General features: G+C 68.5%; 64 protein-coding genes and 1 tRNA gene (1 of these 65 running past the window's edge). 59 read left to right on the top strand and 6 right to left on the bottom strand.

Annotation, left to right across the window (positions count from 1 at the left end):
• Positions 1-31: the 3' portion of a TetR/AcrR family transcriptional regulator gene (locus ACLU3S_RS09335; protein WP_413951271.1), read on the top strand. 593 nt of this gene lie to the left of the window's left edge; only the last 31 of its 624 coding nucleotides appear in the window; its start codon lies beyond the left edge, outside the window; it ends in the stop codon at positions 29-31.
• Positions 32-79: 48 nt separating this feature from the next.
• Here the strand turns inward: ACLU3S_RS09335 and ACLU3S_RS09330 are convergent, their stop codons facing one another.
• Both ACLU3S_RS09330 and ACLU3S_RS09325 read right to left on the bottom strand, forming a co-directional pair.
• Entirely contained in the window at positions 80-1,120 is a 1,041-nt protein-coding gene (locus ACLU3S_RS09330) for an adenosine deaminase (protein ID WP_413951270.1), read from the bottom strand.
• Positions 1,121-1,256: 136 nt separating this feature from the next.
• On the bottom strand, positions 1,257-2,483 hold the full coding sequence (locus ACLU3S_RS09325) for a pyridoxal phosphate-dependent aminotransferase (RefSeq protein ID WP_413951269.1): 1,227 nt from the start codon (positions 2,481-2,483) through the stop codon (positions 1,257-1,259).
• A gap of 261 nt (positions 2,484-2,744) precedes the next feature.
• Here ACLU3S_RS09325 and ACLU3S_RS09320 point away from each other — a divergent pair.
• The 11 genes from ACLU3S_RS09320 (at position 2,745) to ACLU3S_RS09270 (ending at position 16,953) form a co-directional block, all read left to right on the top strand.
• Positions 2,745-2,817, top strand: a tRNA-Trp gene (locus ACLU3S_RS09320).
• A gap of 106 nt (positions 2,818-2,923) precedes the next feature.
• Positions 2,924-3,205, top strand: a complete 282-nt coding sequence (secE, locus tag ACLU3S_RS09315) for a preprotein translocase subunit SecE (RefSeq protein ID WP_413951268.1) — start codon at positions 2,924-2,926, stop codon at positions 3,203-3,205.
• Between the two features lie 80 nt (positions 3,206-3,285).
• Positions 3,286-4,182, top strand: coding sequence for a transcription termination/antitermination protein NusG (gene nusG, locus ACLU3S_RS09310; RefSeq protein WP_413951267.1), 897 nt, complete (start codon positions 3,286-3,288; stop codon positions 4,180-4,182).
• Positions 4,183-4,363: 181 nt separating this feature from the next.
• Positions 4,364-4,798 (top strand): 50S ribosomal protein L11, encoded by a 435-nt coding sequence (gene rplK / locus ACLU3S_RS09305; protein ID WP_030345386.1) that lies wholly within the window; start codon positions 4,364-4,366, stop codon positions 4,796-4,798.
• Between the two features lie 99 nt (positions 4,799-4,897).
• Complete coding sequence (rplA, locus tag ACLU3S_RS09300) at positions 4,898-5,623, top strand: 50S ribosomal protein L1 (protein ID WP_413951266.1); 726 nt, start codon at positions 4,898-4,900, stop codon at positions 5,621-5,623.
• A 160-nt stretch (positions 5,624-5,783) separates the two neighbouring features.
• Positions 5,784-6,737 carry a hypothetical protein gene (locus ACLU3S_RS09295; protein ID WP_413951265.1) on the top strand — a complete coding sequence of 318 codons (954 nt, stop codon included), beginning with the start codon at positions 5,784-5,786 and terminating at the stop codon, positions 6,735-6,737.
• A 308-nt stretch (positions 6,738-7,045) separates the two neighbouring features.
• On the top strand, positions 7,046-7,576 hold the full coding sequence (gene rplJ / locus ACLU3S_RS09290; protein ID WP_413951264.1) for a 50S ribosomal protein L10: 531 nt from the start codon (positions 7,046-7,048) through the stop codon (positions 7,574-7,576).
• Positions 7,577-7,688: 112 nt separating this feature from the next.
• Entirely contained in the window at positions 7,689-8,075 is a 387-nt protein-coding gene (gene rplL / locus ACLU3S_RS09285) for a 50S ribosomal protein L7/L12 (protein ID WP_413951263.1), read from the top strand.
• A gap of 569 nt (positions 8,076-8,644) precedes the next feature.
• Positions 8,645-12,130: a DNA-directed RNA polymerase subunit beta gene (rpoB, locus tag ACLU3S_RS09280; protein ID WP_413951262.1), complete on the top strand. Its 3,486-nt coding sequence runs from the start codon at positions 8,645-8,647 to the stop codon at positions 12,128-12,130.
• Between the two features lie 99 nt (positions 12,131-12,229).
• Positions 12,230-16,129 (top strand): DNA-directed RNA polymerase subunit beta', encoded by a 3,900-nt coding sequence (locus ACLU3S_RS09275; protein WP_413951261.1) that lies wholly within the window; start codon positions 12,230-12,232, stop codon positions 16,127-16,129.
• A gap of 173 nt (positions 16,130-16,302) precedes the next feature.
• Positions 16,303-16,953 (top strand): hypothetical protein, encoded by a 651-nt coding sequence (locus ACLU3S_RS09270; RefSeq protein ID WP_413951260.1) that lies wholly within the window; start codon positions 16,303-16,305, stop codon positions 16,951-16,953.
• 16 nt (positions 16,954-16,969) lie between these two features.
• Here the strand turns inward: ACLU3S_RS09270 and ACLU3S_RS09265 are convergent, their stop codons facing one another.
• The gene (locus ACLU3S_RS09265) at positions 16,970-17,875 is read right to left on the bottom strand and encodes a hypothetical protein (RefSeq protein ID WP_413951259.1); all 906 of its coding nucleotides are present in this window, start codon (positions 17,873-17,875) and stop codon (positions 16,970-16,972) included.
• Positions 17,876-18,263: 388 nt separating this feature from the next.
• Here ACLU3S_RS09265 and rpsL point away from each other — a divergent pair, with 388 nt between their 5' ends.
• The 4 genes from rpsL (at position 18,264) to tuf (ending at position 22,624) form a co-directional block, all read left to right on the top strand.
• Positions 18,264-18,635 carry a 30S ribosomal protein S12 gene (gene rpsL, locus ACLU3S_RS09260; RefSeq protein WP_003948652.1) on the top strand — a complete coding sequence of 124 codons (372 nt, stop codon included), beginning with the start codon at positions 18,264-18,266 and terminating at the stop codon, positions 18,633-18,635.
• A 2-nt stretch (positions 18,636-18,637) separates the two neighbouring features.
• Positions 18,638-19,108: a 30S ribosomal protein S7 gene (gene rpsG / locus ACLU3S_RS09255; protein ID WP_413951258.1), complete on the top strand. Its 471-nt coding sequence runs from the start codon at positions 18,638-18,640 to the stop codon at positions 19,106-19,108.
• 39 nt (positions 19,109-19,147) lie between these two features.
• Positions 19,148-21,274: an elongation factor G gene (fusA, locus tag ACLU3S_RS09250; RefSeq protein WP_413951257.1), complete on the top strand. Its 2,127-nt coding sequence runs from the start codon at positions 19,148-19,150 to the stop codon at positions 21,272-21,274.
• Between the two features lie 156 nt (positions 21,275-21,430).
• Entirely contained in the window at positions 21,431-22,624 is a 1,194-nt protein-coding gene (gene tuf, locus ACLU3S_RS09245) for an elongation factor Tu (protein ID WP_413951256.1), read from the top strand.
• A gap of 270 nt (positions 22,625-22,894) precedes the next feature.
• On the opposite strand, the gene ACLU3S_RS09240 is transcribed toward tuf, so the two are convergent.
• Positions 22,895-23,467 carry a cysteine hydrolase family protein gene (locus ACLU3S_RS09240; RefSeq protein WP_413951255.1) on the bottom strand — a complete coding sequence of 191 codons (573 nt, stop codon included), beginning with the start codon at positions 23,465-23,467 and terminating at the stop codon, positions 22,895-22,897.
• A 64-nt stretch (positions 23,468-23,531) separates the two neighbouring features.
• On the opposite strand from ACLU3S_RS09240, the gene ACLU3S_RS09235 reads away from it, so the two are divergent.
• Together ACLU3S_RS09235 and ACLU3S_RS09230 are read left to right on the top strand one after the other, a co-directional pair.
• Positions 23,532-23,798 carry a hypothetical protein gene (locus ACLU3S_RS09235; RefSeq protein ID WP_413951254.1) on the top strand — a complete coding sequence of 89 codons (267 nt, stop codon included), beginning with the start codon at positions 23,532-23,534 and terminating at the stop codon, positions 23,796-23,798.
• A 4-nt stretch (positions 23,799-23,802) separates the two neighbouring features.
• On the top strand, positions 23,803-24,765 hold the full coding sequence (locus ACLU3S_RS09230) for a hypothetical protein (RefSeq protein WP_413951253.1): 963 nt from the start codon (positions 23,803-23,805) through the stop codon (positions 24,763-24,765).
• Between the two features lie 11 nt (positions 24,766-24,776).
• On the opposite strand, the gene ACLU3S_RS09225 is transcribed toward ACLU3S_RS09230, so the two are convergent.
• Positions 24,777-25,211 carry an ATP-binding protein gene (locus ACLU3S_RS09225; RefSeq protein WP_413951252.1) on the bottom strand — a complete coding sequence of 145 codons (435 nt, stop codon included), beginning with the start codon at positions 25,209-25,211 and terminating at the stop codon, positions 24,777-24,779.
• A gap of 149 nt (positions 25,212-25,360) precedes the next feature.
• Between ACLU3S_RS09225 and ACLU3S_RS09220 the strand changes: the two genes are divergently transcribed.
• The 3 genes from ACLU3S_RS09220 to ACLU3S_RS09210 are packed head-to-tail and all read left to right on the top strand — an operon-like array spanning position 25,361 to position 27,108.
• On the top strand, positions 25,361-26,206 hold the full coding sequence (locus ACLU3S_RS09220) for a helix-turn-helix domain-containing protein (protein WP_413951251.1): 846 nt from the start codon (positions 25,361-25,363) through the stop codon (positions 26,204-26,206).
• Positions 26,203-26,406, top strand: a complete 204-nt coding sequence (locus ACLU3S_RS09215; protein WP_413951250.1) for a DUF397 domain-containing protein — start codon at positions 26,203-26,205, stop codon at positions 26,404-26,406. The genes ACLU3S_RS09220 and ACLU3S_RS09215 overlap by 4 nt, the downstream gene beginning before the upstream one ends.
• Positions 26,407-26,427: 21 nt before the next feature.
• The gene (locus ACLU3S_RS09210) at positions 26,428-27,108 is read left to right on the top strand and encodes a serine/arginine repetitive matrix protein 2 (protein ID WP_413951249.1); all 681 of its coding nucleotides are present in this window, start codon (positions 26,428-26,430) and stop codon (positions 27,106-27,108) included.
• Here ACLU3S_RS09210 and ACLU3S_RS09205 read toward each other — a convergent pair.
• Complete coding sequence (locus ACLU3S_RS09205) at positions 27,097-28,083, bottom strand: toxin glutamine deamidase domain-containing protein (protein WP_413951248.1); 987 nt, start codon at positions 28,081-28,083, stop codon at positions 27,097-27,099. The genes ACLU3S_RS09210 and ACLU3S_RS09205 overlap by 12 nt on opposite strands.
• Before the next feature lie 358 nt (positions 28,084-28,441).
• Between ACLU3S_RS09205 and rpsJ the strand changes: the two genes are divergently transcribed.
• The 38 genes from rpsJ to ACLU3S_RS09015 form a co-directional block, all read left to right on the top strand.
• On the top strand, positions 28,442-28,750 hold the full coding sequence (gene rpsJ, locus ACLU3S_RS09200; protein ID WP_003948644.1) for a 30S ribosomal protein S10: 309 nt from the start codon (positions 28,442-28,444) through the stop codon (positions 28,748-28,750).
• 16 nt (positions 28,751-28,766) lie between these two features.
• Positions 28,767-29,411, top strand: a complete 645-nt coding sequence (gene rplC, locus ACLU3S_RS09195) for a 50S ribosomal protein L3 (protein WP_166001518.1) — start codon at positions 28,767-28,769, stop codon at positions 29,409-29,411.
• An 8-nt stretch (positions 29,412-29,419) separates the two neighbouring features.
• On the top strand, positions 29,420-30,076 hold the full coding sequence (gene rplD, locus ACLU3S_RS09190; RefSeq protein ID WP_413951247.1) for a 50S ribosomal protein L4: 657 nt from the start codon (positions 29,420-29,422) through the stop codon (positions 30,074-30,076).
• Complete coding sequence (gene rplW / locus ACLU3S_RS09185; protein WP_014674371.1) at positions 30,076-30,495, top strand: 50S ribosomal protein L23; 420 nt, start codon at positions 30,076-30,078, stop codon at positions 30,493-30,495. Before rplD ends, rplW begins: the two co-directional genes overlap by 1 nt.
• A gap of 38 nt (positions 30,496-30,533) precedes the next feature.
• Positions 30,534-31,370 (top strand): 50S ribosomal protein L2, encoded by an 837-nt coding sequence (gene rplB / locus ACLU3S_RS09180; RefSeq protein WP_070026315.1) that lies wholly within the window; start codon positions 30,534-30,536, stop codon positions 31,368-31,370.
• A 12-nt stretch (positions 31,371-31,382) separates the two neighbouring features.
• A complete protein-coding gene (gene rpsS / locus ACLU3S_RS09175) occupies positions 31,383-31,664 on the top strand; it encodes a 30S ribosomal protein S19 (protein ID WP_030641188.1) in 282 nt (93 codons plus the stop codon).
• A gap of 42 nt (positions 31,665-31,706) precedes the next feature.
• Positions 31,707-32,054 carry a 50S ribosomal protein L22 gene (gene rplV / locus ACLU3S_RS09170; protein ID WP_030778516.1) on the top strand — a complete coding sequence of 116 codons (348 nt, stop codon included), beginning with the start codon at positions 31,707-31,709 and terminating at the stop codon, positions 32,052-32,054.
• Entirely contained in the window at positions 32,054-32,875 is an 822-nt protein-coding gene (gene rpsC / locus ACLU3S_RS09165; RefSeq protein WP_014674374.1) for a 30S ribosomal protein S3, read from the top strand. Before rplV ends, rpsC begins: the two co-directional genes overlap by 1 nt.
• 5 nt (positions 32,876-32,880) lie before the next feature.
• Positions 32,881-33,300, top strand: coding sequence for a 50S ribosomal protein L16 (gene rplP, locus ACLU3S_RS09160; RefSeq protein ID WP_030174541.1), 420 nt, complete (start codon positions 32,881-32,883; stop codon positions 33,298-33,300).
• A complete protein-coding gene (rpmC, locus tag ACLU3S_RS09155) occupies positions 33,300-33,524 on the top strand; it encodes a 50S ribosomal protein L29 (RefSeq protein ID WP_007494763.1) in 225 nt (74 codons plus the stop codon). The genes rplP and rpmC overlap by 1 nt, the downstream gene beginning before the upstream one ends.
• A complete protein-coding gene (gene rpsQ, locus ACLU3S_RS09150) occupies positions 33,524-33,811 on the top strand; it encodes a 30S ribosomal protein S17 (protein WP_330338323.1) in 288 nt (95 codons plus the stop codon). The genes rpmC and rpsQ overlap by 1 nt, the downstream gene beginning before the upstream one ends.
• A 246-nt stretch (positions 33,812-34,057) precedes the next feature.
• Positions 34,058-34,426 (top strand): 50S ribosomal protein L14, encoded by a 369-nt coding sequence (gene rplN, locus ACLU3S_RS09145; RefSeq protein ID WP_003998823.1) that lies wholly within the window; start codon positions 34,058-34,060, stop codon positions 34,424-34,426.
• Positions 34,427-34,428: 2 nt separating this feature from the next.
• On the top strand, positions 34,429-34,752 hold the full coding sequence (gene rplX, locus ACLU3S_RS09140) for a 50S ribosomal protein L24 (RefSeq protein WP_196460383.1): 324 nt from the start codon (positions 34,429-34,431) through the stop codon (positions 34,750-34,752).
• Positions 34,752-35,309 carry a 50S ribosomal protein L5 gene (gene rplE / locus ACLU3S_RS09135; protein ID WP_019753095.1) on the top strand — a complete coding sequence of 186 codons (558 nt, stop codon included), beginning with the start codon at positions 34,752-34,754 and terminating at the stop codon, positions 35,307-35,309. The genes rplX and rplE overlap by 1 nt, the downstream gene beginning before the upstream one ends.
• A 5-nt stretch (positions 35,310-35,314) precedes the next feature.
• Positions 35,315-35,500 carry a type Z 30S ribosomal protein S14 gene (locus ACLU3S_RS09130; RefSeq protein ID WP_059127180.1) on the top strand — a complete coding sequence of 62 codons (186 nt, stop codon included), beginning with the start codon at positions 35,315-35,317 and terminating at the stop codon, positions 35,498-35,500.
• Positions 35,501-35,715: 215 nt separating this feature from the next.
• On the top strand, positions 35,716-36,114 hold the full coding sequence (rpsH, locus tag ACLU3S_RS09125) for a 30S ribosomal protein S8 (RefSeq protein ID WP_055706474.1): 399 nt from the start codon (positions 35,716-35,718) through the stop codon (positions 36,112-36,114).
• A gap of 24 nt (positions 36,115-36,138) precedes the next feature.
• Positions 36,139-36,678, top strand: coding sequence for a 50S ribosomal protein L6 (gene rplF, locus ACLU3S_RS09120; RefSeq protein WP_413951246.1), 540 nt, complete (start codon positions 36,139-36,141; stop codon positions 36,676-36,678).
• 3 nt (positions 36,679-36,681) lie between these two features.
• The gene (rplR, locus tag ACLU3S_RS09115; RefSeq protein ID WP_413951245.1) at positions 36,682-37,065 is read left to right on the top strand and encodes a 50S ribosomal protein L18; all 384 of its coding nucleotides are present in this window, start codon (positions 36,682-36,684) and stop codon (positions 37,063-37,065) included.
• Positions 37,066-37,104: 39 nt separating this feature from the next.
• On the top strand, positions 37,105-37,710 hold the full coding sequence (gene rpsE, locus ACLU3S_RS09110) for a 30S ribosomal protein S5 (protein ID WP_003992370.1): 606 nt from the start codon (positions 37,105-37,107) through the stop codon (positions 37,708-37,710).
• Positions 37,711-37,712: 2 nt separating this feature from the next.
• A complete protein-coding gene (rpmD, locus tag ACLU3S_RS09105) occupies positions 37,713-37,895 on the top strand; it encodes a 50S ribosomal protein L30 (RefSeq protein WP_003998814.1) in 183 nt (60 codons plus the stop codon).
• 2 nt (positions 37,896-37,897) lie between these two features.
• Positions 37,898-38,353, top strand: coding sequence for a 50S ribosomal protein L15 (rplO, locus tag ACLU3S_RS09100; RefSeq protein ID WP_030745257.1), 456 nt, complete (start codon positions 37,898-37,900; stop codon positions 38,351-38,353).
• Between the two features lie 190 nt (positions 38,354-38,543).
• Complete coding sequence (gene secY, locus ACLU3S_RS09095) at positions 38,544-39,857, top strand: preprotein translocase subunit SecY (protein ID WP_413951244.1); 1,314 nt, start codon at positions 38,544-38,546, stop codon at positions 39,855-39,857.
• Positions 39,857-40,519: an adenylate kinase gene (locus tag ACLU3S_RS09090; protein ID WP_413951243.1), complete on the top strand. Its 663-nt coding sequence runs from the start codon at positions 39,857-39,859 to the stop codon at positions 40,517-40,519. The genes secY and ACLU3S_RS09090 overlap by 1 nt, the downstream gene beginning before the upstream one ends.
• 99 nt (positions 40,520-40,618) lie before the next feature.
• A complete protein-coding gene (map, locus tag ACLU3S_RS09085; protein ID WP_413951242.1) occupies positions 40,619-41,455 on the top strand; it encodes a type I methionyl aminopeptidase in 837 nt (278 codons plus the stop codon).
• Positions 41,456-41,607: 152 nt separating this feature from the next.
• Positions 41,608-41,829, top strand: a complete 222-nt coding sequence (gene infA, locus ACLU3S_RS09080; RefSeq protein WP_003948620.1) for a translation initiation factor IF-1 — start codon at positions 41,608-41,610, stop codon at positions 41,827-41,829.
• A 60-nt stretch (positions 41,830-41,889) separates the two neighbouring features.
• Complete coding sequence (gene rpmJ / locus ACLU3S_RS09075) at positions 41,890-42,003, top strand: 50S ribosomal protein L36 (protein ID WP_003974245.1); 114 nt, start codon at positions 41,890-41,892, stop codon at positions 42,001-42,003.
• Positions 42,004-42,196: 193 nt separating this feature from the next.
• A complete protein-coding gene (gene rpsM, locus ACLU3S_RS09070; RefSeq protein WP_030641206.1) occupies positions 42,197-42,577 on the top strand; it encodes a 30S ribosomal protein S13 in 381 nt (126 codons plus the stop codon).
• Positions 42,578-42,641: 64 nt separating this feature from the next.
• Complete coding sequence (gene rpsK / locus ACLU3S_RS09065) at positions 42,642-43,046, top strand: 30S ribosomal protein S11 (RefSeq protein WP_003956432.1); 405 nt, start codon at positions 42,642-42,644, stop codon at positions 43,044-43,046.
• A 144-nt stretch (positions 43,047-43,190) separates the two neighbouring features.
• Positions 43,191-44,213: a DNA-directed RNA polymerase subunit alpha gene (locus ACLU3S_RS09060; RefSeq protein WP_003966937.1), complete on the top strand. Its 1,023-nt coding sequence runs from the start codon at positions 43,191-43,193 to the stop codon at positions 44,211-44,213.
• A gap of 190 nt (positions 44,214-44,403) precedes the next feature.
• Positions 44,404-44,898 carry a 50S ribosomal protein L17 gene (gene rplQ, locus ACLU3S_RS09055; RefSeq protein WP_201832306.1) on the top strand — a complete coding sequence of 165 codons (495 nt, stop codon included), beginning with the start codon at positions 44,404-44,406 and terminating at the stop codon, positions 44,896-44,898.
• A 92-nt stretch (positions 44,899-44,990) separates the two neighbouring features.
• Complete coding sequence (gene truA, locus ACLU3S_RS09050; RefSeq protein ID WP_413951241.1) at positions 44,991-45,845, top strand: tRNA pseudouridine(38-40) synthase TruA; 855 nt, start codon at positions 44,991-44,993, stop codon at positions 45,843-45,845.
• A gap of 258 nt (positions 45,846-46,103) precedes the next feature.
• Positions 46,104-47,732 carry a glycosyltransferase family 2 protein gene (locus ACLU3S_RS09045; RefSeq protein ID WP_413951240.1) on the top strand — a complete coding sequence of 543 codons (1,629 nt, stop codon included), beginning with the start codon at positions 46,104-46,106 and terminating at the stop codon, positions 47,730-47,732.
• A complete protein-coding gene (locus tag ACLU3S_RS09040; protein WP_413951239.1) occupies positions 47,729-48,733 on the top strand; it encodes a glycoside hydrolase family 26 protein in 1,005 nt (334 codons plus the stop codon). Before ACLU3S_RS09045 ends, ACLU3S_RS09040 begins: the two co-directional genes overlap by 4 nt.
• Positions 48,730-50,445, top strand: a complete 1,716-nt coding sequence (locus tag ACLU3S_RS09035) for a hypothetical protein (protein WP_413951238.1) — start codon at positions 48,730-48,732, stop codon at positions 50,443-50,445. Before ACLU3S_RS09040 ends, ACLU3S_RS09035 begins: the two co-directional genes overlap by 4 nt.
• Positions 50,442-51,977 (top strand): glycosyltransferase family 39 protein, encoded by a 1,536-nt coding sequence (locus tag ACLU3S_RS09030; RefSeq protein WP_413951237.1) that lies wholly within the window; start codon positions 50,442-50,444, stop codon positions 51,975-51,977. Before ACLU3S_RS09035 ends, ACLU3S_RS09030 begins: the two co-directional genes overlap by 4 nt.
• Positions 51,978-52,008: 31 nt before the next feature.
• Positions 52,009-53,346: a UDP-glucose dehydrogenase family protein gene (locus tag ACLU3S_RS09025; RefSeq protein WP_413951236.1), complete on the top strand. Its 1,338-nt coding sequence runs from the start codon at positions 52,009-52,011 to the stop codon at positions 53,344-53,346.
• Positions 53,343-54,104 (top strand): polyprenol monophosphomannose synthase, encoded by a 762-nt coding sequence (locus tag ACLU3S_RS09020; RefSeq protein ID WP_413951235.1) that lies wholly within the window; start codon positions 53,343-53,345, stop codon positions 54,102-54,104. Before ACLU3S_RS09025 ends, ACLU3S_RS09020 begins: the two co-directional genes overlap by 4 nt.
• 7 nt (positions 54,105-54,111) lie before the next feature.
• The coding region (locus tag ACLU3S_RS09015) for a GtrA family protein (RefSeq protein ID WP_413951234.1) at positions 54,112-54,644 on the top strand (533 nt) is incomplete at its 3' end.

Genomic DNA, 54,644 nt, shown 5'->3' with positions numbered 1-54,644 from the left:
GGCCGACGACGGTGGCCGGCCCCGGCCCTGACGTCCTGAGCGGAGTGGGAACAGCGGGGCGGCCCCGCAGCCGCCCGCCTCAGCCGGCCGGGCGTGTCAGCCAGGTGTCCACGCCGGCCAGGAGCCGCGCCTTGACGTCCTCGGGTGCGGCCGATCCGCGGACCGACTGGCGGGCCAGCTCCGCGAGTTCGGCGTCCGAGAAGCCGTGCGCCTGCCGGGCGATCTCGTACTGCGCGGTCAGCCGGGAGCCGAACAGGAGCGGGTCGTCGGCGCCGAGCGCCATCGGCACGCCGGCCTCGAAGAAGGTGCGCAGCGGCACGTCCTCCGGCTTCTCGTAGACGCCGAGCGCCACGTTCGAGGCCGGGCAGACCTCGCAGGTCACCTGCCGGTCGGCCAGCCGCTTCAGCAGCCACGCGTCCTCCGCCGCGCGCACCCCGTGCCCGACCCGCGAGGCGTGCAGGTCGTCCAGGCAGTCCCGGACCGAGGCCGGACCGGTCAGCTCGCCCCCGTGCGGGGCCGACAGCAGGCCGCCCTCGCGCGCGATGTGGAAGGCCCGGTCGAAGTCACGCGCCATGCCACGCCGCTCGTCGTTGGAGAGCCCGAAGCCGACCACGCCCCGGTCCGCGTACCGCACCGCGAGGCGGGCGAGCGTGCGGGCGTCCAACGGGTGCTTCATGCGGTTGGCGGCCACCAGGACGCGCATGCCGAGGCCGGTCGCCCGGGCGGCGGTGTCCACCGCGTCCAGGATGATCTCCAGCGCCGGGATCAGCCCGCCCAGCCGGGGCGCGTACGACGTCGGGTCCACCTGGATCTCCAGCCAGCCCGAGCCGTCCTTCAGGTCCTCCTCGGCGGCCTCCCGGACCAGTCGCTGGATGTCCTCCGGCTCACGCAGGCAGGAGCGCGCCGCGTCGTACAGCCGCTGGAAACGGAACCAGCCCCGCTCGTCCGTCGCCCTGAGCTTGGGCGGCTCGCCGCTGGTCAGCGCCTCCGTCAGCGCCTCGGGCAGGCGTACGCCGTACTTGTCGGCCAGCTCCAGCAGGGTGCCCGGCCGCATCGAGCCGGTGAAGTGCAGGTGCAGATGGGCTTTCGGCAGCTCAGAGAGATCACGTACACGCTCCATTCCCAGATCCTGCCGCACGGCCCGGGCGTCCCGGTAGCCGTTTCCCCGTACGTGGTCTTGCTCGCACACACCAGCGGGCCGCCTCCCCGAGGGGAAACGGCCCGCTGGTGTGTGCGTGGGTCGCGGAACGGGGGCCTCAGTCCCGGGCCTCCGCCAGCAGCTTCTGGATGCGGCTCACGCCCTCGACGAGATCCTCGTCACCGAGCGCGTACGACAGCCGCAGGTAGCCCGGCGTGCCGAAGGCCTCGCCCGGGACCACCGCGACCTCGGCCTCCTCCAGGATCAGCGCGGCCAGCTCGACCGAGTTCTGCGGGCGCTTGCCGCGGATCTCCTTGCCGAGCAGGGCCTTGACCGACGGGTAGGCGTAGAAGGCGCCCTCGGGCTCCGGGCAGACCACGCCGTCGATCTCGTTGAGCATCCGCACGATCGTCCTGCGGCGGCGGTCGAAGGCCTCGCGCATCGTCGCCACGGCCTCCAGATCACCGGAGACGGCGGCCAGGGCGGCGACCTGGGCCACGTTGGAGACGTTCGAGGTCGCGTGCGACTGCAGGTTGGTCGCCGCCTTGACCACGTCCTTGGGGCCGATGACCCAGCCCACGCGCCACCCGGTCATGGCGTACGTCTTCGCCACGCCGTTGACCACGATGCACTTGTCGCGCAGCTCGGGCAGCAGCGCCGGCAGGGACACGGCGGTGGCCTCGCCGTAGACGAGGTGCTCGTAGATCTCGTCGGTGAGCACCCACAGGCCGTGCTCGAGGGCCCAGCGGCCGATCGCCTCGGTCTCGGCCTCGGAGTAGACCGCGCCGGTCGGGTTGGAGGGGGAGACGAAGAGCACGACCTTGGTCCTCTCCGTGCGCGCCGCTTCCAGCTGCTCGACCGAGACCCGGTAGCCGGTCGTCTCGTCGGCCACGACCTCGACCGGGACACCGCCCGCCAGGCGGATCGACTCCGGGTACGTCGTCCAGTACGGCGCCGGGACGATGACCTCGTCGCCCGGGTCGAGGATCGCGGCGAACGCCTCGTAGATGGCCTGCTTGCCGCCGTTGGTGACCAGGATCTGCGAGACGTCGGGCTCCCAGCCGGAGTCGCGCAGCGTCTTGGCGGCGATCGCGGACTTCAGCTCGGGCAGGCCGCCGGCCGGCGTGTAGCGGTGGTACTTCGGGTTCCTGCAGGCCTCGACGGCCGCCTCGACGATGTAGTCCGGGGTCGGGAAGTCGGGCTCGCCGGCGCCGAAGCCGATCACCGGACGCCCGGCGGCCTTCAGGGCCTTGGCCTTGGCGTCCACGGCGAGGGTGGCGGACTCGGAGATCGCGCCGACTCGGGCGGAGACCCGGCGCTCGGTGGGAGGGGTTGCAGCGCTCATGGACCCATGGTTTCAGACCGGAAATCCCCCCGGCATGCGGGTTTCACAGACTGAACAGCAAGGGGTCGGGTCGTGAACACGGATCCGAATCCGGCGCCCGGCCAGGACGATCTTTGGCCGGGTGCAGCCGGACGGGCACTTTCTGTTCGACGCCGGGCCGCGGACCACGTACACTCTCACCTCGTTGGCCTCCAGCAGCCGCCGCCGCAGCCGGTGCACACCGAGCATCCGGCCGGATGCGGTACGTTGGGGGACATACAAAGGGTCGTAGCTCAATTGGTAGAGCACTGGTCTCCAAAACCAGCGGTTGGGGGTTCAAGTCCCTCCGGCCCTGCTACACACACCGCCAGGATGTGTGCGTATGTACGTACAGCAATGCACCGCCGTGCGGCTCAGAAACCGGGCGCGGCACGGCCACGACCCGGGACCAGGTGAGGACAATGACGGACGCCGTGGGCTCCATCGACACGCCTGATGCCCAGGACCAGGTGCCCGAGAAGAAGGCCCGCAAGGGCGGCAAGCGCGCCAAGAAGGGCCCGCTGAGGCGTCTCGCCACCTTCTACCGCCAGATCATCGCGGAGCTCCGCAAGGTCGTCTGGCCGACGCGTAACCAGCTGACGTCGTACACCACCGTGGTGATCTTCTTCGTCGCCATCATGATCGCGCTGGTGACCGTGATTGACTATGGGCTCAACCACGCGGCCAAGTACGTCTTCGGCTGAGCCAAGAGCGAAGGGCGCCGTGGCACCGGCGCCCGTTTTCGCATGTTCCACCACCATGTATCCAGGAAGAAGCAGCCATCGTGTCTGACCCGAACCTGAACGACGACGCCACCGAGTCTCGCGGGAACGCTGCCGAGATGGTGGACGACGAGCTCGACATCGTCGAGGGCGCGGACGAGCAGGACGAGTTCGAGGCTGCCGAGGCCGAGGCGGGCGAGCCGGCCGAGGTTGCCGCGCTGCACGTCGAGGACGAGGGCGACGAGGCCGGCGCCGAAGCCGAGAGCGCCGAGGCCGCCGAGAGCGCCGAAGCCGAGGGCGCCGAGAGCGCCGAGGCCGCCGAGGAGGAGCCGTCCGAGCCGGTCGACCCGGTCGAGGCCCTGCGCGAGGAGCTGCGGTCCCTGCCCGGCGAGTGGTACGTCATCCACACCTACGCCGGTTACGAGAACCGCGTGAAGACCAACCTGGAGCAGCGCGCTGTCTCGCTGAACGTCGAGGACTACATCTTCCAGGCCGAGGTGCCGCAGGAAGAGGTCGTCCAGATCAAGAACGGCGACCGCAAGACGATCAAGCAGAACAAGCTGCCGGGCTACGTCCTGGTCCGCATGGACCTGACCAACGAGTCCTGGGGCGTCGTCCGCAACACCCCGGGCGTCACCGGCTTCGTCGGCAACGCCTACGACCCGTACCCGCTGACCCTGGACGAGATCGTCAAGATGCTCGCCCCGGAGGCCGAGGAGAAGGCCGCCCGCGAGGCCGCCGAGGCCGAGGGCAAGCCCGCTCCGCAGCGCAAGGTCGAGGTCCAGGTGCTGGACTTCGAGGTGGGCGACTCGGTCACCGTCACCGACGGCCCGTTCGCCACGCTGCAGGCGACCATCAACGAGATCAACCCCGACTCGAAGAAGGTCAAGGGCCTGGTCGAGATCTTCGGCCGCGAGACCCCGGTCGAGCTGTCCTTCGACCAGATTCAGAAGAACTAGTCCTCTCTGGCGGTATCGCCGGACATATCGCTTCCGCGCAGGTCAGGCGGGCTGTCTCAGCCTGTCTGACCTGCACGGTTTTAAGCCGCGCATCTATACCCGTTATCGTTGTGCGGTATGCCTGCGTCAGGGTCGCGATCCGCGCGCGGGCATGGACCCGAATGAAAGGACCCGGAGAGCAATGCCTCCCAAGAAGAAGAAGGTCACGGGGCTCATCAAGCTCCAGATCCAGGCCGGCGCCGCCAACCCGGCCCCGCCGGTCGGCCCCGCGCTGGGTCAGCACGGCGTCAACATCATGGAGTTCTGCAAGGCCTACAACGCCGCGACCGAGTCGCAGCGCGGCTGGGTCATCCCGGTGGAGATCACGGTCTACGAGGACCGCTCCTTCACCTTCATCACCAAGACGCCGCCGGCCGCGAAGATGATCCTCAAGGCCGCGGGCATCGAGAAGGGCTCCGGCGAGCCGCACAAGACCAAGGTCGCCAAGATCACCGAGGCGCAGGTCCGCGAGATCGCCCAGACCAAGATGCCCGACCTGAACGCGAACGACCTGGACGCCGCGGCGAAGATCATCGCCGGTACCGCGCGCTCCATGGGCGTCACGGTCGAGGGCTGACCTCACCCCCCAGCAGTCATGCGGCCGTGACCGGTCGCACGTGGCAGGGCCTGCTCGGCCCGAGGACCACGACTCCTTCAGAACACACAGGAGCAAGTTGTGAGCAAGCGCAGCAAGGCTCTCCGCGCTGCGGACGCCAAGATCGACCGGGAGAAGCTGTACGCCCCGCTCGAGGCCGTCCGTCTCGCCAAGGAGACCTCCACGACCAAGTTCGACGGCACCGTCGAGGTCGCCTTCCGTCTGGGTGTCGACCCGCGCAAGGCCGACCAGATGGTCCGTGGCACCGTGAACCTTCCGCACGGCACCGGTAAGACCGCCCGGGTCCTGGTCTTCGCGACCGGTGAGCGTGCCGAGGCCGCGCGTGCCGCGGGCGCCGACATCGTCGGCGCCGACGAGCTGATCGACGAGGTGGCGAAGGGCCGTCTGGACTTCGACGCCGTCGTCGCCACCCCGGACCTCATGGGCAAGGTCGGCCGCCTCGGCCGCGTCCTCGGCCCCCGTGGTCTGATGCCGAACCCGAAGACCGGCACCGTCACCCCCGACACGGCCAAGGCCGTGACGGACATCAAGGGCGGCAAGATCGAGTTCCGCGTCGACAAGCACTCGAACCTGCACTTCATCATCGGCAAGACGTCGTTCGACGACACCAAGCTGGTGGAGAACTACGGCGCCGCGCTGGAGGAGATCCTCCGTCTGAAGCCGTCCGCCGCCAAGGGCCGCTACATCAAGAAGGCCGCCATCACCACCACGATGGGCCCCGGCATCCCGGTCGACCCGAACCGCACCCGCAACCTCCTCGTCGAGGAGGACCCGGCCGCCGTCTGAGCCTTCCGCTCCCCCCGGTAGCCGCGTCCGGTACGCGTCAGTGAAGGGCGGGCCCTGCAACCAACAAGGTGCGGGGCCCGTCCTTTCTTTGTGCGACCTTTCGGACGACTCAGTGGCCTGAGCTACGGTGCAGACACTCGACTTGCATGGGGGTAGACAAATGAAGAGCACGACGGCGCGCCGGGCGGCCCTCTCCGTGGCGGTGGTGGCCGCGCTGACGGGGGTGGCGGCCTGCGGCTCCTCGGGCTCCGGAAAGGGCGACAGGGCGGCCGGCGGCGGCGCGATCCACGTCAGCCCCATCGCCGCGCTGCGCACGGCCGAGCAGTCCACCGACAAGGCGGACTCGGCGAAGGTGCGCTCCACCACGTCGCTGGGCGACCTGATGGCGATGACGGCGAACGGCGCGCTCACCTGGCGCGACGGCCTGGAGGGCAACCTCACCATCACGTACACCGGCGGCAAGATGGCCGACATGATGCGCCAGACCGGCAACACGTCGATGCAGGCCCGCTACCTGCCGGACGCGTACTACGCGCACATGAGCGACGCGTACGCCCGGCAGACGGGCGGCAAGCACTGGCTCAAGTACGCGTACGACGACCTCGCCAAGCTCGGCGGCGCGTCCGGGTCGTACCTGAAGGACCAGCTGCAGAACTCCACGCCGAACCAGTCCGTGAAGATGCTGCTGGCCTCCGGCGACGTGAAGAAGGCCGGCGAGGAGACGGTCTCCGGCGTGCACACCACGCACTACTCGGGCACGGTGAACGTCGCCGCCCTGGCGGGCAGGAGCAGCAACCTCAGCGCGGACCAGCTGTCGGCGCTGAAGAAGCAGCTCGACCAGGCGGGCGTCACCACGGACACCGTCGACATCTGGATCAACGACCAGAACCTGCTGGTGAAGAAGACCGAGAGGGCCGCCACGGCGAACGGCACCATGGTCAGCACCGCCTACTACAGCGACTACGGCGTGAAGGTCTCCGCCGAGGCGCCGCCGGCCAGTGACACCAAGGACTTCAAGGACCTGATGAAGTCCATCGGCGGCTCCGGCTCGGGCGGCACCTCGACCGGTTCCGGCACCGTCGCTCCGGGGGCGGGCACCGGCACCTCTTCCTGAGCCGGAGCGGGACCGGGGAGCCGTGGAGCCCGATTTGCTCGACGGTGCCCCGGTCCCGTATTCTTCCCCAGAAGCCAAAGACCGCTGGTCGTTGCCGTGCGCTCGAACGAGGGCGCGGTGGCCGAAGGATCCGCTGAAAAGTGGGCGACCCGCGCAGGTGACAGTGGAAGTACTCCCGGAGTGCGCGCGCGGAGCGCGTGTACGGCCGGTCGAGTCCGCCCCGTGCGCCTGCGCCGGGGCGTTTCGTTTTCCCCAGTCCTCCTTCGGGTCCGCGCGGTCCGAATCACCCGGAAGGAGGCCGAGGCTCTATGGCGAGGCCCGACAAGGCTGCCGCGGTTGCGGAGCTGACGGACAAGTTCCGCAGCTCCAACGCCGCCGTGCTGACCGAGTACCGCGGTCTCACCGTGGCGCAGCTCAAGACGCTGCGCCGTTCTCTCGGTGAGAACGCCCAGTACGCCGTGGTGAAGAACACGCTGACCAAGATTGCGGCCAACGAGGCCGGGATCACGCTGGACGACCAGCTCTTCGCTGGTCCGACGGCCGTCGCCTTCGTCACCGGTGACCCGGTGGAGTCGGCGAAGGGTCTCCGTGACTTCGCCAAGGACAACCCGAATCTCGTCATCAAGGGCGGTGTCCTTGACGGCAAGGCGCTGTCCGCCGACGAGATCAAGAAGCTTGCGGACCTCGAGTCCCGCGAGGTTCTGCTCGCCAAGCTGGCGGGCGCCATGAAGGCCAAGCAGTCCCAGACTGCCGCGCTCTTCCAGGCGCTCCCGTCGAAGCTCGTCCGCACTGTGGACGCGCTCCGCGCCAAGCAGGCCGAGCAGGGCGGTGCCGAGTAATTCGGCTCGCTTTCTGACCCGTACCGAAGGCACGGGTCGCAGCGGGCCGACGTACGCCCGCCACATCCAGTACATCCGGCACCTGCCGATTTGAGTGGAAGGATCGCCCGTCATGGCGAAGCTCAGCCAGGAAGACCTGCTCGCGCAGTTCGAGGAGATGACCCTCATCGAGCTCTCCGAGTTCGTGAAGGCCTTCGAGGAGAAGTTCGACGTCACCGCCGCCGCCCCGGTCGCCGTGGCCGCCGCCGGCGCCCCGGGTGCCCCGGCCGCCGAGGCCGTCGAGGAGAAGGACGAGTTCGACGTCGTCCTCACCGGCGCCGGCGACAAGAAGATCCAGGTCATCAAGGTCGTGCGTGAGCTGACCTCCCTGGGTCTGAAGGAGGCCAAGGACCTCGTCGACGGCACCCCGAAGCCGGTCCTCGAGAAGGTCAACAAGGAGCAGGCCGACAAGGCCGCCGAGGCCCTCAAGGCCGCCGGCGCCTCCGTCGAGGTCAAGTAAGACCCTTCGGGCCGCCAGGGTCCGACTGCGCGCTGAGATCGGCCTCGTGGGGCTGTAACGCGAACGCACCGAAGAGCGATCATCCAACCGGGTGGTCGCTCTTCGGCGTATCCGGAGGGCCGACCGCGGTTGCCTTGCACTCGCCGTGGCGGGGGGTATGGTGATCTTCGTTGTGGCTCCGGACGGCCCGGTTCCGCCGGGGGGCCCTTGACGAACCGCACGCAGCGCGCAATTCTCAGGACGCGTCGTCACAAGGATCCGAATCCGAGGCATGGATCGACGACGAAGAGGGCAGTATCAACGTGCGTTGAGGGCAGACATGCCGAGGGCGTTGACGAGAGCGGTGAGCACGGCGAGGGTCTCGAGAAACCCGCACTGGACATCAGTGTGCCAAGTGGCTACACTGACCCTTTGCGCTGCCTGTTAGCTGCCCCCTGCCCGTCACCAGGGGTCTGCCCTCACTCGAACACCGATGGCCGAAGCTCCCCTGACCTGGGGTTTCCGTCTCTGTGTACGGGAGAGGGGCCGGTACGCGCGTAGTGAGTCCGAGCCCTCGGAAGGACCCCCTCTTGGCCGCCTCGCGCACTGCCTCGACCGCGAATACGAACAACGGCGCCAGCACCGCCCCGCTGCGCATCTCCTTTGCAAAGATCAAGGAGCCCCTCGAGGTTCCGAACCTTCTCGCGCTCCAGACCGAGAGCTTCGACTGGCTGCTCGGCAACGACGCCTGGAAGGCTCGCGTCGAGGAGGCTCTGGAGAACGGTCAGGACGTCCCCACCAAGTCCGGTCTGGAGGAGATCTTCGAGGAGATCTCCCCGATCGAGGACTTCTCCGGGTCGATGTCGCTGACGTTCCGGGACCACCGCTTCGAGCCGCCGAAGAACTCGATCGACGAGTGCAAGGAGCGCGACTTCACGTACGCCGCCCCGCTCTTCGTCACCGCCGAGTTCACCAACAACGAGACCGGTGAGATCAAGTCCCAGACGGTCTTCATGGGCGACTTCCCGCTCATGACGAACAAGGGCACCTTCGTCATCAACGGCACCGAGCGTGTCGTTGTGTCTCAGCTGGTCCGTTCCCCCGGTGTCTACTTCGACTCCACCATCGACAAGACGTCCGACAAGGACATCTTCTCCGCCAAGATCATCCCGTCCCGGGGTGCCTGGCTGGAGATGGAGATCGACAAGCGCGACATGGTCGGTGTGCGCATCGACCGCAAGCGCAAGCAGTCGGTCACCGTGCTGCTGAAGGCGCTCGGCTGGACGACCGAGCAGATCCTCGAGGAGTTCGGCGACTACGAGTCGATGCGCGCCACCCTGGAGAAGGACCACACCCAGGGCCAGGACGACGCGCTGCTGGACATCTACCGCAAGCTGCGCCCGGGCGAGCCCCCCACGCGCGAGGCCGCGCAGACGCTGCTCGAGAACCTCTACTTCAACCCCAAGCGCTACGACCTCGCGAAGGTCGGCCGCTACAAGGTCAACAAGAAGCTGGGTACGGACACCCCGCTGGACGCGGGCATCCTGACCGTCGAGGACATCATCGCGACGATCAAGTACCTGGTGAAGCTGCACGCCGGCGAGACCGAGACCAGCGGTGACAACGGCGAGACGGTCGTCGTCGAGACCGACGACATCGACCACTTCGGCAACCGCCGTCTGCGCAGCGTCGGCGAGCTCATCCAGAACCAGGTCCGCACGGGTCTGGCCCGTATGGAGCGCGTCGTCCGCGAGCGCATGACCACGCAGGACGTCGAGGCGATCACGCCGCAGACCCTGATCAACATCCGGCCGGTCGTCGCCTCCATCAAGGAGTTCTTCGGCACCAGCCAGCTGTCCCAGTTCATGGACCAGAACAACCCGCTCTCCGGGCTGACGCACAAGCGGCGTCTGTCCGCGCTGGGTCCGGGTGGTCTCTCCCGTGAGCGGGCCGGCTTCGAGGTCCGTGACGTGCACCCCTCGCACTACGGCCGCATGTGCCCGATCGAGACCCCTGAAGGCCCGAACATCGGTCTGATCGGCTCGCTCGCCACCTACGGCCGCGTCAACGCGTTCGGTTTCGTCGAGACCCCGTACCGCAAGGTCACCGACGGCCAGGTCACCGACGAGGTGCACTACCTGACCGCCGACGAGGAGGACCGCTTCGTCATCGCGCAGGCCAACGCGCCGCTGAACGAGGAGCTCCGCTTCGCCGAGGCCCGCGTGCTGGTCCGCCGTCGTGGCGGCGAGGTCGACTACGTCGGCCCCGAGGACGTGGACTACATGGACGTCTCGCCGCGCCAGATGGTGTCGGTCGCGACCGCCATGATCCCCTTCCTGGAGCACGACGACGCCAACCGTGCCCTCATGGGCGCGAACATGATGCGCCAGGCCGTTCCGCTGATCAAGAGCGAGGCGCCGCTCGTCGGCACCGGCATGGAGTACCGCTCCGCGGTCGACGCCGGCGACGTGGTCAAGGCCGAGAAGGCCGGTGTGGTCCAGGAGGTCTCCGCGGACTACATCACCACCGCCAACGACGACGGCACGTACATCACGTACCGCCTGGCCAAGTTCGCCCGCTCCAACCAGGGCACCTCGGTCAACCAGAAGGTCATCGTCAACGAGGGCGACCGCGTCATCGAGGGCCAGGTCCTCGCCGACGGCCCGGCCACCCAGAACGGCGAGATGGCACTCGGCAAGAACCTGCTCGTGGCGTTCATGCCGTGGGAGGGTCACAACTACGAGGACGCGATCATCCTGTCGCAGCGCCTCGTGCAGGACGACGTCCTCTCCTCGATCCACATCGAGGAGCACGAGGTCGACGCCCGTGACACCAAGCTCGGCCCCGAGGAGATCACCCGGGACATCCCGAACGTCTCCGAGGAGGTCCTGGCCGACCTCGACGAGCGCGGCATCATCCGCATCGGTGCCGAGGTCATCGCCGGTGACATCCTCGTCGGCAAGGTCACCCCGAAGGGCGAGACCGAGCTGACCCCCGAGGAGCGTCTGCTGCGCGCGATCTTCGGCGAGAAGGCCCGTGAGGTCCGTGACACCTCGCTGAAGGTGCCGCACGGCGAGACCGGCAAGGTCATCGGCGTGCGCGTCTTCGACCGCGAGGAGGGCGACGAGCTGCCGCCGGGCGTGAACCAGCTGGTCCGCGTCTACGTGGCGCAGAAGCGCAAGATCACCGACGGTGACAAGCTCGCCGGCCGCCACGGCAACAAGGGTGTCATCTCCAAGATCCTGCCGATCGAGGACATGCCGTTCCTGGAGGACGGCACCCCGGTCGACATCATCCTCAACCCGCTGGGCGTGCCGTCCCGAATGAACCCGGGACAGGTCCTGGAGATCCACCTCGGCTGGCTCGCCAGCCGCGGCTGGGACGTCTCCGGCCTCGCGGAGGAGTGGGCGCAGCGCCTGCAGGCCATCGGCGCCGACCGGGTCGACCCGGGCACCAACGTCGCGACCCCGGTCTTCGACGGTGCGCGCGAGGACGAGCTGGCGGGCCTGCTGCAGCACACCATCCCGAACCGGGACGGCGAGCGCATGGTGCTCCCGACCGGTAAGGCGCGGCTGTTCGACGGCCGCAGCGGTGAGCCGTTCCCGGACCCGATCTCGGTCGGCTACATGTACATCCTGAAGCTGCACCACCTGGTCGACGACAAGCTGCACGCCCGCTCGACCGGTCCGTACTCGATGATCACCCAGCAGCCGCTGGGTGGTAAGGCCCAGTTCGGTGGCCAGCGGTTCGGTGAGATGGAGGTGTGGGCGCTCGAGGCCTACGGCGCCGCGTACGCCCTCCAGGAGCTGCTGACGATCAAGTCCGACGACGTCACCGGCCGCGTGAAGGTCTACGAGGCCATCGTCAAGGGCGAGAACATCCCTGAGCCCGGCATTCCCGAGTCCTTCAAGGTGCTCATCAAGGAAATGCAGTCCCTGTGCCTCAACGTGGAGGTGCTGTCCTCGGACGGCATGTCCATCGAGATGCGCGACACCGACGAGGACGTCTTCCGCGCTGCGGAGGAGCTCGGCATCGACCTGTCCCGGCGCGAGCCGAGCAGCGTCGAAGAGGTCTGACGGGAGTCCGGCGGGGCCCCTGACCCACAAGGGGCCCCGCCGACCCCCAGGCCCCCGTACAGACCACAGACTTACGACCCTGAGAGGGATTGACGCATAGTGCTCGACGTCAACTTCTTCGACGAGCTCCGGATCGGCCTGGCCACCGCTGACGACATCCGTCAGTGGAGCCACGGCGAGGTCAAGAAGCCCGAGACCATCAACTACCGCACCCTCAAGCCCGAAAAGGACGGACTCTTCTGCGAGAAGATCTTCGGTCCGACCCGGGACTGGGAGTGCTACTGCGGCAAGTACAAGCGCGTCCGCTTCAAGGGCATCATCTGTGAGCGCTGCGGCGTCGAGGTGACCCGCGCCAAGGTGCGCCGTGAGCGGATGGGCCACATCGAACTGGCCGCGCCCGTCACGCACATCTGGTACTTCAAGGGTGTCCCGAGCCGGCTGGGCTACCTGCTCGACCTGGCTCCGAAGGACCTCGAGAAGGTCATCTACTTCGCGGCGTACATGATCACGTACGTCGACGAGGAGCGCCGCACCCGCGACCTGCCCTCCCTGGAGGCGCACGTCTCGGTCGAGCGCCAGCAGATCGAGAACCGCCGCGACGCCGACCTGGAGGCCCGCGCCAAGAAGCTCGAGGCCGACCTGGCCGAGCTGGAGGCCGAGGGCGCCAAGGCCGACGTGCGCCGCAAGGTGCGCGAGGGCGCCGAGCGCGAGATGAAGCAGCTGCGCGACCGCGCGCAGCGCGAGATCGACCGCCTCGACGAGGTGTGGAACCGGTTCAAGAACCTCAAGGTCCAGGACCTCGAGGGCGACGAGCTGCTCTACCGCGAGCTGCGGGACCGCTTCGGCACCTACTTCGACGGCTCGATGGGTGCCGCGGCGCTGCAGAAGCGCCTGGAGTCCTTCGACCTCGAGGAGGAGGCCGAGAAGCTCCGCGAGATCATCCGCACCGGCAAGGGCCAGAAGAAGACCCGCGCCCTGAAGCGGCTGAAGGTCGTCTCCGCGTTCCTGCAGACGTCCAACAGCCCCAAGGGCATGGTCCTGGACTGCGTCCCGGTCATCCCGCCGGACCTGCGTCCGATGGTGCAGCTGGACGGTGGCCGCTTCGCGACCTCCGACCTGAACGACCTGTACCGCCGCGTCATCAACCGCAACAACCGCCTGAAGAGGCTGCTCGACCTGGGCGCGCCCGAGATCATCGTCAACAACGAGAAGCGCATGCTTCAGGAGGCCGTTGACGCCCTCTTCGACAACGGCCGTCGCGGTCGCCCGGTGACCGGCCCCGGCAACCGCCCGCTGAAGTCCCTCAGCGACATGCTGAAGGGCAAGCAGGGTCGCTTCCGTCAGAACCTGCTGGGCAAGCGTGTCGACTACTCGGCGCGTTCCGTGATCGTCGTCGGCCCGCAGCTGAAGCTGCACCAGTGCGGTCTGCCGAAGGCGATGGCGCTGGAGCTGTTCAAGCCGTTCGTGATGAAGCGTCTGGTCGACCTGAACCACGCGCAGAACATCAAGAGCGCCAAGCGCATGGTGGAGCGCGGCCGCACCGTCGTGTACGACGTCCTCGAAGAGGTCATCGCCGAGCACCCGGTGCTGCTCAACCGTGCTCCCACCCTGCACCGCCTCGGCATCCAGGCCTTCGAGCCGCAGCTGGTCGAGGGCAAGGCCATCCAGATCCACCCGCTCGTGTGCACCGCGTTCAACGCGGACTTCGACGGCGACCAGATGGCCGTGCACCTGCCGCTGTCCGCGGAGGCGCAGGCCGAGGCCCGCATCCTGATGCTGTCCTCGAACAACATCCTCAAGCCGGCCGACGGCCGTCCGGTGACGATGCCGACCCAGGACATGGTCCTCGGTCTGTTCTTCCTCACCACCGACGGCGAGATGCGTGACGTCAAGGGCGAGGGCCGCTCGTTCGCGTCCGTGGCCGAGGCGATCATGGCGTTCGACGCCGGCGAGCTGTCGCTGCAGTCGCGCGTGGACATCCGCTTCCCGGTGGGCACCATCCCGCCGCGCGGCTGGACCCCGCCGGCGCGCGAGGAGGGCGAGCCGGAGTGGCAGCAGGGTGACAGCTTCCGGCTGAACACCACGCTGGGCCGCGCGCTCTTCAACGAGCTTCTGCCCGAGGACTACCCGTTCGTCGACTACGAGGTCGGCAAGAAGCAGCTCTCCGAGATCGTCAACGACCTCGCCGAGCGCTACCCGAAGGTCATCGTGGCGGCGACGCTCGACAACCTGAAGGCGGCCGGCTTCTACTGGGCCACCCGTTCCGGTGTCACCGTGGCCATCTCCGACGTCGTCGTTCCCGAGGCGAAGAAGGAGATCGTCAAGGGCTACGAGGCGCAGGACGAGAAGGTCCAGAAGCAGTACGAGCGCGGTCTGATCACCAAGGACGAGCGCACGCAGGAGCTCATCGCGATCTGGACCAAGGCGACCAACGAGGTCGCCGAGGCGATGAACGAGAACTTCCCGAAGACCAACCCGATCTTCATGATGGTGAACTCGGGTGCACGAGGCAACATGATGCAGATGCGTCAGATCGCCGGTATGCGTGGTCTGGTGTCGAACGCGAAGAACGAGACGATCCCGCGTCCGATCAAGGCGTCGTTCCGTGAGGGCCTGTCCGTGCTGGAGTACTTCATCTCCACGCACGGTGCCCGTAAGGGTCTGGCGGACACCGCCCTGCGTACGGCCGACTCGGGTTACCTCACTCGTCGTCTGGTCGACGTCTCGCAGGACGTCATCATCCGCGAGGAGGACTGCGGAACCGACCGCGGTCTCAAGCTGCGGATCGCGGACCGGGGCGCGGACGGCGTGCTGCGCAAGACGGACAACGTCGAGACGTCCGTGTACGCGCGCTGCCTCGCCGAGGACATCGTGGTCGACGGCCAGGTGCTGGCCCCGGCCGGCACCGACCTGGGCGACGTCCTCATCGAGGAGCTCGTCGGCCGCGGCGTCGAGGAGGTCAAGACCCGCTCGGTCCTGACCTGCGAGTCCGCCGTCGGCACCTGCGCCATGTGCTACGGCCGTTCGCTGGCCACCGGCAAGCTGGTCGACATCGGTGAGGCGGTCGGCATCATCGCCGCCCAGTCCATCGGTGAGCCCGGTACCCAGCTGACGATGCGTACCTTCCACACCGGTGGTGTGGCCGGTGACGACATCACCCAGGGTCTGCCGCGTGTCGTCGAGCTCTTCGAGGCCCGTACCCCGAAGGGTGTCGCCCCGATCTCCGAGGCCACCGGCCGCGTGCGGATCGAGGAGACCGAGAAGACGAAGAAGATCATCGTCACCCCGGACGACGGCAGCGACGAGACGGCGTACCCGATCTCCAAGCGCGCCAAGGTCCTGGTCCGCGAAGGCGACCACGTCGAGGTGGGCCAGCAGCTCACCGTGGGTGCCACCAACCCGCACGACGTGCTGCGCATCCTGGGTCAGCGTGCCGTCCAGGTCCACCTGGTCGGCGAGGTCCAGAAGGTCTACAACTCGCAGGGCGTGTCGATCCACGACAAGCACATCGAGATCATCATCCGGCAGATGCTGCGCCGCGTGACGATCATCGAGTCCGGCGACGCCGAGCTGCTGCCCGGCGAGCTGGTCGAGCGCTCGAAGTTCGAGCAGGAGAACCGTCGTGTGGTCCAGGAGGGCGGTCACCCGGCCTCCGGCCGTCCGCAGCTGATGGGTATCACCAAGGCCTCGCTGGCGACGGAGTCCTGGCTGTCGGCCGCCTCCTTCCAGGAGACGACCCGAGTCCTGACGGACGCGGCGATCAACGCCAAGTCCGACAGCCTCATCGGCCTCAAGGAGAACGTCATCATCGGTAAGCTCATCCCGGCCGGTACGGGCCTGTCCCGCTACCGCAACATCCGGGTCGAGCCGACCGAGGAGGCCAAGGCCGCGATGTACTCGGCCGTCGGCTACGACGACATCGACTACTCGCCGTTCGGCACCGGCTCCGGCCAGGCCGTCCCGCTGGAGGACTACGACTACGGTCCGTACAACCAGTAAGCGAGCAGCTTGAACCGAAGGGCGGTCACCCGCGTGGTGGCCGCCCTTCGGCGCATCCGTGCCCTCTTTCGGGTGATCCCGCGGTGATCGTCCGGCGCCGACGGCCGGCCACCGGCGCCCGCGTGCGACGTTGAGGACGAGGAGCGGCCGAACCGTGGTGGAGGTCCGACGTCATGACGTCCGCATGTGCTCGCGGCCTGGCCATGGCGGCGTCGATCGCCGCCCTGGCCGCCCTGACCGGGTGCAAGGAGCGCGGTGGGGCCGCCACGCCCAGTGCGCCGCAGACCGGAGCCATGGCCACGCTGGCGAGCCTCTTCCCGGGCGGCGACTCGGGCTCCGGCGCGTCGCAGGTCCACATGCCGTCCGTGGGCGTGGGCAGGACGGCGGCCGGCAAGGTGGAGTTCGTCAACACCACGGACAGACCCATGACCATCACGCACATCGCCGTCACCTCGGGCGCCGGCGGCTATCTGCTCGCCCAGGACCGGTGCACCCATGTCCGGATTCCGGCCGGAGGCCACTGTGACGTCGTCATCCAGCACACGGCGTCGGGGCCGGGCGCGTTTCACGGGACGCTGACCGCCGAGACCGACACCGGAGCGACGTTCACCGCGACCGTCACCGGCACGGCGGTCGAGCCCGCCACCACGAGCCCCGTCTCGCCGCGGACGACCACTGCGACCCCGTCCGTCTCCACGGCCACCACCACGGCACCGGAGCCCAGCACCACCCTGACCACCCTGTCGCCCACGCCCGAGCCCGACGGCAGTACGCGGTCGCCGGCCCCGACCCCGACCGTCACGCCCAGTCCCGGCACGACGTGAGCGCGGCGCCGATGCCTCACTCGCCGCGCAGCTCCACCCAGACGTTGCCGTCGTCGGGCAGTACCACCACGATGCGGTCCGCGAAGTGCGAGGCGGAGGAGACCAGGTAGAAGCGGCCCGGGCTCTTTGCGATCAGGCGAAAGCCGCTGTACTGGAACCGGTACGGCCCGCTGCCGGCACCCCCGTCGTGGAAGCCGATGCGCTGGGCATGGTGGGAGAGCCGGAAGCGCGAGTGCACCACCACCTGCATGCTCTGCCGGTAGCCGCCGTCGGCCTCGTCCTGGGCGTCGCTGCGTCCCGCCACGGCCGTGTACCGCGCCACCTGAAGGAACAGGCTCATCGCCAGCAGCCCGAGCAGCACGGCACCGCCCGTCAGCCACAGCGCCTCGCCGGTGCGGCCCTCGCGGCTGCGCAGGCTCCCGCTCTCGCCCAGGCGCAGCTGGACGGCGAAGAAGGCCGCTGTGGCGCCGAGAGCGACGATCAGGGGCGACAGGAAGTCGAGCCACCTGCCTCCCGGCAGGGGGGACAGCAGATGCGTCCAGTACACCGGGAAGCCGAGCGCTGTCATGATCAGGCCGGCGGCGAGGAGCAGGCGGATCGTTCTGCGGCGCCGTACCGCGTGCCCGGGGGCGGCCAGGGCCTGTCCGAGCCGGCCGAGCACCAGCAGGACGACCGCCCCGCCGACCAGCAGGCACCACAGGGGCAGGAACACCGGGCTCGGCGCCCTGGCCACCATGGCCTGGTAGGACAACTGCAGATCGCCCACGGGCACCCCGAGGACGGCGTAGTACTTCTCGGTGTAGGTGGCGCCGATGTAGTAGAGCAGGCCCACGACGACCGTCCCGGGGGCCGCGATGTACGCCGCCTTGTCCAGGAACGTGGACTTCGGCGGGGACGGCGGCTGCCCCTGGGGCGCGGACATGATCCCAGTCTGTCCGTGCGGAACCGGGCTCGCACGCGTGGTCGCTCCACCCGGCTGACCCGGTGCGCCGCCCCCGGCGAGGGTCCGGGACAGCGATTCGAAGATCACCTAGGGTACGGGGACTTGACATCCCGCGCGCGGTGGGACCGCCGAGTCCCATTTGTTTTGACCACAGCGAATGAGGTAGGTACGCTCAGACCTTGTGCCTGGGGTGTGCCCTGGCTGCTGTGCGTGCCTGTAAACCGCATGGCGAGCCGCGACCGGCCACCGTAATTCGCGCCTTTTTCGCCTTCCGGCGGGAGTCTGGCGGATTCGACACACCCGACCGCGTGGGTCGGCGACGTTCCAGGTTAGCTGTACCCATCGGCACACAGAAACCGGAGAAGTAGTGCCTACGATCCAGCAGCTGGTCCGCAAGGGCCGGCAGGACAAGGTCGAGAAGAACAAGACGCCCGCACTCGAGGGTTCCCCTCAGCGTCGTGGCGTCTGCACGCGTGTGTTCACGACCACCCCGAAGAAGCCGAACTCGGCCCTCCGCAAGGTCGCGCGTGTGCGTCTGACCAGCGGCATCGAGGTCACCGCTTACATTCCGGGTGAGGGACACAACCTGCAGGAGCACTCCATCGTGCTCGTGCGCGGCGGCCGTGTGAAGGACCTGCCGGGTGTTCGCTACAAGATCATCCGTGGCTCCCTCGACACCCAGGGTGTCAAGAACCGCAAGCAGGCCCGCAGCCGTTACGGCGCCAAGAAGGAGAAGTAAGAATGCCTCGTAAGGGCCCCGCCCCGAAGCGTCCGGTCATCATCGACCCGGTCTACGGCTCTCCTCTGGTGACCTCCCTGATCAACAAGGTGCTGCTGAACGGCAAGCGCTCCACCGCCGAGCGCATCGTCTACGGCGCCATGGAGGGTCTGCGCGAGAAGACGGGCAACGACCCGGTCATCACGCTCAAGCGCGCTCTCGACAACATCAAGCCGACCCTCGAGGTCAAGTCCCGCCGTGTCGGTGGCGCCACCTACCAGGTTCCGGTCGAGGTCAAGCCCGGCCGTGCCAACACCCTGGCGCTGCGCTGGCTGGTCGGTTACTCCCGCGCCCGTCGCGAGAAGACCATGACCGAGCGTCTCCTCAACGAGCTCCTCGACGCCTCCAACGGCCTCGGTGCGGCTGTGAAGAAGCGCGAGGACACCCACAAGATGGCCGAGTCCAACAAGGCCTTCGCGCACTACCGCTGGTAGTCGCTACCCACATCGAGACCGAGAGAAGACTGAAGCCTTATGGCTACCACTTCACTTGACCTGGCCAGGGTCCGGAACATCGGGATCATGGCCCATATCGACGCGGGCAAGACGACCACCACCGAGCGGATCCTGTTCTACACCGGCGTTTCGTACAAGATCGGCGAGGTCCACGACGGCGCCGCCACCATGGACTGGATGGAGCAGGAGCAGGAGCGTGGCATCACGATCACCTCTGCTGCCACCACCTGTCACTGGGCGCTGGACGACGTCGACCACACCATCAACATCATCGACACCCCGGGCCACGTCGACTTCACGGTCGAGGTGGAGCGCTCCCTGCGCGTGCTCGACGGTGCCGTGACGGTGTTCGACGGCGTCGCCGGTGTCGAGCCGCAGTCCGAGACCGTGTGGCGTCAGGCGGACCGCTACGGCGTGCCGCGCATCTGCTTCGTCAACAAGCTCGACCGCACCGGTGCCGAGTTCCACCGCTGCGTCGACATGATCTCCGACCGCCTGGGCGCGCAGCCGCTGGTCATGCAGCTGCCGATCGGCGCCGAAGCCGACTTCAAGGGCGTCGTGGACCTGGTCCGCATGAAGGCCCTGGTCTGGTCCGCGGAGGCGACCAAGGGCGAGATGTACGACGTCGTCGACATCCCGGCCACGCACACCGAGGCCGCCGAGGAGTGGCGCGGCAAGCTGCTCGAGGCCGTCGCGGAGAACGACGAAGAGCTGATGGAGCTGTACCTGGAGGGCGAGGAGCCCTCCGAGGAGCAGCTGTACGCGGCGATCCGCCGTATCACCATCGCCTCCGGCAAGGGCAGCGGCACCACCGTCACCCCGGTGTTCTGCGGCACCGCGTTCAAGAACAAGGGCGTTCAGCCCCTGCTCGACGCGGTCGTGCGCTACCTGCCGTCCCCGGTCGACATCGAGGCCATCGAGGGCCACGACGTCAAGGACCCGGAGACGGTCATCAAGCGCAAGCCGTCCGACGACGAGCCGCTGTCGGCGCTGGCGTTCAAGATCATGAGCGACCCGCACCTCGGCAAGCTGACCTTCGTCCGCGTGTACTCCGGCCGTCTGGAGTCCGGCAGCTCCGTGCTGAACTCCGTGAAGGGCAAGAAGGAGCGCATCGGCAAGATCTACCGCATGCACGCCAACAAGCGTGAGGAGATCGAGTCGGTGGGCGCCGGCGACATCGTCGCCGTCATGGGCCTGAAGCAGACCACCACCGGTGAGACGCTGTCCGACGACAAGGCCCCGGTGATCCTGGAGTCCATGGACTTCCCGGCGCCGGTCATCCAGGTCGCCATCGAGCCCAAGTCGAAGGGCGACCAGGAGAAGCTGGGCGTCGCGATCCAGCGCCTCGCCGAGGAGGACCCGTCCTTCCAGGTCCACTCGGACGAGGAGACCGGCCAGACCATCATCGGCGGCATGGGCGAGCTGCACCTCGAGGTGCTGGTCGACCGTATGCGCCGTGAGTTCAAGGTCGAGGCCAACGTCGGCAAGCCGCAGGTCGCGTACCGCGAGACCATCCGCAAGTCGGTCGAGAAGGTCGAGTACACCCACAAGAAGCAGACGGGTGGTACCGGCCAGTTCGCCCGCGTCATCATCGCGATCGAGCCGATCGAGAGCGGCGACGCCTCGTACGAGTTCGTCAACAAGGTGACCGGTGGCCGCGTGCCGAAGGAGTACATCCCTTCGGTCGACGCGGGTGCGCAGGAGGCCATGCAGTTCGGCATCCTCGCCGGCTACGAGATGACCGGCGTGCGCGTCACGCTGCTCGACGGTGCCTACCACGAGGTGGACTCCTCCGAGCTCGCGTTCAAGATCGCCGGTTCGCAGGCCTTCAAGGAGGCCGCGCGCAAGGCCAGCCCCGTGCTGCTCGAGCCGATGATGGCCGTCGAGGTCACCACGCCCGAGGACTACATGGGTGACGTCATCGGCGACATCAACTCCCGCCGTGGTCAGATCCAGGCCATGGAGGAGCGGGCCGGTGCCCGCGTCGTGAAGGGCCTCGTGCCCCTTTCGGAGATGTTCGGTTACGTCGGCGACCTGCGCAGCAAGACGTCCGGCCGTGCCAGCTACTCCATGCAGTTCGACTCCTACGCCGAGGTTCCGCGGAACGTCGCCGAGGAGATCATCGCGAAGGCCAAGGGCGAGTAACGCACCGCGTTCCCACGCCTTAGGCTTGACTCCGGAGCCTCACGGGGCAAACAACCGCAAACACGGATGTTTGCCCCGGGTTCCGGGCCTTTACAGCAAAGATCACCTGGCGCCGATGAAGTAAGGCGTACAGAACCACTCCACAGGAGGACCCCAGTGGCGAAGGCGAAGTTCGAGCGGACTAAGCCGCACGTCAACATCGGCACCATCGGTCACATCGACCACGGTAAGACGACCCTCACGGCCGCCATTACCAAGGTGCTGCACGACGCGTACCCGGACCTGAACGAGGCCACCCCGTTCGACAACATCGACAAGGCTCCCGAGGAGCGTCAGCGCGGTATCACCATCTCCATCGCGCACGTCGAGTACCAGACCGAGGCGCGTCACTACGCCCACGTCGACTGCCCGGGTCACGCGGACTACATCAAGAACATGATCACCGGTGCCGCGCAGATGGACGGCGCGATCCTGGTGGTCGCCGCCACCGACGGCCCGATGCCGCAGACCAAGGAGCACGTGCTCCTGGCCCGCCAGGTCGGCGTTCCGTACATCGTCGTCGCCCTGAACAAGGCCGACATGGTGGACGACGAGGAGATCATGGAGCTCGTCGAGCTCGAGGTCCGTGAGCTCCTGTCCGAGTACGAGTTCCCGGGCGACGACCTGCCGGTCGTCCGCGTCTCCGCGCTGAAGGCCCTCGAGGGCGACCCGCAGTGGACGCAGTCGGTGCTGGACCTCATGAACGCCGTCGACACCGCGATCCCGGAGCCGGAGCGCGACGTCGACAAGCCGTTCCTGATGCCGATCGAGGACGTCTTCACCATCACCGGTCGCGGTACGGTCGTCACCGGCCGTATCGAGCGTGGTGTCCTCAAGGTCAACGAGACCGTCGACATCATCGGCATCAAGCCGGAGAAGACCTCCACCACGGTCACCGGCATCGAGATGTTCCGCAAGCTGCTCGACGAGGGCCAGGCCGGTGAGAACGTCGGTCTGCTCCTCCGCGGCATCAAGCGCGAGGACGTCGAGCGCGGCCAGGTCATCATCAAGCCGGGCTCGGTCACCCCGCACACCGAGTTCGAGGCGCAGGCCTACATCCTCTCCAAGGACGAGGGTGGCCGCCACACGCCGTTCTTCAACAACTACCGTCCGCAGTTCTACTTCCGCACGACGGACGTGACCGGCGTGGTGACCCTCCCCGAGGGCACCGAGATGGTCATGCCGGGTGACAACACCGAGATGAAGGTGGAGCTCATCCAGCCCGTCGCCATGGAGGAGGGCCTGAAGTTCGCCATCCGCGAGGGTGGCCGCACCGTGGGCGCCGGCCAGGTCACCAAGATCGTCAAGTAAGTTCGCTTGCTTGAGGGTCAGTGCCTGACCCGAAGGTCTCCGACCTGCGAGAGGCCCGTACGACTTCGGTCGTACGGGCCTCTTTCGCATGTTCGGACGCTCGGCCCCGCTCCGACGGCTCCGGAGCCCTCCGGCTCGCCGCCTGCGCCCGCCCCACGCTCCCGCTCCGCCCTCCCGCTCCGCTCGGACGGCCACCCGGCCGGGCCGGCCACCGCGCCCTGCGCCTCGACGCGCCGCCCCCGATGCGGCGATCGCCCCTGACCTCGGGCGTCAGCGCCCCTTCACGCTCGGACAGCGGGGCGACAGCGGGCCGTTCCCGGCGGCCTGCGCGGCCAGGAGGTCCGCAACGGCGGCGGTGCGCGCGCCGAGCGCGGTGAGGCGGTCGAGCGCCGCTCGGTGTTCGGCCTCGCTCACGCTCGCGGTGGCGTCGGAGACGACCACGACGCCGTAGCCCAGGCGCACCGCCGTGGCGGCGGTGGACGCGACACCGTGTGCGGTGGACAGGCCGGCGACCACCACCTCGGTGACCTCCGCACGACGCAGGACGTCGTGCAACTCGGTGTCCTCGAAGGCGTCGAGGCCGTGCTTGGTCACCACATGGTCGCCGGGACGCGGCGCGCAGGCGGGGACCAGCTGGTTGGGGGCGGCACCGATGCCGCCGTCGGCACCGTCGGCGCGTGCGTACCGGACGAGGACGACGGTCTCGGAACGGGTGTGCGCGAAGTGGTCACGCAGCCGTGCACAGGCGTCGACCACGGCGTCTCCGCCGATCGGTTGCCATGCCATGTCGACGATCCACCGCTGCAAGTCGATCAGGACAAGTGCCGTGCGGGCGCGGGTCATTGGTTCCCCCAGGGACGAATGATCGTCGGTCCTCGGCACACTACCAAGGGGAAAAAACCGCCCAGTGGAACGGCCAATCACGACGCGGGACGGTCTGCGGCCGTGGACGCAGGCGTTCGGCAGCCGCCGTGATCCGGCGATGCTGCAGGTGATGGGCGGCACGGAGCCCGGCATCGTGTGGCCGGACCAGCTCGGGGCCCCGCAGGTCGTCGCCCGCCAGGCCCGCGACGACCGCCACGGGCGCGGCGAGCGGATGCAGGGGCCGGAGGCGACGACGTGCTCGGCGCCGGGAAGGAGCACGCCGGCGTGTCCCACGGCTCCCGTAGGGTGACCCCGTGAGTACGCTCCCGCCACCCGAGGAACCTGAGGACCACCCCTCCTCCATACCAGACGAGCAGTGGGAGGCGTTCCTGCGGGACGCCTCGGAGGGCCGTGGCACCACCGCCCCGAAGGAGCCGTCCGCACGGGCACGGATGGTGGCCCGCCGGCTCCGGACCATGCGGTCGGCGCTGGGCCGGCCCCGCAGGCCGAAGGGCAGGACGCTGCGCGGCCGCATGGCCGCCGCAGCCCCCTGGCTGGCCGTGGCAGCGGTCGTCCTCCTGGGCGCCTACCAGATGAACCTGTTCTCGCTGCTCCGCTCGTCCGAATCCGGCCCGGCCAAGAACGTGGCACTGCCGGGGGGCGGGGTCTCCGACGGCGACCACTGCGGCGCCAAGGGCTACCACTACTTCCCGCTGCCCGCGTCGGCCTCCTCGCCTCCGCCGCCGGAGTCCGCCGACCGCCCCCTGACCGGTCCTCGGCTCACCCTCGGCTCCTACGGATACGAGCGCCTGTCCCACGGCCCCGGCCACTTCGGCATCGGGCTGAACTTCGCGCCGGGCCCCAAGGGCTCGCTCGAGCTGTCCCGAACCCTGGGCGGGGAGGGCGTCGCGGTGGAGATCGAGGGGCCGCACGGCCTGGTCGCCGGCGCGCACGGCCTGCCGGTCACCTGGAGCTCCTCCCACACGTCCGACGGCACCGACACGGCCCACATCAACCTCACCGAAGGCGGCAGCGCCGAGGTCACCCTGCCCCTTGAGGCCCTGTGTCCCGGATACGACGCCCACACCGTGATGCAGGGTCTCCTGGCACCCGTCGACTCCCATCGCACCATCACCGGCCAGCCGGCCTACACCCTGGTCGTCTCCGTCCGCGACCCGGGGATCGGGGAGTCCCGCGAGATTCGGCGACTGCCGGTGGACGGGAACCTGCTCAGCGCCAACAACCTCGTCCCACAGGCCCCTGACGCACGCGTGTGATCCGCGGCTTCCTACGGGCGCTCCGGCTCCGGTGCGGGAAGGGCGATCTCGGCCCATACGGTCTTGCGCGGCGGTCGGCCCGGTGAGACGCCCCAGCGGTCGGCCAGAGCCTCCACGAGCAGGAGCCCGCGGCCGGACTCGCCGTCCGCGGACGCGTCCCGGATCCGGGGCAGGCGGTCACCACGCGTGTCGGTGACCTCGATGCGGAGCGTGCCGGCGACGACGTAGAGCAGCAACCGGAAGTCGCGGCCCGGCACACGGCCATGGGTCGCGGCGTTCGCCGCCAGCTCGGCGACGATGTGTGCCGCCTTCTCCAACGGGAGCTCCCACGCGCGGAGTTGCTGCTCGGCGAGCAGGCGTGCGAGACGGGCGCCGCGGGGCGTGGGGGAGAGGCGGATGCTGAAGTGGGGGATGTTGCCGTTGAGTTGGTTTTCAGGGACAGCCATTCCTTGATTCACATCACCCAGCGTGGCGAGACCTGCTTCCGTAGATGAGTGACAACGCCTGTACGTACGGTGACTGTCCCGGCTTTGTCTCGGCTGTCTCGGCTGTCTCAGGCGTTGTACGGGTACGAGTGCGCGTCGGAGGAGGTGCCGTGGGCGACGGTGTGGAGGAGACGGGCTGGGACGTGGAGCCGGGCGACGAGATCGAGCCGGTGGTGCAGGCGGTGGGGCGCCTGCTCAAGGTCTGCCGAGAAGCGGCCGGGACGAGCGTCGCCGACCTGGCGACCGCCCTCGGGTACGGCGAGGACATGATCCGCAAGATCGAGCGCGGGGCCCGCATCCCCCGGCCGGAGTTCCTGGACCGGGCGGACCAGGTCCTGAAGGCGCAGGGACATCTGAGGGCCTTCAGGGAGGACATGAGGAAGGCCCGCTACCCGAAGAAGGTGCGGCAGCTGGCGGAGCTGGAGGGGCGGGCGGTGGAGATGCTGCTGTACAGCAACCACAACATCCACGGCCTGCTGCAGACGGAGGAGTACGCGCGGGCGCTGCTGCGCACCTGGCGTCCGGCCTACTCGCCGGGCGAACTGGAGCGCATGGTGGGCGCCCGCATGGCCCGCAAGTCCGTCTTCGAGCGGTCACCCGCACCGGAGTTCAGCTTTGTCCTGGAAGAGGTGACGCTGCGCCGCCCGATCGGCGACACAATGGTGCTGCGTCGGCAGCTCGAACACATGCTGGAGGTGGCGAGGTTGCCGTTCGTGGAGCTACAGGTGATGCCGACGGCGCGCGCGAACCATCCTGGAACGGGGGGCCGGATCCAAGTGCTGAAGTTCGCGGATGGCACGGGGATGGGCCGCGCCGACGGCGACTTCGCGGGCCGCCCGGTCTCGAACCCGAGGCAGCTCCGGCTTCTCGACCTTCGCTATGGCATCATCCGGGCTCAGGCGCTCACGCCGGAGGAATCTCTGGCCTTCATCGAGCAAGCGCGGGGAGAAGTATGAGCATCCCGGAACTCCACTGGTTCAAGAGCAGCTACAGCGACAGCAGCAACGGCAACGACTGCCTGGAGATAGCACCCACCGCAACCGCCGTCCACATCCGCGACTCCAAGAACACCGAAGGCCCGCGGCTCACGGTCACGCCCACGGCCTGGGCCGACTTCCTGCCGTATGCCTCCACAAGTGCCAGCTCACAAGGCTGAGTTGCCGTAGCATGCGCCCCTGTGGCGATACAAAGTCCCTGGGGAGCACCGTACGGCGGGCCGCTGCCCGTGCCGCCGACCGTCCCGGCGAAGGATCTGCGGCCTCGGCGCATCTGGTACCTGGTGGCCGCGCTGCTCGGGCTCGTACTGGCCGGTGCCGGTGCCGCGTTCATCGTGGTGACGGTGACGAGCACGGTGGACTCGGTCGACACCGCCCGGAGCTTCTCCAGCGGTGATGCGCGGACGTTCGGCTTCGTCCAGGGGAAGACCAGGGCGATCTACGTCTCCCAGTCCGGGAAGGGCCGGGTCGCCTGCCGGATCCCGGGGATGCCGTCCGGGTCGATCACGCAGCCGTCCGTCACCTTCACTGTCACCGCCGGGTCCCGCAGTTGGGAGCGCGTCTTCGAGGTCAAGCCCGTCTCCAGCGGCGACTACACGGTCACCTGCACCTCGGAGCGGCCGGCCGAGTTCGCGCTGGGAGACAAGCCGAAGGTCGGAGCCTTGGTCAGCGGCATCGTCGCGGGGATCGGCTGCTTCTTCGCCGCGTTCGCCGCGACCGTGACCATCGTCGTCGTCACCGCCGTCCGCCGCGGCCGCCACCGCAAACGGCTCACCGCCGGGTGGGCCCCCGCGCCGCAGTGGGGCGCCGGTCCACCGCCCTCCGGTCCAGCGCCGTCGCCTCCGCCCGGCTCAGCGTCCTAGGGAGCGCAGCAGCACGAGTTCGCGCAGCAGGCCGGGCGTGTCCAGCCGACCCAGCGAGGCGGTCACGCCGTCCAGGAAGACCACCTGCCCCTGGTGGTTGTGGGCGTACAGCAGGTTCCCGCTGACCTCCTGGCCGCCGATCTCGCGGCGCACCCAGAGGACACCGCGGGTGCCGGGGCCCGGCTCGGCGACCGCCTTGATCACGTCGTTCCAGTCACTCACCTCGATCTGCTCGAACTCCGGGAAGTAGCGGCGGCACAGCCGGTCCCACCAGCCAGGGGCCTCGTGGGACGGCTGCCAGGGCAGGGCGGCGGACGGGGTGCCGTCGATCCCGCAGTGCACGGCGACCACGCAGCCGCGCGCGTTGAGCCGGCGGGACTGGCCCGCGACCCGGTGGGCGGTCTCGGCGGGTGGCACCGGGTCCAGGTCGGCGAGCGGGTTGCCGGGGGCGGGGTGGAAAGGGGTGCCGCCGTCCTTGGGGACGACGACCGAGGCCGCCAGCATGGGGGTCTCGGGAAAGCCCGGCTGGGGCAGCGCCCGGCAGGCCATCAGCCAGGCGGTGGCCGACTCGTGGATCGGGGACGGCGTGGCCAGCTCGACCAGGCCGCCGTACATGCCGTGCAGCCAGTTCGCGGCCTGCCGCTGCGGATCGACGCCCCACCCGGCGTTTCGCCAGGCCTGCCAGGAGCCCGGCCAGGCGCCGGAGGCCTGCAGCGCCAGGTACTCGTGGGCAGGCAGGGCCGTGGGCGCGAAGTGCGGCTCCGTTCCGTCGTGCGGGACGACGACCGAGCTGAACGGAGCCAGGGCCCGGTCGCCCGTCTCCAGGTGCTCCCGGAAGTCGAAGCGGACGGTCCAGCCGTACGGGAACTTGATCGCCGTGTCCGGGACACGACGACGGAGTCCGCGCCTGTCGGTTTGCCCGCAGCCCCTCCCGGGGTATTCTCTCCGGCTCGATTGGCATCCGCCCCGCCCCATATGGCAGACTGTCCGAGTTGCTCGGTCGAGTGTTGATGCTGCGCGCCTCCCGCCGGGAGGACCGGAAGCGAGTCCCACAGTACTCGTCGCCCTAACTGCCATCGCGGCAGCGCTGGGGCGGACGTACGGGAATCTTCCGGGAAGCGTGGGCGCGGCACCGGCCAGGCGCCCGGTGGGCCCGAGGTCCCCGGTCCACGGTTCCGGAAGGGCCGTCGTAATCCCGCGGGGATGTTCGAACAAGGGACATCTGTGTCAGCGAGAGCGCGACACGCCCGACCGCGTGGGTCGGAGAAACGACGGCAGCAGAAGGAATCCGCCGGGTGTCAGAGCGTAAGAGAGACAGGACTACTGAGTAGCCATGGCGGGACAGAAGATCCGCATCCGGCTCAAGGCCTACGACCACGAGGTCATCGACTCCTCGGCGAAGAAGATCGTCGAGACGGTGACCCGCACTGGTGCGTCGGTCGCGGGCCCGGTGCCGCTGCCCACTGAGAAGAACGTGTACTGCGTCATCAAGTCGCCGCACAAGTACAAGGACTCGCGCGAGCACTTCGAGATGCGCACGCACAAGCGCCTGATCGACATTCTCGACCCGACCCCCAAGACCGTTGACTCTCTGATGCGACTCGACCTCCCGGCCGGTGTCGACATCGAGATCAAGCTCTGAGGCTGGTGGGCTGAGAATGGCTAAGCAGATCAAGGGCATCCTGGGCGAGAAGCTCGGCATGACGCAGGTGTGGGACGAGAACAACCGTGTTGTTCCGGTCACCGTCGTCAAGGCCGGCCCCAACGTCGTCACCCAGGTCCGTACGAACGACGTCGACGGCTACGAGTCGGTCCAGATCGCCTTCGGCGAGATCGACCCGCGCAAGGTGAACAAGCCCCTCAAGGGCCACTTCGCCAAGGCCGACGTCACCCCGCGTCGTCACCTCGTCGAGATCCGCACGTCGGACGCCTCCGAGTACACGCTCGGCCAGGAGATCACCGCCGAGGTGTTCGAGGCCGGTACCAAGGTCGACGTCACCGGCAAGAGCAAGGGCAAGGGCTTCGCCGGTGTCATGAAGCGCCACAACTTCGGTGGCCTCGGCGCCGGTCACGGCACCCAGCGCAAGCACCGCTCTCCCGGTTCCATCGGTGGCTGCGCCACCCCGGGCCGTGTGTTCAAGGGCCTCCGCATGGCGGGTCGCATGGGCAACGAGCGGGTCACCACCCAGAACCTGACCGTCCACGCCGTTGACGCGGAGAAGGGTCTGCTGCTCATCAAGGGCGCGGTTCCCGGTCCGAACGGCGGCCTCGTCCTGGTCCGCACCGCGGCCAAGGGGGCCTGAGGTAACCGATGAGCACTGTTGACATCCTTTCGCCGGCCGGCGAGAAGGCCGGTTCCGTCGAGCTCCCCGCGGAGATCTTCGACGCCAAGGTCAGCGTTCCGCTGATCCACCAGGTCGTCGTCGCGCAGCTGGCTGCCGCCCGTCAGGGCACGCACAAGACCAAGACCCGCGGTGAAGTCCGTGGTGGTGGCAAGAAGCCGTACCGCCAGAAGGGCACCGGTCGCGCCCGCCAGGGTTCGACCCGCGCGCCGCAGTTCGCCGGTGGTGGCGTCGTGCACGGTCCCGTGCCGCGCGACTACTCGCAGCGGACCCCGAAGAAGATGAAGGCCGCCGCCCTGCGCGGTGCCCTCACCGACCGGGCGCGCCACAACCGCATCCACGTCGTCTCCGGCGTGGTCGAGGGCGAGACCCCCAGCACCAAGGCCGCCAGGACGCTGTTCGGCAAGATCTCGGAGCGCAAGAACCTGCTCCTGGTCGTCGACCGTGCCGACGAGGCCGCGTGGCTGTCCGCCCGCAACCTGCCCCAGGTCCACATCCTGGAGCCGGGCCAGCTGAACACGTACGACGTTCTCGTCTCGGACGACGTGGTCTTCACCCAGGCCGCTTTCGAGTCCTTCGTCGCCGGCCCGAACAAGGCCAACGACTCTGAAGGGAGCGAGGTCTGATGGCCATCCGTCACCCCGCTATCGCCTCGAAGGCCGCCAAGGCCGCCAAGGCCGCGCGCGTCGCCAAGGCACGCCGTCACGCCGCCGAGGGCAAGAACACCGTCGAGACCCCGCTGAGCAAGTCGTACACGGACCCCCGTGACGTCCTGCTGAAGCCGGTCGTCTCCGAGAAGAGCTACGCGCTGCTCGACGAGAACAAGTACACGTTCGTCGTCGACCCGCGGGCCAACAAGACCCAGATCAAGGAGGCCGTCCAGGCGGTCTTCGACGTCAAGGTCACCGGGGTCAACACGATCAACCGCCAGGGCAAGCGCAAGCGGACCCGCACCGGCTTCGGCCAGCGTGCGGCGACCAAGCGCGCGATCGTGACCCTCGCCGAGGGCGACCGTATCGACATCTTCGGCGGTCCGACCGCGTAAGCGGGTCGGATCGTCCGATATCGGACGAGGACTGAGAAATGGGAATCCGCAAGTACAAGCCGACTACGCCGGGCCGTCGTGGCGCCAGCGTCGCCGACTTCGTCGAGGTCACGCGGTCCACGCCGGAGAAGTCGCTGGTCCGTCCCCTGCACAGCAAGGGCGGCCGTAACAACGCCGGTCGTGTGACCGTTCGCCACCAGGGTGGCGGACACAAGCGCGCCTACCGAGTGATCGACTTCCGTCGTCACGACAAGGACGGCGTGCCGGCGAAGGTCGCGCACATCGAGTACGACCCCAACCGCACCGCGCGCATCGCGCTCCTGCACTACGCGGACGGCGAGAAGCGCTACATCCTCGCGCCGCGTGGCCTCAGCCAGGGCGACCGCGTCGAGAACGGTCCCGGGGCCGACATCAAGCCGGGCAACAACCTCGCCCTGCGCAACATCCCGGTCGGTACGACCCTGCACGCCATCGAGCTGCGTCCGGGCGGCGGCGCGAAGTTCGCCCGCTCGGCCGGTGCCTCCGTGCAGCTGCTCGCGAAGGAGGGCTCCATGGCCCACCTGCGCATGCCCTCCGGTGAGATCCGCCTGGTCGACGTCCGCTGCCGCGCCACCGTCGGCGAGGTCGGCAACGCCGAGCAGAGCAACATCAACTGGGGCAAGGCCGGCCGCAAGCGGTGGCTGGGCGTCCGCCCGACCGTCCGTGGTGTCGTGATGAACCCGGTCGACCACCCGCACGGTGGTGGTGAGGGCCGTACCTCCGGTGGTCGCCACCCTGTGTCCCCGTGGGGCAAGAAGGAAGGCCGTACTCGTTCGCCCAAGAAGGCGTCGAACAAGTACATCGTCCGCCGCCGCAAGACGAACAAGAAGCGCTAAGGACGGGTTGAGATGCCTCGTAGCTTGAAGAAGGGGCCCTTCGTCGACGACCACCTGATGAAGAAGGTGGACACGCAGAACGAAGCCGGCACCAAGAACGTCATCAAGACCTGGTCCCGTCGCTCGATGATCGTCCCGGCCATGCTCGGCCACACGATCGCGGTGCACAACGGCAAGACCCACATCCCGGTGTTCGTCACCGAGTCGATGGTCGGCCACAAGCTCGGCGAGTTCTCGCCGACGCGCACCTTCCGGGGCCACGTCAAGGAAGACCGGAAGTCGAAGCGCCGCTAGGCGCGGATCGCAACAGACACGTAAGTAACTGGAAGGACAACCATGGAAGCCAGGGCCCAGGCGCGGTACATCCGCGTCACGCCCATGAAGGCCCGCCGCGTGGTGGACCTCATCCGTGGCATGGACGCCACGGAGGCCCAGGCCGTCCTGCGATTCGCTCCGCAGGCTGCCTCGGTTCCGGTTGGCAAGGTGCTCGACAGCGCCATCGCCAACGCCGCGCACAACTACGACCACACCGACGTCGACAGCCTCTTCGTTTCCGAGGCCTACGTCGACGAGGGCCCGACCCTGAAGCGGTTCCGTCCGCGCGCCCAGGGCCGTGCCTACCGGATCCGCAAGCGGACCAGCCACATCACCGTGGTCGTCAGCAGCAAGGAAGGAACCCGGTAATGGGCCAGAAGGTAAACCCGCACGGGTTCCGGCTCGGTGTCACCACGGACTTCAAGTCCCGGTGGTACGCCGACAAGCTGTACAAGGACTACGTCAAGGAAGACGTCGCCATCCGCCGGATGATGACGTCCGGCATGGAGCGCGCCGGCATCTCCAAGGTCGAGATCGAGCGCACCCGTGACCGCGTGCGTGTGGACATCCACACCGCTCGTCCGGGCATCGTCATCGGCCGCCGTGGCGCCGAGGCCGACCGCATCCGCGGCGACCTCGAGAAGCTCACCGGCAAGCAGGTCCAGCTGAACATCCTCGAGGTCAAGAACCCCGAGACCGACGCTCAGCTCGTGGCCCAGGCCGTTGCCGAGCAGCTCTCCTCCCGCGTCTCCTTCCGCCGTGCCATGCGCAAGAGCATGCAGTCGGCGATGAAGGCCGGCGCCAAGGGCATCAAGATCCAGTGCGGTGGCCGCCTCGGCGGCGCCGAGATGTCCCGCTCGGAGTTCTACCGCGAGGGCCGCGTGCCCCTGCACACGCTCCGCGCGAACGTGGACTACGGCTTCTTCGAGGCCAAGACGACCTTCGGCCGCATCGGCGTGAAGGTCTGGATCTACAAGGGCGACGTCAAGAACATCGCCGAGGTCCGCGCCGAGAACGCTGCGGCCCGTGCGGGTAACCGCCCGGCCCGTGGTGGTGCCGACCGCCCGGCCCGTGGTGGCCGCGGTGGCGAGCGGCGCGGTCGCAAGCCGCAGCAGGCTGCCGGCGCCGAGGCCCCCAAGGCCGAGGCTCCCGCCGCCGCTCCGGCTGAGAGCACCGGAACGGAGGCCTGACCGTCATGCTGATCCCCCGTAGGGTCAAGCACCGCAAGCAGCACCACCCGAAGCGCAACGGTATGTCCAAGGGTGGCACGCAGGTTGCGTTCGGCGAGTACGGCATCCAGGCGCTGACCCCGGCCTACGTGACGAACCGCCAGATCGAGGCGGCCCGTATCGCGATGACCCGTCACATCAAGCGTGGCGGCAAGGTCTGGATCAACATCTACCCGGACCGTCCCCTCACCAAGAAGCCTGCCGAGACCCGCATGGGTTCCGGTAAGGGTTCGCCGGAGTGGTGGATCGCGAACGTCAAGCCCGGACGCGTGATGTTCGAGCTGTCGTACCCCAACGAGAAGATCGCCCGTGAGGCGCTGCTTCGTGCGGCCCACAAGCTGCCGATGAAGTGCCGGATCGTCAAGCGCGAGGCAGGTGAAGCGTGATGTCGGCCGGTACCAAGGCGTCCGAGCTGCGCGAGCTGGGCAACGAGGAGCTTCTGGCGAAGCTCCGCGAGGCCAAGGAAGAGCTGTTCAACCTCCGCTTCCAGGCGGCGACGGGCCAGCTCGAGAACCACGGCCGTCTGAAGGCGGTCCGCAAGGACATCGCCCGGATCTACACCCTCATGCGCGAGCGTGAGCTCGGCATCGAGACGGTGGAGAACGCCTGATGAGCGAGAGCAACGTGACTGAGCAGAACAAGGAAGCGCGCGGTTTCCGCAAGACCCGTGAGGGTCTGGTCGTCAGCGACAAGATGGACAAGACCGTCGTCGTCGCCGTCGAGGACCGCGTCAAGCACGCGCTGTACGGCAAGGTCATCCGCCGTACCAACAAGCTCAAGGCGCACGACGAGCAGAACGCCGCGGGTGTCGGCGACCGTGTCCTCCTCATGGAGACCCGGCCGCTGTCCGCGACGAAGCGCTGGCGCGTCGTCGAGATCCTCGAGAAGGCCAAGTAGTCCCTGCGGGGCTTCGGCCCCGAGGACAAGTTCGGCCCACTCGGTGGGTGGGCGCGTGAGTCCGTTGCGCGCCCACCCACCGGGGACCGGCTGAGCTGCGAAGCCGCACACGGGAAGAGCGTGAGTCGTGCGACGCGGCTCTTCCGATGGGCAAGCAATTCCTGCGTGGCACCCCTCGCAGGACAGTTCCGCCAGGCTCTCCGGGTCAACTCCCGGAGGGAACCGGCAGACAATCAGGAGATAGACGTGATCCAGCAGGAGTCGCGACTGCGTGTCGCCGACAACACTGGTGCGAAGGAGATCCTTTGCATCCGTGTGCTCGGTGGCTCCGGTCGCCGCTACGCGGGCATCGGTGACGTCATCGTCGCCACCGTCAAGGACGCGATCCCCGGTGGCAACGTGAAGAAGGGTGACGTCGTCAAGGCGGTCATCGTTCGCACCGTCAAGGAGCGCCGCCGTCCGGACGGCTCGTACATCCGCTTCGACGAGAACGCCGCCGTCATTCTGAAGAACGACGGCGACCCTCGCGGCACCCGCATCTTCGGCCCGGTCGGCCGTGAGCTGCGCGAGAAGAAGTTCATGAAGATCATCTCGCTCGCGCCGGAGGTGCTGTAAGCATGAAGATCAAGAAGGGTGACCTGGTCCAGGTCATCACCGGCAAGGACAAGGGCAAGCAGGGCAAGGTCATTGCCGCTTACCCGCGCGAGGAGCGCGTCCTGGTCGAGGGTGTCAACCGGGTCAAGAAGCACACCAAGGCCGGTCCGACCGCTCGCGGTTCGCAGGCCGGCGGCATCGTGACCACCGAGGCGCCGATCCACGTCTCCAACGTCCAGCTGGTCGTGGAGAAGGACGGCAAGAAGGTCGTCACGCGTGTCGGCTACCGCTTCGACGAAGAGGGCAACAAGATCCGCGTTGCCAAGCGGACGGGTGAGGACATCTGATGGCTACCACCACCACTCCGCGTCTGAAGCAGAAGTACCGCGAGGAGATCGCGGGCAAGCTGCGTGACGAGTTCAAGTACGAGAACGTCATGCAGGTTCCCGGCCTCGTCAAGATCGTGGTCAACATGGGTGTCGGCGACGCCGCCCGTGACTCGAAGCTGATCGAGGGCGCTATCCGCGACCTGACCACCATCACCGGTCAGAAGCCGGCCGTCACCAAGGCCCGCAAGTCCATCGCGCAGTTCAAGCTGCGCGAGGGCCAGCCGATCGGTGCCCACGTCACGCTCCGTGGCGACCGCATGTGGGAGTTCCTGGACCGCACCCTGTCGCTCGCGCTGCCGCGCATCCGCGACTTCCGCGGCCTGTCCCCCAAGCAGTTCGACGGCCGTGGCAACTACACCTTCGGTCTCACGGAGCAGGTCATGTTCCACGAGATCGACCAGGACAAGATCGACCGCGTCCGGGGTATGGACATCACCGTGGTGACCACGGCGACCAACGACGCTGAGGGCCGTGCGCTCCTTCGTCACCTCGGCTTCCCCTTCAAGGAGGCGTGAGCGAGATGGCGAAGAAGGCTCTGATCGCTAAGGCTGCTCGCAAGCCCAAGTTCGGTGTGCGTAGCTACACGCGCTGCCAGCGCTGCGGCCGTCCGCACTCCGTGTACCGCAAGTTCGGCCTGTGCCGCGTGTGCCTTCGTGAGATGGCTCACCGTGGCGAGCTGCCGGGCGTGACCAAGAGCTCCTGGTAATCCCTGCTTTCAGGGATTCCTGGACCTCTCGGTAAGCAACTGGGTCGGCGGAGGCCCGCCCCCTCATGGCGTAGGCTAGGAGGGTTGGGCCTCTGCCGCCCTGGATCGACTTACTACGCCGTAGGTCCCCGCGCCGCACCCGTCCCGTCTTCGAAGTACGGGGAGAGGGATGGCGCATATAGGAAACCCCGGCGAGAAAGGCCACAGGCCAATTCATGACCATGACTGATCCGATCGCAGACATGCTGACGCGTCTGCGTAACGCGAACTCGGCATACCACGACTCGGTGTCGATGCCGCACTCCAAGATCAAGTCGCACATCGCGGAGATCCTCCAGCAGGAGGGCTTCATCACGGGCTGGCGCGTCGAGGACGCCGAGGTCGGCAAGAACCTCGTCCTCGAGCTGAAGTTCGGCCCGAACCGTGAGCGCTCCATCGCGGGCATCAAGCGGATCTCCAAGCCCGGTCTCCGGGTGTACGCGAAGTCCACCAACCTGCCCAAGGTGCTGGGCGGCCTCGGCGTGGCGATCATCTCCACGTCGCACGGGCTCCTCACCGACAAGCAGGCCGGCAAGAAGGGCGTGGGTGGGGAAGTCCTCGCCTACGTCTGGTAGCAGAAGGGAACGGAGGAAACAGCTATGTCGCGCATCGGCAAGCTCCCCATCGCGGTTCCCGCCGGCGTGGACGTCACCATCGACGGCCGTACGGTCTCGGTCAAGGGCCCCAAGGGCTCGCTGTCCCACACCGTCGCGGCTCCGATCGACATCGCTAAGGGCGAGGACGGCACCCTGCAGGTGACCCGCCCGAACGACGAGCGTCAGAGCAGGGCCCTGCACGGCCTCTCCCGCACGCTGGTGGCGAACATGATCACCGGCGTGACCCAGGGTTACGTGAAGAAGCTCGAGATCAGCGGTGTCGGTTACCGAGTGACCGCCAAGGGTTCCAACCTGGAGTTCGCTCTCGGTTACAGCCACCCGATCCTGGTCGAGGCCCCCGAGGGCATCACCTTCAAGGTGGAGAGCCCGACCCGTTTCTCGGTCGAGGGCATCGACAAGCAGAAGGTCGGCGAGGTTGCGGCCAACATCCGCAAGCTGCGCAAGCCCGACCCGTACAAGGCCAAGGGCGTCAAGTACGAGGGCGAAGTCATCCGCCGCAAGGTCGGAAAGGCGGGTAAGTAAGCCATGGCATACGGGCAGAAGATCCTCAAGGGCGACGCCTACAAGCGCGCCGCGATCAAGCGCCGTCATCTCCGGATCCGCAAGAAGGTGTCCGGTACGGCGGAGCGCCCCCGTCTGGTCGTGACCCGCTCCAACCGCCACATCGTGGCGCAGGTGATCGACGACCTCAAGGGCCACACCCTGGCTTCCGCGTCCACGCTGGACGCGTCGGTCCGTGGTGCCGAGGGCGACAAGTCGGCGCAGGCCAAGCAGGTCGGCGCCCTGGTCGCCGAGCGTGCCAAGGCCGCCGGTGTCGAGGCCGTCGTGTTCGACCGTGGTGGCAACCAGTACGCCGGGCGCATCGCCGCCCTGGCGGACGCCGCCCGCGAAGCCGGGCTCAAGTTCTGAGCCTGCCGTAGCTAGCGGAAAAAGAGAGAGGTAATTCCAATGGCTGGACCCCAGCGCCGCGGTGGCGGTGCCGGTGGCGGCGAGCGGCGGGACCGGAAGGGCCGTGACGGCGGCGCTGCTGCCGCCGAGAAGACCGCGTACGTTGAGCGCGTCGTCGCGATCAACCGCGTCGCCAAGGTTGTGAAGGGTGGTCGTCGCTTCAGCTTCACCGCGCTGGTCGTGGTGGGCGACGGTGACGGCACCGTGGGTGTCGGATACGGCAAGGCCAAGGAGGTGCCGGCCGCCATCGCCAAGGGCGTTGAGGAGGCCAAGAAGCACTTCTTCAAGGTCCCGCGGATCCAGGGCACCATTCCGCACCCCATCCAGGGTGAGAAGGCGGCCGGCGTCGTGCTGCTCAAGCCCGCGTCCCCGGGTACCGGCGTGATCGCCGGTGGTCCGGTGCGCGCCGTGCTCGAGTGCGCCGGTATCCACGACGTGCTGTCGAAGTCGCTCGGCTCCGACAACGCCATCAACATCGTGCACGCGACCGTGGCGGCCCTGAAGGGCCTGCAGCGTCCCGAGGAGATCGCGGCCCGCCGTGGTCTGCCGCTCGAGGACGTCGCCCCCGCGGCCCTGCTGCGTGCGCGTGCCGGGGCGGGTGCGTAATCATGGCTCAGCTCAAGATCACGCAGGTCAAGTCCTACATCGGCAGCAAGCAGAACCACCGTGACACCCTGCGGTCGCTTGGTCTCAAGGGGATCAACACCGTGGTCGTCAAGGAGGACCGCCCCGAGTTCCGCGGAATGGTGCACACCGTCCGCCACCTCGTGACGGTCGAGGAGGTCGACTGATCATGGCGGAGCAGAACCCGCTGAAGATCCACAACCTCCGTCCCGCCCCGGGCGCCAAGACCGCCAAGACCCGTGTGGGTCGTGGTGAGGCGTCGAAGGGTAAGACGGCCGGTCGTGGTACCAAGGGCACCAAGGCCCGCTACCAGGTTCCGGAGCGCTTCGAGGGCGGCCAGATGCCGCTGCACATGCGCCTCCCGAAGCTGAAGGGCTTCAAGAACCCGTTCAAGACCGAGTACCAGGTCGTAAACCTCGACAAGCTGGCCGCGCTCTACCCCGAGGGTGGCGAGGTCACGGTCGAGGGCCTGGTGGCCAAGGGCGCCGTTCGCAAGAACAGCCTGGTCAAGGTCCTCGGCCAGGGCGAGGTCTCCGTGGCGCTGCAGGTGACGGTCGACGCCGTCTCCGGCTCCGCCAAGGAGAAGATCACCGCCGCCGGCGGCACGGTCACCGAGCTCGTCTGAGTCCCTTTCGGACGTGTCGCGATGACATAAGCGATCCCGACCGGGGATACCTCACAATGGGGTATCCCCGGTTGGTCGTTCCAAGGGGGGCAGTGTCGCCGGTAAGGTGGCCTGCACTGTTCTTTTTCGTATTCGTCGAACCTCAGACCGTCACCCTTGACGCAGTTGCGCGGGGGTCGCAGGAGGCACCGTGCTCACCGCGTTCGCCCGGGCGTTCAGGACGCCCGACCTGCGCAAGAAGCTGCTCTTCACGCTGGGCATCATCGTGGTCTACCGGGTCGGTACCCACATCCCGATCCCCGGCGTCAACTACAAGGCCGTCCAGCAGTGTGTGACCGAGGCACAGGGCAACCAGGGCCTGTTCGGTCTCGTCAACATGTTCAGCGGTGGCGCGCTGCTGCAGATCACGGTCTTCGCGCTCGGCATCATGCCGTACATCACGGCCAGCATCATCCTTCAGCTGCTGACCGTGGTCATCCCGCGTCTGGAGGCCCTGAAGAAGGAGGGCCAGGCCGGCACCACGAAGATCACGCAGTACACCCGCTACCTGACCGTGGCCCTCGCCATCCTGCAGGGCACCGGCCTGGTGGCCACCGCCCGCAGCGGCGCGCTCTTCAACGGCTGCTCGGTCGCCGGGAGCATCGTCCCGGACCAGGCCATCTTCACCACGATCACCATGGTGGTCTGCATGACCGCCGGTACGGCCGTCGTCATGTGGCTCGGTGAGCTGATCACCGACCGCGGCATCGGCAACGGCATGTCGATCCTGATGTTCATCTCGATCGCCGCGACGTTCCCGTCCGCGCTGTGGGCCATCAAGAAGCAGGGCACCCTGGCCGGCGGCTGGATCGAGTTCGGCACGGTGATCCTGGTCGGCCTGGTCATGGTCGGCCTGGTCGTCTTCGTCGAGCAGGCGCAGCGCCGTGTCCCGGTGCAGTACGCGAAGCGGATGATCGGCCGTCGCTCCTATGGCGGTACGTCCACGTACATCCCGCTCAAGGTGAACCAGGCGGGTGTGATTCCCGTCATCTTCGCCTCGTCGCTGCTCTACATCCCGGCGCTCGTGGCGCAGTTCGCGGGCGGCGACTCGGGCTGGAAGCGGTGGGTCACCCAGAACCTGACCAAGGGCGACCACCCGATTTACATCGTTACGTACTTCTTGCTCATCGTGTTCTTCGCGTTCTTCTACGTGGCGATCTCCTTCAACCCCGAAGAAGTCGCCGACAACATGAAGAAGTATGGTGGCTTCATCCCGGGCATCCGGGCTGGCCGACCGACCGCTGAGTACCTCAGCTACGTGCTCAACCGGATCACCTGGCCGGGTTCGCTGTATCTGGGTCTGATCGCTCTCGTACCGACAATGGCGTTGGTGGGCTTCGGGGCAAGCCAGAACTTCCCGTTCGGCGGGACCAGCATCCTGATCATCGTGGGTGTCGGTCTCGAGACGGTGAAGCAGATCGAGAGCCAGCTCCAGCAGCGCAATTACGAAGGGTTCCTCCGCTGATGCGTATCGTCCTCGTCGGGCCGCCGGGCGCCGGTAAGGGAACGCAAGCCGTCCGCCTCGCCGAGAAGCTGGCCATTCCGCACATCTCCACGGGCGACCTGTTCCGGGCCAACATCAGCCGGCAGACGGAGCTGGGCAAGCTCGCGAAGTCCTACATGGACGCCGGCAACCTCGTCCCCGACGAGGTGACCATCGCGATGGCCAAGGACCGCATGGAGCAGCCGGACGCCGAGCAGGGCTTCCTGCTGGACGGCTTTCCGCGGAACGTGAAGCAGGCCGAGGCGCTGGACCAGCTGCTGGAGAGCGAGAACATCAAGCTGGACGCGGTCCTGGACCTGGAGGTCCCCGAGGACGAGGTCGTCAAGCGGATCGCCGGGCGGCGCATCTGCCGCAACGACTCCGCGCACGTCTTCCACGTGACGTACAGCCCGCCGAAGAAGGAAGGCGTCTGCGACGTCTGCGGCGGCGAGCTGTACCAGCGCGACGACGACTCCGAGGACACCGTCCGCACGCGGCTGGAGGTCTACCACACGCAGACCGAGCCGATCATCGACTACTACAAGGCGCAGGGCCTGGTCGTGACGATCTCCGCCCTGGGCCCGGTGGACGAGATCACGCAGCGGGCGCTGGAGGCCCTCAAGCGCGAGAAGGCCGAGAAGTAGATCCCGGTCCTTCCGGCCGCGGTGCCCCGGCGGGTACCGCGGCCGTACTGTTGTGTACGTAACCGAGCCCACGTGAGTGACGGAGAGCGCAGGCCCCCCATGGTGCAGATCAAGACGCCCGAGCAGATCGCCAAGATGCGTGCGGCGGGCCTGGTCGTCGCCGCCATCCACGCCGCCACCCGTGAGGCCGCGGTGCCGGGCGCCTCCACCAAGGACCTCGACGAGGTCGCCCGCAAGGTCCTCGCCGAGCACGGCGCCACGTCGAACTTCCTCGGCTACGGCGGCTTCCCGGCGACCATCTGCACCTCCGTGAACGACGTCGTCGTCCATGGCATCCCGTCGGACAAGGTCGTCCTCAAGGACGGCGACATCATCTCCATCGACTGCGGCGCGATCGTGGACGGCTGGCACGGCGACGCCGCGTACACCGCCTTCGTCGGCTCCGGCCACGCCCCGGAGCTGATCGAGCTGTCCCGGGTGACGGAAGAGTCCATGTGGGCCGGCATCGCGGCGATGAAGCAGGGCAACCGCCTGGTCGACGTCTCCCGGGCCATCGAGACCTACATCCGCCGCCAGCCCAAGCCCGGCGGCGGCCGTTACGGCATCATCGAGGACTACGGCGGCCACGGCATCGGCACCGAGATGCACATGGACCCGCACCTGCTGAACTACGTCGACCGCCGCCGCGGCAAGGGCCCCAAGCTGGTGCCCGGTTTCTGCCTGGCCATCGAGCCGATGGTCTCGCTCGGCACCCCGAGGACCGAGGTCCTCGAGGACGACTGGACGGTCATCACCACGGACGGCACGTGGTCCTCCCACTGGGAGCACTCCGTCGCCCTGACCGAACAGGGCCCGCTGGTCCTGACCGCGCCCGACGGCGGCCGGGCGAAGCTCGCGGAGTACGGCGTCAAGGCTGCTCCCGACCCGCTCGCTTAGGGATCACCCCGTTGGGGCAGACTTCCTCGATTCGCCTTTCCGGGTGCGCCGACGTAGACTGACTCGTCGGCTCTCGTGCACCCGCATGTCCGCATGCGCCCGCAAGGGGAAGCGGGGGAGTCGATCAAGGTAGTCGATTCGAAGGGCGAAGCGTGGCCAAGAAGCAAGGTGCCATCGAGATCGAGGGCACTGTCGTCGAGTCTCTGCCGAACGCCATGTTCAAGGTCGAGCTCCAGAACGGCCACCAGGTCCTGGCACACATCAGCGGCAAGATGCGCATGCACTACATCCGCATCCTCCCTGACGACCGGGTCGTGGTGGAGTTGTCTCCGTACGACCTGACGCGTGGCCGGATCGTCTACCGCTACAAGTAGATCTTGCCCGCGCCCCGGGGTTGCCCGGAGCGATGGCACTGACCCGGAGAACCTCACCCCATGAAGGTCAAGCCGAGCGTCAAGAAGATCTGCGACAAGTGCAGGGTGATCCGCCGCCACGGCCGGGTCATGGTCATCTGCGACAACCCGCGCCACAAGCAGCGCCAGGGCTGACGCACGACCTGAACCCTCTGCACCGCTATCGCAGAGATTCGCGCGACGCGAGCTGAATATGTTCATACGCAGGACCCGAGTCCGTCAGGGCTCGACACCCCCGGTTCGGAGGCCGGGGACCCGGTTCGTACCTCGTACGGCGGCCGGGAGCCGGTTCTGCGTCAGACCTCCGAAGATCACCAGGAGCCATTGAATGGCACGCGTTTCCGGTGTCGACATCCCGCGCGACAAGCGCGTGGAGATCGCCCTCACCTACGTGTTCGGCATCGGCCGGACGCTCTCGAAGGAGACGCTGGCTGCGACCGGCGTCGACCCGAACACCCGTGTTCGTGACCTGACCGAAGAGCAGCTGGTCGCGATCCGTGAGTACGTCGACAACAACATCAAGACCGAGGGTGACCTCCGTCGCGAGATCCAGGCCGACATCCGCCGCAAGGTCGAGATCGGCACCTACCAGGGTCTCCGTCACCGTCGCGGTCTGCCCGTCCGCGGTCAGCGCACCAGCACCAACGCCCGTACCCGCAAGGGCCCGCGTCGCGCCATCGCCGGCAAGAAGAAGCCGGGCAAGAAGTAGTCCGCAGCGGACACCTGTCCACGGTCTTCGCTGTAGGACCGACCACCTCCCTAGGAGTTTGTAGATGCCCCCCAAGGGTCGTCAGGGCGCTGCCAAGAAGGTGCGCCGCAAGGAAAAGAAGAACGTCGCTCACGGCCACGCGCACATCAAGAGCACGTTCAACAACACGATCGTCTCCATCACGGACCCGTCCGGCAACGTGATCTCCTGGGCCTCCGCCGGCCACGTCGGCTTCAAGGGCTCCCGGAAGTCCACGCCGTTCGCCGCGCAGATGGCCGCCGAGTCGGCCGCCCGCCGCGCCCAGGAGCACGGCATGCGCAAGGTCGACGTGTTCGTCAAGGGCCCGGGCTCCGGTCGTGAGACCGCGATCCGCTCCCTGCAGGCCACGGGCCTCGAGGTCGGCTCCATCCAGGACGTCACCCCGACCCCGCACAACGGCTGCCGCCCGCCGAAGCGCCGCCGCGTCTGAGGTCCGGCTGCCTCGAGGATTCGGGCGGTACGGCTCCGTAAGGGGCGTACCGCCCGTACCCTTGCAGTACCCCGTGTTTTTCGGGCACGGGTTCCGTCGGGCGTCATATAGCGGGCGCCCACGACTGAAGGATCTGATCCACACATGCTGATCGCTCAGCGACCCTCGTTGACCGAAGAGGTCGTCGACGAGTTCCGCTCCCGGTTCGTGATCGAGCCGCTGGAGCCGGGCTTCGGCTACACCCTCGGCAACTCGCTCCGCCGCACCCTCCTGTCGTCGATCCCCGGCGCTGCTGTCACCAGCATCCGCATCGACGGCGTCCTGCACGAGTTCACCACCGTGCCGGGCGTCAAGGAGGACGTCACCGACCTGATCCTCAACATCAAGCAGCTGGTCGTCTCCTCGGAGCACGACGAGCCGGTCGTGATGTACCTGCGCAAGCAGGGCCCGGGTCTGGTCACCGCCGCCGACATCGCGCCCCCGGCCGGTGTCGAGGTGCACAACCCCGACCTGGTCCTCGCCACGCTCAACGGCAAGGGCAAGCTGGAGATGGAGCTGACCGTCGAGCGCGGTCGCGGCTATGTCTCCGCCGTGCAGAACAAGCAGGTGGGCCAGGAGATCGGCCGTATCCCGGTCGACTCCATCTACTCGCCGGTGCTCAAGGTCACGTACAAGGTCGAGGCCACGCGTGTCGAGCAGCGCACCGACTTCGACAAGCTGATCGTCGACGTCGAGACCAAGCAGGCGATGCGTCCCCGTGACGCCATGGCCTCCGCCGGCAAGACCCTGGTCGAGCTGTTCGGTCTCGCCCGCGAGCTGAACATCGACGCCGAGGGCATCGACATGGGCCCGTCCCCGACGGACGCCGCCCTGGCCGCCGACCTGGCGCTGCCGATCGAGGAGCTGGAGCTCACGGTCCGCTCCTACAACTGCCTCAAGCGCGAGGGCATCCACTCCGTGGGTGAGCTCGTCGCCCGCTCCGAGGCGGACCTCCTGGACATCCGCAACTTCGGTGCGAAGTCCATCGACGAGGTCAAGGCGAAGCTGGCCGGCATGGGCCTGGCCCTGAAGGACAGCCCGCCCGGATTCGACCCGACCGCCGCCGCCGACGCCTTCGGTGCCGACGACGACGCGGACGCCGGGTTCGTCGAGACCGAGCAGTACTGAGCGCTCCGCGAGGAGGGCCGTACCGCGGCTGCGGGCCGGCTGTGGCCGGTCCCGCAGTTCCCCGCGCCCCTTGGGGGCGCGGACGCTCCGGGTGCCTGCAAGGGCACCCGGATCTTCGACGGGCAACCGCCCGCTCGGATACTGACCCCGGTACCTGACACGGCCGGGGCAGACACACAGGAGAAGAACCATGCCGAAGCCCACCAAGGGTGCCCGTCTGGGCGGCAGCGCCGCGCACGAGAAGCTGCTCCTCGCGAACCTCGCGAAGTCGCTGTTCGAGCACGGCCGTATCACCACCACCGAGGCGAAGGCCCGCCGCCTGCGCCCGTACGCCGAGCGTCTGATCACCAAGGCGAAGAAGGGCGACCTTCACAACCGCCGCCAGGTGCTCCAGGTCATCACGGACAAGAGCATCGTCCACACGCTCTTCACCGAGATCGGCCCGCGGTACGAGAACCGTCCGGGTGGCTACACCCGCATCACCAAGATCGGTAACCGCCGGGGCGACAACGCGCCCATGGCCGTCATCGAGCTGGTCGAGGCGCTGACGGTGCAGCAGAAGGCCGTGGGTGAGGCCGAGGCCGCCACCAAGCGCGCGGTCAAGGAGGCCGACGAGGCCAAGGCTGCCGAGACCACCGAGGCTCCGGCCGAGGAGGCCGCCGCCGAGGAGTCGAAGGACGCCTGAGGCTCTGCCTGACGCAGGAAGCGGGTTCGCCCTTCGGGGCGGGCCCGCTTCCGCGTTTTCTCCACACGGCACCGCCCTGAGAGGATTTCCAGGTGAGCGATGAAGTACAGCCCGGCCACGTCCGTGTCCGCCTCGACATCTCCTACGACGGCACCGACTTCCACGGCTGGGCCAAGCAGGCTGGCGGCAGGCGGACCGTGCAGGGCGAGATCGAGGACGCCCTGCGCACGGTGACGCGGTCCCGGGAGACGTACGAGCTGACGGTGGCCGGGCGCACGGACGCGGGGGTCCACGCGCGCGGACAGGTGGCGCACGTGGACCTGCCCGAGGGGGTCTGGCGCGAGCACAACCAGAAGCTGCTCAAGCGGCTCGCCGGCCGGTTGCCGAAGGACGTGCGGGTATGGGCGCTTCGGCCGGCGCCGCGCGGATTCAACGCCCGGTTCTCCGCCGTCTGGCGCCGGTACGCCTACCGGGTCACCGACAACCCCGGCGGCGTAGACCCCATCCTCCGCAACCACGTCCTGTGGCACGACTGGCCGCTCGACGTGGACGCCATGAACGAGGCTGCCCGAGCGCTGCTGGGCGAGCACGACTTCGCCGCGTACTGCAAGCGCCGGGAGGGCGCCACCACCATCCGCACGCTGCAGGAACTGAGCCTGGTCCGGGGCGACGACGGCATCATCACGGCCACGGTCCGGGCCGACGCCTTCTGCCACAACATGGTGCGCTCGCTGATCGGTGCGCTGCTGTTCGTCGGGGACGGGCACCGGGGGCCGGAGTGGCCCGGAAAGGTACTGACCGCGGGCGTGCGGGACTCCGCCGTCCATGTCGTGCGGCCGCACGGGCTGACCCTGGAGGAGGTCGGCTACCCCGCCGACGAGTTGCTGGCGGCCCGGAACAGGGAAGCGCGCAACAGGCGGACGCTGCCCGGCGCGGGCTGCTGCTGAACGCCCGCGGCGCCCGGCTCCTTGGGCGCGGAACCGTGCATTCTGCCCGTGAGGTGCAGATGCGAAACGTGCAATCTACCTGCGCCGTGCAGGTAGATGTGCCCCTTTAACGGACATAGCGGACTTAGATTTCCACAAGTCCCTTACCATTTTCACATTTCTCGTATAGTGTCGCGTCGCTCGGTCATTGGTTCGACAGGGGGGCCGGGCGCAGGGTGGGGGTCAGCGGGCCATTGTCGGCCCGGGGGTGGATTTTTCATGACATCAGTTGGTGCTGCCCGCACCGGGGGGCGCAGGGCTGCCCCGCGCCAGGGCGCAGGACGGCGGAGAGCCGGCCGGGGCGACGGTGCCCCGCTGGGGCTGCTGCCGGTGCCGCCGACGGATCGGGAGAAGTACTCCTACAGCCGTCGCAACCTGTGGATTCTGACGCTTGCGTCGATCGTCAGCTTCGGTTGCCTGACGGCAAGTCAGGTCGCACTCGCGAAGGCCAGTCCGCTGACGTGGATCTTCGCTCCACCGCTCTTCTTCACCGTCGTCTACTACTTGATCTCCCTGCGGGTGAATGGTTTCACCAGGGACTTCGACCTCGCCTACCACAAGCGGCTGGTGAACGGCTGGCGGCCCGAGGTGTACCCGACGGTCGACGTGTTCCTGCCGGTGTGCGGTGAACCCATCGAGGTGCTGCACAACACCTGGCGGCGCGTACGGGAGATGGCCGACCACTATCCCGGCGTCTGCGTTCCGTTCGTGCTCGACGACGGTGCCAGCCCCGAGCTGGAGGCGATGGCCCGCGACTTCGGGTTCCGCTACGGCACCCGGGAGAACCGCGGCTGGTTCAAGAAGGCCGGCAACCTGCACTTCGGCTTCGGACAGTCGGACGGCGCCTACGTCCTGATCCTGGACGCCGACTTCACCCCGCGCGCCGACCTGCTCGAGGAGCTGCTGCCGTACATGGAGGCCGATCCGCGCATCGGCATCGTGCAGTCGCCGCAGTACTTCCGCGTCCTGGACTCGCAGAACTGGATCGAGCGCGGCGCGGGAGCGGTGCAGGAGCTGTTCTACCGATCGGTGCAGGTGTCGCGTCAGAACAGCGACGGCGCCATCTGCGTGGGCTCGTGCGCCGTCTACCGGCGGGCGGCCCTGGAGACCAACGGCGGGACGACGCTGATCGAGCACTCCGAGGACGTGCACACCGGATTCGACCTGCGCGGACTCGGCTGGGACCTGAAGTACGTGCCGATCGCGCTGTCCACCGGCGTGTGCCCGGACACGGCCGGCGCCTTCTTCAACCAGCAGTACCGCTGGTGCTCGGGCTCGATGTCGCTGCTCGGCAGCGGGAAGTTCTGGGACGCGCCGATCCGGTTCTCCAGCCGGCTGTGCTACATGTCCGGCTTCTTCTACTACATCCACACGGCGCTGTTCACCTTCGTCGCGCCGCTCGTGCCCATCGTCCTGCTGCTCACCAGCCCCGAGATGCTCCAGGTCAAGAACCTGGTCTGGGTGCTGCCCAGCATCGCCTACACGACGCTCGTCTTCCCGATGTGGCACAAGGCGCCCTACCGGCTGGAGGCCTGGTCGGCCCGGCTGATGTACGGCTGGGCGCACGTCTTCGCCATCTGGGACATCCTGCGCAAGCAGCGCATGGGCTGGCAGCCGACCGGTTCCAAGGGCGCGAAGAAGAACAAGACGCGCCGGTTCTGGCTGGGCCTGTGGATCTGGAGCGGCGGCACCGCCGTGGTGTGGGTCGGCGCCGCCGTGTACCGGCTCTTCACCGGGTATCCGCCGGACTTCGCCCTCGTCCTGTCCTCGGGGCTGTTCTACGCGCTGGTGGTCACCCGTGCGCTGATCCAGCCCAAGGAGCACCACACAGCAGGTGACGCCGCATGATCCGCAAGACCCTGCTGCCGCTGTGCGCGGCGCTGGTGTTCCTGGGGGGCGTCTCCGGCTGCGGCCTGCTCGGCGGCGACGACCCCGCGGCCAGGGCCGCTCGCCATCCCGCGGGCTCCTCGTCCCGGAAGGCCGAGGCGGCGGTGCCGTACGACGTGGCGCCCCTGCTGGACCCGAAGAAGGAGTTCTTCGGGGTCGCGGTGGACGGAGCGCCCAGCTCCATGAAGCCCGTGGACGCCTTCGCCAGAACCGTCGGCAAGAAGCCGAACCTGGTCGGCTCGTACTCCTCGTGGGGCGACGGGTTCAACGCCGAGGGGGCCAGGAACGTCTTCGACTACGGCGGGTTGCTGTACGTGTCGTGGGAGCCGTTCAAGCCCGGCCTCGACAAGATCGCGGACGGGTCCCAGGACGCCTACATCAGGAAGTTCGCGAAGAGCGTCCACGAGACGAACGTGCCCGTCGCGATCAGCTTCGGCCACGAGATGAACGGCAACTGGTACCCGTGGGGGACCAAGGGCACCACGCCGGAGACCTTCGTGAAGGCGTGGCGGCACATCCACGACGTCTTCCAGGACGTGGGCGCCACCAACGTCATCTGGGTGTGGAGCCCCAATGTGATCAACCCGGTGCCGTCGGTGGAGCTGGAGCCGTACTGGCCCGGTGACGCCTATGTCGACTGGGTCGGGGTCGTCGGCTACTGGTCGAGGACCGGCGCCCACACGTTCGCCACCCTGTACGGGCCGACGCGGCGCCAGGTGGCGCGGTTCACCCACAAGCCGGTGCTGATCAGCGAGACCTCGTCGGAGCCCGGTGAGCGGCGGCGCGCGGACGTGCGCGCGCTGCTGACAGGGGTCGAGAAGGACGGCGACGTCATCGGCTTCCTGTGGTTCAACATCCCCAAGCGGGCCGACTGGCGCATCCAGAGCAGCCCCCTCGCCCTGGCCGAGTTCAAGCGCCTGATCGCGGGCGACGCCTTCGGATTCGAGGTGCCGCGGTCATGAGCCATCAGCAGGGCGGCGGCCGGCCGGGCGCGGGACGGCAGGACTGGCAGCAGCACCAACCGCCGTACGCCGATCAGCAGCAGCCGTACGAACCGCAGACGCGGGCGCAGCCGTACGGGCAGCATCAGCAGGCATACGCCGGGCAGCCGCAGCCGCAGCCGCAGCCGCAGCCGTATGCCGGGCAGCCATACGCCGGACAGCCCCAGCCCCGGCCCCAGCCGTATCCCGGGCAGCCGCAGCAGCACGGCCGGCAGGAGTACCCGCTCTACGGCGGTGATCCCGACGCCGAGTACTACGTGCCGTACTACACCGTCGTCGAGCCCGAGCCCGTGGCGGAGCCCGAGCCGGGCTATGTGCTGCCGGAGGTACCGGTGTCGGCCTGGTCGGTCGACAACGGCCGCTCGGCGTGGATCAGCCGGGGCGTGCTCGTACTGATCCTGCTGGTGCAGGCGGGGCTGTCCTACCGGCTCGGCGGGAGCGCCTTCGCGCCGGAGGCGAAGTTCCTCATGGCCGACGGCAGGCTGTCCGGACCGGTGGCCGGCCTCGGCCTGGCCGGCGCCCGGACCCTGAGCCTGGCCTGGGCCCTCGGGGCGACGGCCCTGCTGTTCGGCGCGACCCGGCTGCTGTTCAACGCCCGGGCGGCTCTCGCCGCCGCCGCCATGTACTCGGTGCTGGAGCCGACCGTCTTCACGGGCCGGTACGCCTCCTGGCACTCGCTGTCGCTGTTCCTGCTCGCGGCGGCCCTGTGGCTGCTGGCCAGGACCCGGCAGTCCAGCCCGGCGGCCGTGCTGGTGGCGGCGCCCTTCGCGGCGCTGGCGCCCTTCGCCGCGTACTCGGCGGCGCTGTACCTGCCCACGCTGGCCGTGCTCGCGGTGCTGACCGCCTACCGGTTCCGCGCAGCGGGCGCCCTGCTGCGGGGCGCGCTGTTCGCCGTGGCGACCGGGGCCCTGTGCTTCGTGGGCGTCCGGCTCGTCGGCACGCCGAGCGGCTGGAACGCCCATGGCACCGACAGCGCGTTCGACCTGCTGAGGAAGAGCGCCGAGTGGGGCGGGGTCGTCGTGGTGGTCGCCCTGATCGGTGCCGTGGGGTACGTCCGCCGGGCCCGCATGGGCGAGATGCCGTGGGCCGAGGGATCCGCGCCCGGTGCGATCCGGCGGTCCGCGCTGGGCCTGACGATGTGCGCCACCGCGCTGCTCGCCCCGCTCTACCAGGCCTGGCTGGGCAACGGCAGCTCGTTGCACATCCACGTGGGCTTCGGACTGCTCTTCGCAGTGCCGATGGCGGGACTGGGCATCTCGCGGATGATGGGCGCCCACTTCCGGTACCCGCAGATCGGCATCATGATCTACGTCGCCGCGCTGGTCATCGGCATGGCGCAGACCCGGGAGCTGTACGAGCCGCCGGACTCCGCCGGCCTGGTCGGCGCGCTGAGCAAGGTGGTCGACGACAAGGGCAGCTACCTGACCGACGAGCCCGAGATCTCCGCGTACTACCTGCGCGCGCGGACGAGCCCCGGCCAGTGGCACCGGGCGGAGCGGGGCCAAGCCCTCGCCGCCGAGGTGAAGAAGGGGTCCTACGACGCGATCGTGCTGCGGACCGCCTCGGTGCCCGAGGCGCTGCGCGGCTCCGGGAAGTACCGGCTGCTGGGCGTGGTGCGGGCCTCCGGCAAGGACGGCGGACGGGCCCCGTACCGGATCTGGGTGAAGCGATGACGGCGTACTCCCCCTCGGTCGACGAGTCCCAGGGCTCCGCGCAGCACACACGGGCCGGCCGCCGCAGGGCCGCGTCCGGCCCCGGCAGGGGTTCGGCTCCGGTCGTCTTCGCGCTGCCCGCGCTGGTCGCGCTCGCGTGTGTGCTGCCCGGGCTGGGCCGCCGTCAGCTCTGGCGCGACGAGCACGCCACCTGGTGGGCGTCCACGCTGTCGTGGCACTACCTCGGGCGGCTGATCGACAACATCGACGTCGTCTTCACGCCGTACTACGCCTCCATGCACCTGTGGATCATGGGCGCCGGCGACTCGCCTGCGATGCTGCGGCTCCCGGAGGCGCTGGCCATGGCCGCTTCGGCGGGTCTCGTCGCTCTCATCGGGCGGCGGATGTTCGCGCTGCGCACGGGTCTGCTGGCGGGACTGCTGTTCGCGGTGGTGCCGGCGATCACCCGGTACGGGCAGGAGGCACGGCCGTACGCGTTCGCGACGATGTTCGCGCTGCTGGCCACGCTGCTCCTGCTGCGGGCCCTGGACAGGCCGGGCCTGGGCGCCTGGACCGGGTACGGGCTCGCCCTCGCGGCGACTGGTTTCAGCCACCTGGTGGCCATGTCCGTCCTCGCCGCGCACCTGTTGCTGGTGGTGCAGGCCAAGCGGCGCGGTGACCGCATCGCGGGCTACGCCTTCGCGGGAGCGGCGCTGCTGGGCCTGTCCATCACCTTTCCGATGGTGGCGCAGGGCACGGGCCAGAGCGGGCAGATCGCCTGGAACGTCACCACGACCAGCGATCTGACGCAGCTTCCGTCGACCCTCTTCGGCTCGTGGACCACGGGCGGCGCGGTCATGGGCCTCGGGCTGCTCGGCCTGCTCGCGGCGCGGCGGTACGCGTTCGTGCTCGCCGCCTGGGCGGTGCTGCCCCCCGTGCTCACCTTCCTGACGGCCAACCAGCTCCATCTGTTCCTGCCGCGCTATCTCCTGTTCACGATTCCGGCGTGGACGCTCCTGGTGGCCGCCGCCGTCACCCGGCTCGCCGGGCGGCTCGATCCTCAGGCCCGCCGGGGTGCCGGCGTCAAGGTGCTCAGCGGTGTGCTGGTGGCCGTCGTCGCGGCCGGATACGCCTTCGTGGCGTGGCCGGCGATCGGCGACGCCAAGCGGGACCTGGCCACGGAGCCGGACTACCGGGGGGCCGCGAACGTGATCGCGGCCGGGGAGCGGCCCGGCGACGGGATGATCTTCAACGGCGTGATGTCCGAGCGCCGTGCCATGGCCTACGAGCTGCGGGACCGCAAGGCCCCGAAGGACGTGCTCATGGAGTGGACCCCGCAGCAGAACGGGTCGTACGGCGCCTCCGAGTGCAAGCATCCTGCCCGCTGCCTCAAGGGCGCCGACCGGCTCTGGCTGGTCTCCACCGTCAGCGACGGACGCCCGCTGCTCACCGGCAAGGACGAGAAGGCGGCCGCCGTGATCGAGAAGGACTTCAAGGCCGTGCGCACGGTGAAGCTGAACCACGTCGTGGTGCAGCTGCTCGAGCGCAGGTAACGGCTGACACGAGTAAGAAGGAGGCCGCGAGGTGCGGCTCACCGTCATCGGCACCGGCTACCTCGGTGCCACCCACGCCGCCTGCATGGCGGAGCTCGGGCACGAGGTGCTCGGGGTCGATGTCGATCCGGACAAGGTCGCCGCGCTGCGGTCCGGGCGGGTGCCGTTCCACGAGCCGGGGCTGCCCGAGCTGATCGCACGGCACACCGCGAGCGGGCGGCTGCGGTTCACCACGTCGTACGAGGAGGCCGGCGCCTTCGGGGAGGTGTACTTCGTGTGCGTGGGCACCCCGCAGCGAGCGGGCTCCGACGGCGCGGACCTGACGTACGTCGACGCGGCCTTCGCGGCGGTCGCGGCGCACGCTGCCGAGGACGCGCTGCTGGTGGGCAAGTCGACCGTGCCGGTGGGGACGGCGCGGCGGCTGGCGGACGCGCACGGCATCGAGGTCGCCTGGAACCCGGAGTTCCTCCGGGAGGGCTTCGCCGTCGAGGACACGCTGCGGCCGGACCGGCTGGTGTTCGGCGTGGCCTCCGCACGGGCCGAATCGATTCTGCGCGAGGTCTACGCGCCTGTCCTGGCCGCCGGGACACCGCTCGTCACCGCGGACTTCCCGACCGCCGAGCTGGTCAAGACGGCCGCCAACGCCTTCCTCGCCACCAAGATCTCCTTCATCAACGCGATGGCCGAGGTGTGCGAGGCCGCCGGCGGCGACGTCGGGGTCCTCGCCGAGGCCCTCGGGCACGACGACCGGATCGGTGGGAGGTTCCTGCGGGCCGGGGTCGGTTTCGGCGGGGGCTGCCTGCCCAAGGACATCCGCGCCTTCGCGCACCGCGCCGACGAACTGGGGGTGCGGCTGACGTTCCTGCGCGAGGTCGACGCGATCAACATGCGGCGCCGCGACCGGGTGGTCGAGCTGGCCCGCGAGCTGTGCGGGGGCACCGTACTGGGCGCTCGGATCGCCGTGCTGGGCGCGGCGTTCAAGCCGGACTCGGACGACATCCGCGACTCGCCCGCCCTGAACGTGGCCGCGCGCCTGAAGCTCGACGGCGCCGACGTCACGGTCTACGACCCCGAGGCGATGGACAACGCCCGCAAGACGTTCCCGCTGCTCGGGTACGCGATGTCGGCCGAGGAGGCGTTGCTCGGGGCCGATCTGGTGCTGCATCTGACCGAGTGGCGGCAGTTCCGGGAGATCGACCCGGCACGGGCCCGGTCGCTGGTTTCCCGTCCGCGGATCGTGGACGGGCGGGGGGTGCTCGACGCGAGGGGGTGGACCGCGGCGGGCTGGCAGTTCCGGGCGCTGGGCAGGCCCGCGCCCGTCGCGGACGGGGCCCGCCAGGGCCTCCAGGGGAGGGACGGAACGACATGAGGGGCCACGACATGTACGCCGGCGTACCGGTCACCGTGGTGATGCCGACGTACAACGAGGCGGCGAACCTGCCGCGGATGGCCGAGGCGGTGCTCGGACTGCCGGTCGACGGGCTGCACCTGAAGATCGTCGACGACTCCAGCCCGGACGGCACCGGGCGGATCGCCGAGGAACTGGCCGAGAAGTACAACGGGGACGGCCGGTGGCGGATGAGCGTGCTGCACCGGACCGAGAAGGACGGGCTGGGACGGGCCTATGTGGCGGGCATGAGCGCCGCGCTCGCCGAGGGCGCCGGCTATGTCCTGCAGATGGACGCCGACGGCAGCCACCCGGTGGAGGCGGTGCCGCGGATGCTGGGCACGGCCCTGGCCTCCGGGGTCGGCCTGGTGATCGGCAGCCGGTACGTCGAGGGCGGTGCGCTGGACGAGGAGTGGGGCAGGCACCGGGTGCTGCTGTCCCGCTTCGCCAACCGCTACGCCCGCGCCGTGCTCGGCACCAAGATCCGGGACATCACCGCCGGCTTCAACCTGTGGTCCGCGCAGGCCCTTCGGGACGTCGACCTGGCCACCCTGGACAGCGCCGGCTACAGCTTCCAGGTGGAGCTGAAGTACAAGGCCGTCCGTGCCGGTCACAGCGCCGTCGAGATCCCGATCCGGTTCGAGGAGCGCACGGAGGGCGTCTCCAAGATGAACCTCGCGACGCAGATCGAGTCGGCGCTGGTGCCGCTGCGGCTGCGGTTGCGCAGCCGGCGGAGCTGAGTGCGCGATGGGCGGACGGCACGCGGTTCCCTCGCGGTCGGGGAGACTGTTCCGCGAGATCGCGAAGTTCGGCGTGGTGGGGCTCTCGGGATTCGTCGTCAACTTCGCGGTCTTCAACGCCATCAGGACCGTCGTCCACTGGCAGACCGTCAGGGCGAGTGTCGTGGCGACGGCCGTCGCGGTCCTGGGCAACTACCTCGGCCTGCGGTACTTCGCGTACCGGGACCCCGGCCGGGACGAGGGGACGGGCCGGCGCAGGGAGCTGGGCCTCTTCCTCTTCTTCAGCGCGATCGGCCTGGTCATCGAGAACTCGGTCCTCTACCTGACCACGTACGGGTTCGGCTGGGACGGCGCGCTGGCCGGCAACGTCTCCAAGTTCTTCGGCATCGGCATCGCGACCCTGTTCCGCTTCTGGTCGTACCGGACGTGGGTCTTCACGGCGCCCGGCGGCCGGCCGGAGCCCACCCCGGTGGTCTCGCGCGGTGGCGCACCCGCCTTCCCCACCCCGCCGGCCGGGCCCCCCGAGACCGTCTTGAACGT

The sequence above is a fragment of the Streptomyces sp. AF1A genome (assembly GCF_047340315.1).
Taxonomy (GTDB): Bacteria; Actinomycetota; Actinomycetes; order Streptomycetales; family Streptomycetaceae; genus Streptomyces.
This window is presented reverse-complemented; position numbering and strand designations above follow the sequence as displayed.

Bases quoted from the DNA above. Each gene is read 5' to 3' on its own strand.
- rplL (WP_413951263.1), top strand. From the start codon at position 7,689: ATGGCGAAGCTCAGCCAGGAAGACCTGCTCGCGCAGTTCGAGGAGATG.
- ACLU3S_RS09270 (WP_413951260.1), top strand. From the start codon at position 16,303: ATGACGTCCGCATGTGCTCGCGGCCTGGCCATGGCGGCGTCGATCGCC.
- ACLU3S_RS09330 (WP_413951270.1), bottom strand. From the start codon at position 1,120: ATGGAGCGTGTACGTGATCTCTCTGAGCTGCCGAAAGCCCATCTGCAC.
- ACLU3S_RS09020 (WP_413951235.1), top strand. From the start codon at position 53,343: ATGAGGGGCCACGACATGTACGCCGGCGTACCGGTCACCGTGGTGATG.
- rplJ (WP_413951264.1), top strand. From the start codon at position 7,046: ATGGCGAGGCCCGACAAGGCTGCCGCGGTTGCGGAGCTGACGGACAAG.
- fusA (WP_413951257.1), top strand. From the start codon at position 19,148: ATGGCTACCACTTCACTTGACCTGGCCAGGGTCCGGAACATCGGGATC.
- rplW (WP_014674371.1), top strand. From the start codon at position 30,076: ATGGCCATCCGTCACCCCGCTATCGCCTCGAAGGCCGCCAAGGCCGCC.
- rplR (WP_413951245.1), top strand. From the start codon at position 36,682: ATGGCATACGGGCAGAAGATCCTCAAGGGCGACGCCTACAAGCGCGCC.
- ACLU3S_RS09090 (WP_413951243.1), top strand. From the start codon at position 39,857: ATGCGTATCGTCCTCGTCGGGCCGCCGGGCGCCGGTAAGGGAACGCAA.
- rplB (WP_070026315.1), top strand. From the start codon at position 30,534: ATGGGAATCCGCAAGTACAAGCCGACTACGCCGGGCCGTCGTGGCGCC.
- ACLU3S_RS09030 (WP_413951237.1), top strand. From the start codon at position 50,442: ATGACGGCGTACTCCCCCTCGGTCGACGAGTCCCAGGGCTCCGCGCAG.
- ACLU3S_RS09215 (WP_413951250.1), top strand. From the start codon at position 26,203: ATGAGCATCCCGGAACTCCACTGGTTCAAGAGCAGCTACAGCGACAGC.
- ACLU3S_RS09265 (WP_413951259.1), bottom strand. From the start codon at position 17,875: ATGTCCGCGCCCCAGGGGCAGCCGCCGTCCCCGCCGAAGTCCACGTTC.
- ACLU3S_RS09040 (WP_413951239.1), top strand. From the start codon at position 47,729: ATGATCCGCAAGACCCTGCTGCCGCTGTGCGCGGCGCTGGTGTTCCTG.
- rpsE (WP_003992370.1), top strand. From the start codon at position 37,105: ATGGCTGGACCCCAGCGCCGCGGTGGCGGTGCCGGTGGCGGCGAGCGG.
- rpsC (WP_014674374.1), top strand. From the start codon at position 32,054: ATGGGCCAGAAGGTAAACCCGCACGGGTTCCGGCTCGGTGTCACCACG.
- rplX (WP_196460383.1), top strand. From the start codon at position 34,429: ATGAAGATCAAGAAGGGTGACCTGGTCCAGGTCATCACCGGCAAGGAC.
- rpsK (WP_003956432.1), top strand. From the start codon at position 42,642: ATGCCCCCCAAGGGTCGTCAGGGCGCTGCCAAGAAGGTGCGCCGCAAG.
- rpmD (WP_003998814.1), top strand. From the start codon at position 37,713: ATGGCTCAGCTCAAGATCACGCAGGTCAAGTCCTACATCGGCAGCAAG.
- ACLU3S_RS09240 (WP_413951255.1), bottom strand. From the start codon at position 23,467: ATGACCCGCGCCCGCACGGCACTTGTCCTGATCGACTTGCAGCGGTGG.
- secE (WP_413951268.1), top strand. From the start codon at position 2,924: ATGACGGACGCCGTGGGCTCCATCGACACGCCTGATGCCCAGGACCAG.
- rplE (WP_019753095.1), top strand. From the start codon at position 34,752: ATGGCTACCACCACCACTCCGCGTCTGAAGCAGAAGTACCGCGAGGAG.
- rplP (WP_030174541.1), top strand. From the start codon at position 32,881: ATGCTGATCCCCCGTAGGGTCAAGCACCGCAAGCAGCACCACCCGAAG.
- map (WP_413951242.1), top strand. From the start codon at position 40,619: ATGGTGCAGATCAAGACGCCCGAGCAGATCGCCAAGATGCGTGCGGCG.
- rpsJ (WP_003948644.1), top strand. From the start codon at position 28,442: ATGGCGGGACAGAAGATCCGCATCCGGCTCAAGGCCTACGACCACGAG.
- ACLU3S_RS09035 (WP_413951238.1), top strand. From the start codon at position 48,730: ATGAGCCATCAGCAGGGCGGCGGCCGGCCGGGCGCGGGACGGCAGGAC.
- ACLU3S_RS09130 (WP_059127180.1), top strand. From the start codon at position 35,315: ATGGCGAAGAAGGCTCTGATCGCTAAGGCTGCTCGCAAGCCCAAGTTC.
- rplO (WP_030745257.1), top strand. From the start codon at position 37,898: ATGGCGGAGCAGAACCCGCTGAAGATCCACAACCTCCGTCCCGCCCCG.
- rpsS (WP_030641188.1), top strand. From the start codon at position 31,383: ATGCCTCGTAGCTTGAAGAAGGGGCCCTTCGTCGACGACCACCTGATG.
- rplC (WP_166001518.1), top strand. From the start codon at position 28,767: ATGGCTAAGCAGATCAAGGGCATCCTGGGCGAGAAGCTCGGCATGACG.
- ACLU3S_RS09045 (WP_413951240.1), top strand. From the start codon at position 46,104: ATGACATCAGTTGGTGCTGCCCGCACCGGGGGGCGCAGGGCTGCCCCG.
- ACLU3S_RS09205 (WP_413951248.1), bottom strand. From the start codon at position 28,083: ATGGGGCGGGGCGGATGCCAATCGAGCCGGAGAGAATACCCCGGGAGG.
- rplD (WP_413951247.1), top strand. From the start codon at position 29,420: ATGAGCACTGTTGACATCCTTTCGCCGGCCGGCGAGAAGGCCGGTTCC.
- rpsH (WP_055706474.1), top strand. From the start codon at position 35,716: ATGACCATGACTGATCCGATCGCAGACATGCTGACGCGTCTGCGTAAC.
- ACLU3S_RS09325 (WP_413951269.1), bottom strand. From the start codon at position 2,483: ATGAGCGCTGCAACCCCTCCCACCGAGCGCCGGGTCTCCGCCCGAGTC.
- rpsG (WP_413951258.1), top strand. From the start codon at position 18,638: ATGCCTCGTAAGGGCCCCGCCCCGAAGCGTCCGGTCATCATCGACCCG.
- ACLU3S_RS09225 (WP_413951252.1), bottom strand. From the start codon at position 25,211: ATGGCTGTCCCTGAAAACCAACTCAACGGCAACATCCCCCACTTCAGC.
- ACLU3S_RS09295 (WP_413951265.1), top strand. From the start codon at position 5,784: ATGAAGAGCACGACGGCGCGCCGGGCGGCCCTCTCCGTGGCGGTGGTG.
- rplF (WP_413951246.1), top strand. From the start codon at position 36,139: ATGTCGCGCATCGGCAAGCTCCCCATCGCGGTTCCCGCCGGCGTGGAC.
- ACLU3S_RS09060 (WP_003966937.1), top strand. From the start codon at position 43,191: ATGCTGATCGCTCAGCGACCCTCGTTGACCGAAGAGGTCGTCGACGAG.
- rplK (WP_030345386.1), top strand. From the start codon at position 4,364: ATGCCTCCCAAGAAGAAGAAGGTCACGGGGCTCATCAAGCTCCAGATC.
- rpmC (WP_007494763.1), top strand. From the start codon at position 33,300: ATGTCGGCCGGTACCAAGGCGTCCGAGCTGCGCGAGCTGGGCAACGAG.
- rpmJ (WP_003974245.1), top strand. From the start codon at position 41,890: ATGAAGGTCAAGCCGAGCGTCAAGAAGATCTGCGACAAGTGCAGGGTG.
- rplV (WP_030778516.1), top strand. From the start codon at position 31,707: ATGGAAGCCAGGGCCCAGGCGCGGTACATCCGCGTCACGCCCATGAAG.
- rpsM (WP_030641206.1), top strand. From the start codon at position 42,197: ATGGCACGCGTTTCCGGTGTCGACATCCCGCGCGACAAGCGCGTGGAG.
- rpsQ (WP_330338323.1), top strand. From the start codon at position 33,524: ATGAGCGAGAGCAACGTGACTGAGCAGAACAAGGAAGCGCGCGGTTTC.
- rplQ (WP_201832306.1), top strand. From the start codon at position 44,404: ATGCCGAAGCCCACCAAGGGTGCCCGTCTGGGCGGCAGCGCCGCGCAC.